A 57,671-nucleotide genomic window follows, 5' to 3' on the forward strand; every position below is an offset into this window, starting at 1 on the left:
GATTCGTCGTGTCACTGCGGAAACCAACCAAGGCGTTGCCGAACATGGCCGAGGCAGATATCGCAATCGTTCGTATTGCCCCGGAGAGCAGCTTCAAGAACAAGGCGTATGACGCCTTGAAGGAAGCCATCCTCAAGATGGACATCTACTCGACGCCCGAGCCGGTGATGCTCGACGAGCGCGCGTTGTCCGAACGTCTGGGTGTCAGCCGAACGCCGATCCGCGAAGCGATCGCGATGCTCGAGCAGGACGGTTTCGTGAAGACCGTGCCGCGCCGCGGCATCATGGTGGTGCGCAGGACCAAGAGCGAGATCGTCGACATGATCCGCGCCTGGGCGGCGCTGGAGAGCATGGCGGCGCGCCTCATCACCACCACCGCGCGCAAGAAGGACATCTCGGCGCTGCGCGACTTCTTCAAGGACTTCGGCAAGGACCGCCTGCCCGAGGATCACGTCGAGGAATATTCGCGCGCCAACATCGCCTTCCACCAGGCGCTGATCTCGCTGTCGGAATCCCCTGTTCTGGTCGATCTCACCAACGACCTGCTGCTGCACGTGCGCGGCTACCGCCAGCTCACGATCGGACGCAAGGACCGCACCGCGACCTCGCTGCCCGAGCATCTCGCGATGATCGAAGCACTTGAGGCGCGCGATACCGAGCTCGCCGAGAAGCGCGCCCGCGACCACACCCTCGGCCTTGCCGCTTACGTCGAAGCGCATGGCCAGGAACTGTTCACCTAGCAACCTTCACCAGAAGGGCGAAAAACTCGCCCCACTACTTGAGACCAGGGAGACAAGGCCCATGCTGAATACCGCGACCAAGTCCGAGGCACCGGGCACCGAGCAGGAACTGACGGATGGCTTCCATCTCGTCATCGACGCGCTCAAGCTGAACGGCATCAACACCATCTATAATGTGCCGGGCATCCCGATCACGGATTTGGGCCGCATGGCGCAGGCCGCGGGTATTCGCGTGATCTCCTTCCGCCACGAGCAGAACGCCGGCTACGCCGCGGGCATCGCCGGCTATCTCACCAAGAAGCCCGGCGTCTGCCTCACGGTCTCGGCGCCCGGCTTCCTCAACGGTCTCACCGCGCTCGCGCACGCCACCACCAACTGCTACCCGATGATCCTCGTGTCCGGCTCGTCCGAGCGCGAGATCGTCGACCTCCAGCAGGGCGACTATGAGGAGATGGACCAGCTCGCGATCGCAAAGCCGCTGTGCAAGGCGGCCTATCGCGTGCTGCACGCCCAGGACATCGGCATCGGCTTTGCCCGCGCCATCCGCGCCGCGGTCTCGGGCCGTCCGGGCGGCGTCTATCTCGACCTGCCGGCAAAGCTGTTCGGCCAGGTGATGAACGCCGACGCCGGCCAGAAGTCGCTGGTCAAGGTGATCGACGCAGCACCCGCGCAGATTCCCTCGCCCGCCTCCGTGAAGCGCGCGCTCGACGTGCTCAAGAGCGCGAAGCGTCCGCTCATCATCCTCGGCAAGGGCGCGGCCTATGCGCAGGCCGATGAAGAGATCAAGAGCTTCGTCGAGAAGAGCGGCGTGCCGTTCCTACCGATGAGCATGGCCAAGGGCCTCCTCCCCGACACGCATCCGCAATGCGCCGGTGCTGCCCGCTCGACCGTGCTGAAGGACTCCGACGTCGTCATGCTGATCGGCGCGCGGCTGAACTGGCTGCTCTCGCACGGCAAGGGCAAGAGCTGGGGCGAAACGCCGAAGAAGTTCATCCAGGTCGACATCGAGCCGAGGGAGATGGACTCCAACGTCGAGATCGTCGCGCCCGTGGTCGGCGACATCGGCTCGGTCGTCTCCGCCTTCAACCAGGCCATCGGTGCGGGCTGGACCGCGCCGGCCGAATGGACCAAGGCCGTCTCGACCAAGCGCGAAGAGAACGTCGCCAAGATGGCGCCGAAGCTCATGAACAACAAATCGCCGATGGACTATCACGGCGCGCTCGGCGTCTTGAAGAACGTCATCAAGGATCACCCCGAGGCGATCCTCGTCAACGAAGGCGCCAACACGCTCGACCTCGCTCGCGGCGTCATCGACATGTACAAGCCCCGCAAGCGTCTCGACGTCGGCACCTGGGGCGTGATGGGCATCGGCATGGGCCAGGCGATCGCGGCCGCGCTCGAGACCGGTCATCCCGTGCTCGCGGTGGAAGGCGACTCGGCCTTCGGCTTCTCCGGCATGGAGGTCGAGACCATCTGCCGCTACAACCTTCCGATCTGCGTCGTCATCTTCAACAATGACGGCATCTATCGCGGCACCGACGTCAACGGCGCGAACTCCGATCCGGCGACCACAGTGTTCGTCAAGGGCGCGCGCTACGACAAGATGATGGAAGCTTTCGGCGGCGTCGGCGTGAATGCGACCTCGCCCGATGAGCTCAAGCGCGCCGTCAACGAGGCCATGGCCTCGGGCAAGCCGACGCTGATCAACGCGGTGATCGATCCGGCCGCCGGCTCGGAGAGCGGCCGCATCGGCAACCTCAATCCGCAGAGCGTTCTGCAGAAGAAGAAGTAAGTCCACCCCTCAACCCTTATTCCCTGCGGTTTGCGGGGGCAGACAGAGTACGGAGCAATACGATGACCAAAGCGCTCACGGGCGTTCGCATTCTCGACTTCACCCACGTCCAGTCCGGACCGACCTGCACGCAGCTGCTGGCCTGGTTCGGCGCCGACGTGATCAAGGTGGAACGCCCGGGCGTGGGTGACATCACCCGCGGCCAGCTGCAGGACATCCCGAACGTGGACAGCCTGTATTTCACCATGCTCAACCACAACAAGCGCTCGATCACGCTCGACACCAAGAACCCCAAGGGCAAGGAAGTCCTGACCGAGCTGATCAAGAAGTGCGACGTGCTGGTCGAGAATTTCGGCCCCGGCGTGCTCGATCGCATGGGCTTCCCCTGGGAGAAGATCCAGGCGATCAACCCGAAGATGATCGTCGCCTCGATCAAGGGCTTTGGCCCTGGCCCGTACGAAGACTGCAAGGTCTATGAGAACGTCGCGCAGTGCACCGGCGGCGCCGCCTCGACCACCGGCTTCCGCGACGGCCTGCCGCTCGTCACGGGCGCGCAGATCGGCGATTCCGGCACCGGCCTGCACCTGGCGCTCGGCATCGTCACCGCGCTCTACCAGCGCACGCATTCGGGCAAGGGCCAGCGCGTCACCGCCGCGATGCAGGACGGCGTGCTCAACCTCGCCCGCGTCAAGCTGCGCGACCAACAGCGCCTCGCCCACGGCCCGCTCAAGGAATACAGCCAGTTCGGCGAAGGCATTCCGTTCGGCGATGCCGTGCCGCGCGCCGGCAACGACTCCGGCGGCGGCCAGCCGGGCCGCATCCTGAAGTGCAAGGGCTTTGAGACCGATCCCAACGCCTACATCTACTTCATCACCCAGGCCCCGGTCTGGGAGAAGATCTGCGACGTGATCGGCGAGCCCACCTGGAAGACCGATCCGAACTACGCCAAGCCGGCGGCCCGCCTGCCGCGGCTGAACGAGATCTTCGCGCGCATCGAACAGTGGACGATGACGAAGACCAAGTTCGAGGCGATGGAGATCCTCAACAAGGACGACATCCCCTGCGGCCCGATCCTGTCGATGAAGGAGATCGCCGAGGACCAGTCGCTGCGCGCGACCGGCACCGTGGTCGAGGTCGACCACCCCACCCGCGGCAAGTACATCTCGGTCGGCAACCCGATCAAGCTGTCGGAGAGCCCGAGCGAGGTCACCCGCTCCCCGCTGCTCGGCGAGCACACCGACGAGATCCTGCGCAGCGTGCTCGGCTTCTCGGACCACCAGGTCGCCGATATCCACAAGTCCGGCGCGCTCGATCCGCCGCAGAAGCAGGCCGCCGAGTGAGCGGAGCCACTTCAATCAAGACGAAAGGGCCGCCCTCGGGGCGGCCCTTTTTGCATCGGCAAGGTCGTGGGGTTGTAGGCTCAAACCAAAAAACTGAAAACAACCCCATGCACAGTAGCCAACCCCCTTGGTCTTGACGTATTTCTGATTATACGAATTATTGCTTGACGCGTCGGGCAAAACAGGGATAATATGGCATCATCCGAAAGAGTAAAACTCGGGTCGAGGCGCCGCCGGTTTCCCATAAGAAAGCTGGAAGCTATCGGACGAACTCAGCCTGCATGCTTCACTCGCAATGCGAAGCATCGTCCGGAGACGCACGCTTTGGCGGGCTCCTCACCATGAGGGTCTAAAATCTCGCCGCGAAATGCGACCTCATCCTAAGGGCCCGCCATAGGCTGGCGTCTCGAAGGCTGCGCCGCAGAGAAGCTTGTAGGCCATGAACTCATAAATTAATCGGGCGGACGACTTGCCGGAGTCCGCTATGCACCGATAGCGCCTAGAGTTTGCAGCTCAGCTAACTGCCGCGATGGGCCAGGAGCGGTCATCGGCGAGCTTGTTCGATGGCCTAGTGGGGCGCGAAGAGAATCCCGGAATGGCAGGCCCATCCTGACGATGGTTGTTCGCAGGTCATGGAGTCGCATCAGAACCTACTATCGGAGTAAGAAATAGAAAGTTGCTAGTACAACGACTATGACCAAAACCAAGCCAATGGGAGATATTACTGCGGAAGTCCTGCGGCCCAGCACATCATTCAAGTCAATCACAGACTCTTCGGACTTGGACCACGCGGCAGAAATCGCTTTCTTATCCTTCTCGCCGAGAGCCTTAAACCACTCCAACATGGCTTCATGAGAATGAGTGCACCGTCTGTAGAGGGATGATCCTAACCAGTATCTGTTTTGTGCGAATGTTGCACTCAAGTCGACATCTACCTCCATTACGGCGTTACGCAAGTTGGTTTCGTCGTCTTCAAGAGACTTGCCGATCGCAACGGACAGGACCCGCAGCTCTTCCTTAAGACGATCTATACCCTCTTGTGCCGAAGATGACGTTTCGTGTTCGTCTTTTTTCTTTTCCCAGTCCATTCCTCTGCGTACAGTGTTGTGTAAAGAACCAAGTATCCTACGCATTAGTTCGAGCTTCGCACAGACCGCAGCCGCCGCTTCGATTCGTCGTTTCGCAAGTTCTGCCTGGGTAGTAAGAGCTGCCTTATATCGCTCGACAAGCGATGCTCCGAAGAGTCCGAGGAGCGCAACGACGATTGCGAGCACGCCTTTATCAAGGAGTACCAACAATACTTTTTGACCAAAGTCGGTGGTGTCATCTGGCATTGGGATCTCCTGACGAAGATACACCGCACCGGTGTTGCCTTGCTAACCACGGCCGCGCGTGTCCGGGGCGTCAGTTCCGCGCGCCCAGAGCTTGCCATAACGCGGGAGGCAAGTCCCTATGGCACTAAGCCATACCGGAATTGAGCTGAAGCGAGCCGAGGTCCACAAGGGGTCAAACTGAGAAGAACTCATCTAGAGCAGAACGAGTCCGCTCTCGCCTTGAATGCCGACGTGTGAGCGGACATAGATTACGGTCGCTGAGGGCCAAAAGCAGGAGTCGCTCGACATCTGAGCATCTGTGCGATTTCGGACCGCGGGCCGCCGCTGCCGAAGTTGAGGTCGCGCACGGCGCCGGTCTATCCGGGCAGCGCCTCAACGAGCTTTCCGAAGCCGCCGATCCCCTACTGAGGGCAAGCCTCCACGTCTAATCCCTGGATAGTTAAATTACGTAAAGCCACGTCCGACCCGCATCGGCCGGATGATTGATGGCAGTCGGTGCGCAACACGCTTGCGACACTGCATCCGCCGCTTCGAGCATTTTCAGCGGCGCGACCTCCAAAAGCCGGGCACGTCGCCATTCCCTGAACAGACTAGGAGCGTGCTTTCTCGAACCAATCCGATCCTACAACGGGATCCGCTGCGCCTGAGAATTCACCACTTTTTACCTCTTTTTACTGGCTTTCAGGTGGATCACACCCGACTGTTGCGGAATGACGTGGGTCGTACCGACTGAGGGAGCTGCCATGCGACTTTCTTGCGCGACTGTCGTCGCCCTGACCATTGCAAGCGCACATCCAACGTTCGGGCAGTCCACGACTTCCGCATGTGGACCGGCTGCAACGCCCGCTCATCGCTGCACTTCGCCAACGCCCGGCGACAGCGCAGGCGCTTCAACCGTTCATTACCGCACGGCCACGATCAGCGGCGTGAACGTGTTCTACCGCGAAGCCGGGCCAGCAGATGGACCCGTCGTTCTCCTCCTGCACGGCTTTCCGACATCCTCACACATGTTCCGCAATCTGATCCCGAATCTGGCCCACCGATACCGTGTCATCGCGCCGGATTACCCCGGCTTCGGGCAAAGCGATGCGCCGGATCGCAACCGCTTTTCCTATAGGTTCGCGAATTATGCCGAGATGATCGACGCCTTGCTGGATCAACTGGGAGCAAAACGCTACGCCATGTACGTCATGGATTACGGCGCACCGGTCGGCTATCGCCTCGCCATCAAGCATCCAGAGCGTGTGACTGCCCTCATCATCCAGAACGGCAACGCCTACGAAGAAGGATTGGGAGAAGCCTGGGACCCGATCAAGGCGTATTGGAAGGAAGGAACGGAGGAGCGGAGGAATGCGCTTTCATCCCTCGTCTCTCTCCCCGCGACGAAATTCCTATACACCGACGGCGTCCGCGATCTGACGCGCATCAGTCCTGACAACTGGGTCCACGACCAGGCGCTGCTGGATCGTCCTGGCAATAAGGACATTCAGCTCGACCTGCTCTACGACCACCGGACCAACGTTCCGCTTTATCCCGCGTTCCAGGCCTTTTTTCGCGAAAGGAAGCCGCCCGCTCTGATCCTTTGGGGCAAGAACGACAAGGTCTTTCCTGAAGCCGGCGCACACCCCTATCTGCGCGACTTGCCAGACGCCGAGTTGCACATTCTCGACACCGGTCACTTCGCACTTGAGGACCAACTCGACGTGATGGCGCCGCTAATCAGTGACTTTCTCGACCGAACGAATGAACGACGCTGACGCAAGGATGGGTTGTGCCCAAGGGAAAGACCTGATCCTGGGGTCGACAGCGATCAAGATCGAGGTATGGGGAGGCGCGAGCCCGACCGGTGCAACCGGCCAGTACCTGAATGAACTGGTCGTGCCGGCCATGGCTCAACGGCACCGTCGTTCCGGCTGACGGACGGGTCGTCGATCCAATCCACTACTCCAAACGCCGTCCCCACAACACGAAAGGAATCCCTATGAAGTATCTGGCATCTTTGCTGGCAATCTCCGCTCTCGCGATCACGTCGACCTCCTCGGCAGCTCAGCAACAGAAAACGACATCCGTCGTCCTCGTGCACGGCGCGTTCGTCGATGGCTCAGGCTGGCAAGCGGTATACGATCTCCTCAGAAAAAGCGGATACGAAGTGTTGGTGGTCCAGAATCCGACCATCACGCTCGAGGGTGACGTCGCCGCCACGGAAGCCGTGATCGCAGCAGCCAAACACCCTGTCGTGCTAGTCGGCCACTCTTATGGCGGCATGGTGATCACACAGGCTGGCGACAATCCGAAGGTCAAGAGCCTGGCTTACATCGCGGCGTTTGCGCCGGACGCTGGCGAATCTGCTGCATCGCTGAACGAATGGCCAGCGGAGCCTGGTGAGGCGAAGGCGCCCCTGCTGCCGCCGCAGGACGGTTACCTCCTGGTCGATCCCGTGAAGTTCCCGGCTTCCTTCGCAGCGGATTCCCCTGCGGCGCTAACCCAATTCATGGCGGCTGCGCAGGTGCCATGGGGACTGAAAGCCGTCGAAGCCAAGGTCACGAAAGTGGGCTGGAAGGCAAAGCCAAGCTCCTTCCTGATCCCGTCTCAGGACCGCATGATAACCCCGAGTTCACAAAGAAAGATGGCCAGGCGAAGCGGTGCGCGAGTGGAAGAGATCAATAGCAGCCACGCAGTGATGCTGTCTCATCCGCGGGAGGTCGCCGTGTTCATCGAGTCTGCCGACCGATAATCGACGCGAAACGGATCAACTCACTCGAAACCTGGCGACGCTCATTCATGGAGTTCAACTCGATGACATCAGCCGTCAAGATCGCTGCAGTCCGGACCGCCCGCCCGAGCAAGGTTGATGACCTCTGGTTGTTGCTCGACGAGATGGCTCCCCAATGCAGGGCGGAGCCAGGAAACATTCGCTGGGATGTCTGGAGAGACCGGTCGCAGCACAATCGCTTCGTGCTCGACGAGTTGTATCAGGATTCCGCTGCCGTTGAAGCCCATCACGCGACGCCTCATTACCAACGCTATCTCGGGCGAGTTGGAGATTTGGCCGACCGTATCGCATTTATCTGCGATCCTGGATTGGTGGCGACCTGAAATGCTGTCTGGACGTCGGAGATTGTCGCTGCCAGGCAGTGCAGCTATTTGCGCACAGCAGGCATCCCGCCGACTCCCCAATTCCGCTTTGGGTCAAAATGCGAAAAACTCAGCGCGAGCAATCCAGTCCGCTCCGCCCGGCTAAGCGGACCTCAATGAGCGGTGTCGTCACTTCGCTGATGGGCCAGATCCGGACTCTGCGAATTTCACGAGGTGTGGCGGACAGGCGAGATCGCCACGCTTGCCTCACGAGGCATAACGCCGATATAGCACGACGATAACAGCGAGCACCGTCCCGGCATAGACGAGCTGCGCTGCGTGATCCAGAGCGACAGCGGCGCGCTTTCGGCCGGCCTCCCGAAGTTTTTCATGTTTGTAGCCCGCCAATATCGCCATCAGACAGAGTACGAAGAAAATGTAGAACATCTCTTCGACCACCACCGTATATCCGACATCGCCGATCTGAGTGTTCACTGCCACGAGCAGCACCGCGCTCGCCAGGATCGAAGTCACTGGAATTGTCACGCGTTCACGAAACATGGTTTCGGGAAAGAATAGCGTGGCGAATACGACGAGCACGAGCAGAAACATCGGTAGCAGGTTCTTCAGCATGTAGATCGAGGAACTGCGGCGCAGCATGATGGTCGCATCGAAGCCTGCGAATTCCGTCATTGCCTCGGCACCAAACAAAGACGCCTTTCCGAGCGTCGATCCGCTGGACAGGGATTCGACGAAATAGTTCAGTCCGAGAAATCGCCATAGCTGAAGTCCGGAATAGGCCCCGTCCTCGGCCAGCGAGCTTCCGTCGTCGGCAAGGCGCAACCCGAACCGATCGATGACATAGGTGATCAGCTCCCGCCGCTGTTCCGTGTTCTGGAAATGCAGACGCAGTTCCTGCGTGTCGAACGGATAATCATGAAGATCGAAACGGGCCTTGAAATCGCCGTTGATGCGATAGAGCCGATAGCTCAGGCCGTCTTCTTTTCCAGCCTGAGTGGGCCGAGCTGGATCGAACGCCCCGCGATCCAGTAAAGCCGGAAATTCGACGTGTGTCTGCGCCTCATCGTCGCCAGCGAACCTCATCCAGAGATAGAAGTCGACGTTGAACGAATTTTGCTTCACGTCGATCCGGCTGACGCGGATGATGTCGATGCCGGTATAAACGACCCGCTGAATCCAGTAGCGCCGGTCCTCGAACGCGACGACATGGCTCTTGTCCTGCTCCGCAGCGAGATCAATTCCATCAGGCTGATCGACGCGCACGAGTTGCTGCGGTGCCGTGACGAAGCGGCCATAATGGAAGAAACCCATTCGGATCGGGCGGGGAATGTCGCGATTCGCATTGAAATAGAGCCGCCCCGTCAGCCCGACGACCGCCGATTTTGGACTGTCGATCGCGGCCAGTGCGACGCGTACCCGGTCGCGATCCGCAGCCTTGCTGTCGGATGGTTTCTGAATCCCCTGCGCCATGAACCGGCGATGGACCGCAGCTCGGTTCAGCGCATCTATCATCAGGCGCGCGGCGTCATATGAGCCGCCGCCGACCCAGCTTGGGGAAGTTCCCGCTTTCGCTTTGTAGTCGGCGGCAAAAACCTGCGCCGCCACGCTGGCGCTGTCGAAAATCAGCGACGATGCGGCGTACAGGTTCTCACTGAAGAAACCCGGATGCATCTTTTCCTCGGGCTCGTTGACGAAATTTTGCAAATAGCTTTCGCGCCCTGCGCCCTGGGTCGTGATGATCGTCCCCTTGATGCCGCGGCGACGCAGCGCCTTGACGATGTCTGCGATATAATCGGCCGCCGCGCCGACGACGATGACACCGGGACCGGGCTCCTGCGCGGTAGCGTCCAGCGCCTTGTCCATCGATCCGATCTGACCGTCCGCAACGTCCAGTTCGAACACGTGCAGCTGCTCCGGCGGATAGGCCGCCGCAAATCCACGCTCAAAACTCTTGCCATAGGAATCGCGCGTGTGAACGAGGCGGACTTTTGGCTCCTTCATCACGGCGCGCAGATGTTCCGCGATCGAGCGCGCCTGTGCGGAGACCGGCGACAGCGCACGAAAATAGTAATCATTGCCGGATGTCAGCTCGTCGGCAGCCGCGCTTCCCGTGAGCGCCGGAATCCGCGCATCCTTATATACCGGAGCTGCTGCGAGCGACGCGGAGCTAAGATAATGGCCGAGCACAGCGACGCACGGGCTGTCGGCGATCGCCTGCGCATTCGCGCGCGCCACGGCTGGATTGCTCGCGTCATCGAACAGAACGAGTTCAATCGACCGTCCGTTGACGCCACCCTTGGCGTTCACATCGTCGATTGCAAGCTGCATCGCGGCCAGGCTTTCCGTTCCGGCCGGGGCCGACGGGCCAGAGAGCGAATTGGCGAACGCGATGCGAATAGGCTCCGGGCGAGTCAAGAGGATGGCGGCCCAGGCGACGGCGAGCACTAGGGCAACGCCCGCAACAACGGCAAGCCACCTGATGAGCCGCTGCTTCATCTTCGATCCTTGCATCGATCGGCATAAGCCGAGATTCTCCAGATCGAGGTCTCAATCAGGCCGAGATTGCCGCCGCTGAGAGCGTTTTTCAAGCCCGTCCCATCGCCGCCGGCAAGACCTACGACCACTCAAAGCGGATGAAGGAAAAGTGCGTGGTCGCGTTTGGGTCATTCACTGCGGAGTTAGAGCGGCCCCCAGGCGCCCCACGGCCGCAAGCCTCTGAAAGCAGACACGATCTACGCGTCACAACGCATCGATGCCCTCACAAACCGAGGAGCACGATCATGCCTGACGAAGACAGCCTGCTCGGCCACACTAAGATCGAAAGCACGGTCCGCTATCTCGGCATCGAGGTTGACGACGCCCTCGCGATTGCCGAACAAGTTGATGTCTGAATCACCAGGGCAGAGCGGACATGCTCTGCCCATCGGCCATCAGCCGCCTCTGGCCAACAACTGACCTTTGTTTTGATTTGCGTTAGCTTACGCTAGCCCCCCGATGATCTTGTCAACATCCGCTTCCGGGAACACCTTGACCGAAGTCGTCCGTACGTTCCCGATGGCGGCCAACGACAAGAGAAACTTGGCCATGGCCTCATCGTCGGCGGCCTCAGCGTGGATGATGAGGTCATATGTTCCCATGGCGAGATAGCCGGCCTTGATGTCAACGCCGAACTTTTTGCCCAACTCCCTGGCGGCCGCTCGACGCTGCGGCATTTCCCTGATGGTCCGAACACCTTGCTCGGTGAAATTGCAGAGAAGCATGTACGTGGACATGGCGATTCTCCTTTGACAAAGAAGCAATGGACTTAACGGGTCCACGACGTGGATTATGCCACACTGCCTGACCCCGCCCAACCACCAAGATCCCCTCAGGGCGGCTCGAAGCGGCTAGGGGTCACGAGCCGTGATACTTGCGGCGAGCAAATTAAGTCAGCTCTGCCTCCGACAGGAGACCACAGAGAGACCTGATAAATTCGTCGCGATGGGCCATTTCCGGACATCGCGCAATCCTCGGTCGCCGACTCATGGATTCACCCAATTGGCCGCCAGCATTTTGGTCTTGTAAGGCGACGCTGCTTATTGCCAAAATCGAACGTCTACAGTTGTTCTCATCATGCCATGCGCTTCTTGGTGGCGAAAATCCGTACTGACGCACCACCTTGGCAAGATGGTCGAAGGCCGATGTCGGCGAATGGCTGCAAGCAAGACGTGCTATCCCGGAAACATTGGGATAACGTTTCTTCGCCGTGGGTCTGAAATTCGGCCAGCCGCCAACCCGATGTCAGTGGGGCCAATGCAGCAGATTGCGGAGTGGCTCGAGAAGCTTGGCTTGGGGCAATACGCGCAGCGCTTTGCCGAGAACGACATTGATCCGAGCGTTCTGCGCGATCTGACCGATCACGACCTCGAGAAAATCGGCGTCTCGCTCGGCCATCGCAGGAAGATTTTACGCGCGATTGCGGAGCTCGATGAGGTCGGACCGAGAGCCGGGCCTGCTCCTCGGACCGCGGCCGAGAAACGTCAGCTCACGGTGATGTTCGCCGATCTCGTTGGTTCGACAGCGCTTTCGACAAGGCTTGACCCTGAGGACTTGCGTGAAATCATTGGCGCGTACCACCGCTGCTGTGCCGAGCAAATCGAGAAATCTGGCGGGTTCGTTGCCAGATACATGGGCGACGGCGTGCTCGCTTATTTCGGCTATCCGCGGGCGGATGAAGACGATGCAGAGCGCGCGGTATACGCCGGGCTAACATTAGTCGCGGCAGTGGCCGGACTTGCTGTCGGTCCAGAGACAAGATTGCGAGCGCGAGTTGGCATTGCCACCGGTTTGGTGGTTGTCGGTGATCTCCTCGAGGAGGGCGCGTCGCGGCAGCATGAGGTGGTCGGTAAGGCCGCCAATCTGGCCTCGCGACTTCAGGCCCTGGCCGATCCGGACACGGTGGTCATCGACGGTAGCACCCGCCGCCTCATCGGAGGGTTCTTCGAGTATCTCGCTCTCGGGAGCGTTTCCATCAAAGGCTTCAGCGATCCGGTGCCGATCTGGCAAGTCATCGGTGCGAGCGCGGTCGATAGTCGCTTCGAGGCCTTGCGCGTAGGCAGAACGCCACTGCTCGGCCGAGCTGAGGAGATCGGGCTGCTGATGCGCCTCTGGCAGGAGATAAAACGCGGCAATGGCTCGGTCGTGCTGATCTCGGGTGAGCCGGGCATAGGCAAATCGCGCCTCGCCGAGACGGCGCTGGAGCGGCTGAGCGATGATCCACACATCCGCTTGCGCCGCTTCTGCTCCCCGCACCACCAGGACACCGCGCTTTTCCCGACCATCTCACAGCTCGAGCGGGCAGCGGGATTCCGGCGTGACGATACGGACCAGCAACGGTTGGACAAGCTCGAGGCGTTGCTCGCGGAGGCAAACGCCGACCTTAGCGAGGCCGTTCCTCTGATCGCGGATCTGCTGTCCGTGTCGATCGGGAATCGCTATCTACCGCTCAACCTCAACCCGCAGAAGCGCAAGGAGAAGACGCTGCGGGCCCTCCTGGCCCAACTCGAGGGACTGGCAGCACGCCGGCCGGTGCTAATGGTATTCGAGGATGTGCATTGGATCGACCCCACCTCGCTTGACCTATTGGACCTCATCGTCGACAGGGTCTCCACTCTTCGGGTTTTGTTGATCATCACGTTCCGGCCAGAGTTCGTGCCGGCCTGGATTGGGCGCCCGCACGTGACATCGATCAGCCTCAGTCGTCTGCCGCGTCGACAACGTGCCGAAATGATCATGCGGGTGACCGGCGGCAAGGCGTTGCCTCAGGAGATCGCCGAACGGATCATCGATCGAACCGATGGCGTACCGCTGTTCATCGAGGAATTGACCAAGGCCGTAATCGAGAGCGGTATGCTGACCGACGCTGGCGATCGCTTTGATGCGAGTGGGCCCGTGCCTCCGCTTGCCATCCCTACCTCGCTCCAAGCGTCGCTCCTGGCACGGCTCGATCGCTTGGCACCCGTGCGCGAGATGGCACAGATCGGAGCAACCCTTGGGCGGTCGTTCTCGCATGAGCTGATCAGCGCCGTCGCGGCCATGCCGCAGCAACAGGTGGACGGGGCCTTGGCGCAGCTCGTACGCGCCGAGTTGATCTTCCAGCGGGGCACCCCGCCGGATGCAGAGTACACGTTCAAGCACGCGCTGGTACAGGACGCAGCCTATAGCACCTTGCTGCGCGGTCGACGCCAGCAGATCCATGCCCGCGTTGCGACGACGCTGGAGAGCCAGTTTCCTGAAATCGTGACCGCTCAGCCGCAACTCATGGCCAACCATTGTGCCGAGGCCGGTTTCACCGAGAAGGCGGTCGGCTACCGGCTCAAGGCCGGCCAGCAGGCGGTCGCGCGGTCGGCGATGGCGGAAGCGGTGGCGCAGTTGCAGCGGGGGCTGGAATTGGTGGCGAAAATGCCCGAGGAGTCCCGGCCCCTGCAGCACGAGCTTGACCTGCAAATCGCCCTCGGACGGGCCCTGATGGCAACTCATGGGTATTCGGCGCCCGTGGTGGCCGACACCCTCGTCAGGGCGCGAACACTCGCTGAGCGGTTCGATCGACCGGATCGTCTCGCTCCGCTGCTCTATTTCCAATGGGGTTTCCACATGGTTCGGGCCGAGCACGAGCTCGCGGTGTCGCTTGCCGAACAGTTGGAGACATTGGGCCAGACAAGAAAAGATCAAACCATTCGGTTGCTGGGTCACTATATCCATGGCGCCAGTTGCTACTTCCGCGGGGAATTTGTGACAGCGCGCGCCCTTCTTGAGCTGTGCGACGGCTTGAGAAATCCGGCCGCTCGCGCGACTTGCGCCGCCATAGCGGTGGCCGATCCGTACGCGGCGAGCCTGGGTCACCTGGCGTTGACATTAGCGTTTCTGGGCTACATCGATCAGGGACGCGCGCGCGCGGACGAGGCGTTGTCGGAAGCCCGCGGGCTCGATCATCCGTTCACGGTGGCCTTCGTGTTGAGCAAGGTGTGTGCGGTGATGGCGGCGGCCGGCTTGTGGCATGACGCACGGCGGCACGCCGAGGAGCTGGTGGCCGTCTCGAACGAGCACGGTTTTCCACTCTGGTTGGGACTCGGACTTCTTCATCAGGGTCGGTCATTGACGGAACTTGGACAGGCGCAAGATGGCCTCGCTGTGCTCAAGAGGGGACTCTCGGTGCTTCGCGCTGCCGGAGCCGTGGTGCATACGCCGCACGCGCTCTGCCTTCTCGCCGCGGCTCGCACCAAGATCGGGCATCTGCAGGAGGGGCAGCATTGCCTCGTCGAGGCTGAGCAGCTCATCGAGACGACCCACGAGCGGTGCGGTGAGGTCGAGCTGCATCGGCTTCGAGGCGATGTGACGAATGCGAGAGGCGACCGAGCCGCTGCGGAGCAAAATTATCATCGAGCGCTCGCTGTGGCGGAGCGCCAGAGCGCGAAGACATTTGGGCTACGCGCTGCGACGAGCCTCGCCTGCCTGTGGCGCGACCAGGGCAAGCGCACGGAGGCTCGCGACCTCCTCGCGCTCGGGTATGGCCGGTTCACCGAAGGCTTCGACACGCCGGTCCTGCGGGACGCCAAGGCGCTACTCGACCAGCTGGCCTAATGCAGTTCACCTCTTACATGGCTGGATAGCTGCTCGTCGCCACCGGCGCCGAGTGTGAGGATGGGATGCGATTGCCACCGCATGCGCCCCAATGCCGTCGGAATGTCGGCATCGGGTCACAAGCGGCGGTCGCGGCAAGCAGGGCCCCGGGTCGGGTCTAGAGCCGATAGCCGACATCGCAATAGCTTCAGCCTTGTTCATCAAGGGCCAGTAGGTGCCATCCGGATCTGCCGGTCCTGTAGGCTGCCTGGTAGCGAGCCGCTCTATTGAAATTTGGCACGCAAAATTTTCTATGCGAACTCACACGATTTGACTTGCCTCAATGCGCAGCACGCCGAATCGCAGATTATTTCCATGCGAAAGCGGACAACCGCGCTGGTTGTTACGGTGTAGGCGCCTTCCGCGCCGTGGCTCGCTTCTCAGTGCGCTTTCGATCGCTCGCATGCGGCTCGGGCCGGGAAGCTCTGATGTCGGTTGATGCGGATAACCTACAATCAACTGTGCGCTACGCCTTGTTGACGACGCGAGCTACCACTGTTTGTCCATTTCATCCGGATGTGATCATCCGCGTCGGTGACGATGGCGCCGAGACCCATGCTTATTATCGCGCCCGGAACGTCGCCAAAAGCGATGGCACGTGCTGGGAGCATGACGAACTGATAGACGAGATTGCGCGCCAACTTGTGCATGCGGCGGATGGCGAGTGCCCCCGGTGTAGACGTCACCTCCGTCATCGTAACTGAAGGACCCTTCCCAAACGCCTGCACATCACTACCGGATCATTTCGAACAGTCCCCCATATGCCAGCGATTTTGCTGTCGCGATTGCGAAGATCTTGGCAGATGCGGAAGGAAGAGCTTTGGCGCCGGAGGACCTTTGGCGGCTGGTTTACGAGCGCGCCCGCGATCTTCCTGCGACGGTTGACCTCTCTACTGTCAGAGGATGATCCGCAGATACTTGATGAGCTTCGGTATGTTTCGGCGTTAAGGAATATTTGAAAGAGCATAATTTGGTTCGTCGAACCTACGATCAAGTACCTGATGAGTTCGAGGCTGACGGGACGAACTTCCCCAAGTTCCTGGCAGGCAAAGCTCTGAACTAGCAAGCTCGCATGCTCGATAAAGGCCGATAGATACCACGTCCCTTGGTTTGTCGCCCTTGGGCGGCCGACGAGCACGCGAGTCTCACGATAGAAGGCCGCGAGATAGGATCCATAGCTGACAAACCTTTGTTGCGGTATTCCAGGAACGGCAGAAAGAGGAGCGCAAAGCCACGTCGGACTGAATAACTTTAGCGCGGTGTCCCTTAAGGCCAACAACTAAAAATAGTATACTATCTTAAGGTGGCGGAACCACAAAAACAGTTCCACGTTGTAGTGAGTCTAGTCATCACTCCGGGGAGCCTAAAATGCGGGCGACAACGTACGTCGCGCGTCGGATCGCGGCCCTGCTGGGCTACGCCAAGTCCACGGTGATCGAGCGATCGAGAAGGCTGGTTAGACGACGCTCTGCTAGTAAGACGGCGCTCGACCGGGAAGCCGTCGCGGAGCTTATTAGCCTCACCGACAACTTGCTCCGGCAGTACGGCCGAGACGTCGAAGGGAACGATAAAGTCACCCGGTGCTTCGCTACCGACGAATTCTTCGTCTCTACGTACACGGTCGAACCGGGCCTCGCTCGCTACCAAATTTCGCAGCACGCTGACGGTGAGTATAGATCTCAAGTGTTTGTCGCGACGTGGCACTGCACTTCGGGCACACCAGACCTGCAACTCTACCGTGACGGACCTTGGCGAAGGCGATTTCGGAGTTTCGCTGACGACTCATTGGCCCCGGCTCCACCACGGCTTCTACATTGATAGCGCAAGGGCCCTGATCTCGTTTCACCCCGCCTTGAGCCGACTGCATCTACTCCCCGCAATATCACGCGGCCGTAGAGTAGGCTACGACCTCAACCAGCGCGTGTATAACTCCAAGGGCGAGCAGGGAGAGTCTGCTTCAGGTCATTCGCGCCTGGTTCAGCCAGCGGCAATTCCGGGCACAGTCCGCTATGTCGCCGAAAGCGGAAGTAAATTCAGAACATTGGCAGCAAGGCTATAAGTCATGAGGGTTGATGGCGGAGCCCAGGACGTGATTCAAGCTCCTTTACAGCCCATCAGCTCGGCGTCGGCCTGATGGCCTTTGCCGCTGGCGTCAGCAGAGATGCGCTGGGGACTTATGTGCCGGCGCTTCTTCTTGCCGGAATCCTCTGCCTGTCGGCTGCCGCGGCCTTTGCACTGGTGAAACGTCCCGCAGTGGCTGCTCCTGCATGACGGGCCGCTCGCAGAGGAAGGCCACCGGTTTTCGGCGGCCTTCCAGAACGATCCCCTCACAGCGCCTCCAGCCCGAGCCGGCCAAACAACTTGCGATCGGCTTCGTCCTGCGGATTGCCTGCCGTGAGCAGCGTGTCGCCGACGAAGATCGAGTTTGCGCCGGCAAAGAAGCACAGCGCCTGCATCTCGTCGGTCATGGCCGACCGGCCGGCCGAGAGTCGCACGAAGGAGGCCGGCATCATGATGCGCGCCAGCGCGACGATGCGCACGAACTCGATCGGACCGATCGGCGGCGCTTTCGCCAGCGGCGTTCCCGGAATCGGGATCAGCATGTTGATCGGTACGCTCTCCGGCGCTTCCGGGAGGTTGGCGAGCGTGACCAGCATGTCGACGCGGTCCTGCTCGCTCTCACCCATGCCGAGGATGCCGCCGCAGCACACTTTCATGCCGGCCTCGCGGACATGCTCCAGCGTATCGAGACGATCGGCGAATGTGCGGGTGGAGATGACGCTCGGATAATAACGCTCCGAGGTATCGATATTGTGATTGTAGTAATCGAGCCCGGCCGCGCTGAGCCGGTCGGCCTGATCGCGGTCGAGCATGCCGAGCGTCATGCAGGTCTCGAGCCCGAGCTGCTTCACGGCGCCGACGACCTCGACGATCGCATCCATGTCGCGCGGCTTCGGGTTACGCCAGGCCGCCCCCATGCAATACCGCGTCGCGCCGCTCGCCTTGGCCTTGCGGGCCTCGGCCACGATCTTCTCGACCTCCATCAGCTTGGTGGCCGCTACGCTTGTGGCGTGATGCGACGACTGGCTGCAATAGCCGCAGTCCTCCGGGCAACCGCCGGTCTTGATGTTCAAGAGCCGGCTCAACTGCACGCGATTGGGGTCAAAATGCTCGCGATGGACGGATTGCGCACGAAACAGCAGATCGTTGAAGGGAAGCTGGTAGACCGCCCAGGCATCCGCGCTGGTCCAGCTTTGCGTCGCTTCCTGAGCTCCTTGGGATTCTTCCAGTCGGGAGATTTTTTTGATCTCCCCTTCGTTCGCGCCGAGCATTCGCACACCTCCTGACAATGCGGCGGGACCATCGTGAACTTCGCGCCAGCCGCAGGGTCGATTTCAAGTGCAGTGGAACTGTCAGCGGAATCGGACCGGAGTGTGGCGACTTGATTTTGAGTGCCCACGGTGTCAGCGCGCTTTGGCCCGCTGAGCAACCGGGACGCGATCGATGCCGAATTGAGGCCGGCTAAGGAACAGACGAGATCCCTCCCCGTTATTCCCTACACGCCCGTGGAATCGCAGGCGGCCATCCGACGATGACAAAGTCGATCGCTACCAGCCTGCGGGCTGGAAACGCCAGATCCGGCGCATCGAGATCGCGCCTGTCCACCCAATCGAGGTCAAGATGATGAGAGATCATCCCGCGTCCCGGGCTCTGCGGGAGGCCCATAAAGCGTTCAAGCCGGTCGAAACGAAGAAGCCGATGACCGACTACGCGAAGGCGCAACAATCCCTTCACGAAAATCGCGAGCGCCTGAAAGCAGAACGACTGGCCCGAGAGGCCAAGCAGGGAAACCGCCCCAGATAGGGAAATGCTGGTGCCGCATTATTACTTCGACGTCAGGGACGGCAACGCACTTTCTGTGGACGAAGAGGGACTGACCCTGACGAACCAGAGGGCCGCCGAGATCGAGGCCGCGCTGTCACTTGCCGATACCGCAAAGGACCTTGCGCCGTCCGCGACCGGATGCGGTCTGGCCATCGAGGTGCGCGATGCCGACGGTCCGATCTTTCGCGCGGCATTCTCGTCGCCTAAAGCGCGGTGAGATCGGATGAATCGTCATCGCGCTTGAGGTCGTTGTTTGAGCATGATCTTTTTCGGAAAGCCGCTGCGCATTATTCCGGATCATGCTTTTAGAGCATCGAGAGAACGACGACACCGTCTTCAAGCTCGCCTGACTCAAGGCGCGCCCGTGCGATACGCTCAAACTCCGTCCGGTACTTCTGAAGATAGCTGAAGGCCTGCTTCTGCGTCTGAAATGTCATCGCGAGACGGCACATCTGTCGGCCGGCGCCGAGTGCGAGAAAGAAGGTGATTGTGCCGCCGCCATCCGGCTTGGTCCTAGGCACGAACCGCACTCATCGGCATGTCGAGCCCTCTCATCGCGCTGTTGAAATCGGCTATCGCGACAGCTTTGTCTTGCGCTTCTTCAATGCGGGTGCCGGCGACGACGATGCACGCAGATCTCCGTCGGCCGCGTCCCTGGCCTCGCGCAGCTCACGAAGCCGCGCCATGTTGTTGCGGACATCGATCGTCCGCCTTTCGGCATCCGCCATCGCCTGCGCGCCTTCTTCGGCGGCCAGGCGGCGACGCTCGGACCGCGCGATGGACTCTAAGGACGGTTCGGCCGATTTCTTCGCGCTCATTTCTTGGCGCTCATCTTTCATCCTCTTCGGCAACGGACAAAACCCGCTCGACCCGAGATCGAGCGGGCCGCGTGCCGTTTCAGTACATCCGTGAAACGGCGTAGGAGAACTCAAGCCAGCGAGAGATTCTCAGCGCTGACCTTGCCACGCATCTTGTCGGTCTTGGTCTCGAAGTTGACCTTCTGGCCCTCAGCGAGCCCTGCAAGACCGGCCCGTTCGACTGCGCTGACATGAACGAACACATCGTTGCCGCCGTCGTCGGGCTGAATGAATCCAAAGCCCTTCTGGCCGTTGAACCACTTCACAGTACCTGTTGCCATACTTCTTCTCCAAAAGCGCATAGACGCGCATTCCGCGTGACGCTCACGCAGATCGATTCAATTCGTCGATGTCTCTGGAAAAAGGAGCCCGCGGGCGCATTCAACAAGGCACAGCGGCTGAACGACAAACTGAGGGTATACCTCGCCCTTCGCATTAGCAAGGCTTCGGGCAGATTTAATCGCGCCGGTGGGCTTCCGTGGAACCTTTGCCCGTTTGGAGACTCAGACCTGAAGACATCTCGTGTGAGCGGCGAGATCTTCGCGAGATCCAATCATCCCTGCGCACGCGGCTGTCGCGCAGTCGTGGTCGACCAAGGCAGCCTCAATACAGGGAGCCGCCGATGCAGGTTTTCGTTCGCGACAACAATGTCGATCAAGCACTGCGCATATTGAAGAAGAAGATGCAGCGTGAAGGCCTCTTCAAGGAGATGCGTCGCGCGCGATTCTACGAGAAGCCGTCGGCCGCGACAGCGCGACGAAAATCCGACGCCGTGCGGCGCCTGCTAAAGCTCGCGCGGAAGCAGGCCATTCGCGACGGATTGATCGTGGTCAAGCCAAAAAAGTCGGTCGCAGCCGGCAACAAACGGGGCGCCGGCCTATCGAGCGTGCCATCGGGGCGGACTATGGAAGCAGCCCTGAGGTAGTTTGCGAGCAACCCAGGCTTGGCAGATTCCGCGTGAACAAAGTCCCTTTATGGACATACATGCTGCGGATCTATGGTATGGTTCGTGATCACCGCCCGGCCCGTGGCTTCTATCGGTGATGAGAACGCCGATTGCGCTCCCGCCCTGTCCGAACTAGGGAGCTTCGCCATGAAACGCGGTCACTTCGAACAAACCCGATCTCTCAGAGAGCGGCTCGTCGACGAAATCAATTGCCTACGCGAAGAGGCGCGCCTGCTTCCTCCAAGCCATCGCCGCGAGATGTTGCTCCGCAGGGCGCAACAGGACGAAACAGCCATGCAGATCGATGCGTGGCTCAGCTCTCCCGGTCTGAGAGCGCCGACATAACGCTGCGATATCACGCTTATCTCGTCGGGCCGAACGGCATCCTCCAGTCCGCCGAGGCCTTCGAGGCAGCCTCCAATGCCGCCGCGTTCGTCGATGCGCAGCAGTTCGCGTTGCGCGGCAATGTCGAGGTGTAGCACCTCGGCCGGAAGATCGCGCGACTGAGGGCGACACTCGTCGAAGGCGCAGGCAAGATCTCCATCGAGCGTGCTTCACGTCGCATCGATCTCAGCCGAGGTCTGCAAAATGATTGCCCTCCTCAAGCCGGCATCACGCAAGCAGACCCGGTGAAACGCGCTTCCTCTCTCCGGAGCGGGCTGCTCGCTTTCCTTGATCGCGCGTATCCATCTTGTAACCGCAATTCCCGCGCAGATTGTGTCCTTAATTGCCGAAGGATACCCCAATGTTTGGGGACGCTTTCGATAGATCGCAGAGCGCTGCCGAGGTCACGATCATCGGAGCAGGTCCTGTAGGTCTCGCAATCGCGCTCGAGCTCGATCGGCTGGGAATTACCAGTCAAGTCCTCGAAGCTGGAGGTCTGAGGCGACGCCGATCAGTGGACAGTCTGTTCACCGCGCAACTCCGCACACCGGCAACCCACGGTCCGCTCGAGGCCGTATCGGCAAAAATGTACGGGGGAACATCCAATCTTTGGGCCGGAGCTTGCGTGGCCTACGATCCGATCGACTTCAAGGAGCGGAAATTTGTAAGCTACGGAGCATGGCCGATCACGTACGAGGATGTATCGCCGTTCTTTGAACCGGCCAGTCGCTTTCTTGACACCGGCCCTGCGGAGTTCATTGCGGCCGACGTAGCTCATGAATCTGGCGATGAGTTTTCGTGCACGAGTCTTGCGCGCTTCGCGGGCGAGAGGCGTAGCCAGGTCCGGCACGGTGGGGCCGCCGTTCGATCCGCCCGCATCAGAGTGTGCCTGAACACGGTCGTGACCGAGGTTTTGCTCTCCGGCGATGGCGTCGTCACCGGACTTGCCGTGGCATCATCGGATGGATCGAAACTATCCCAACTACCCGTTCGAATGCTCGTCGTTGCGGCCGGAGGGATCGAGACGACAAGGTTAGCTTTGAATATGCAGCGCGATCGACCCAGGCTGTTCGGCGGCGAAGCTGGCCCCCTCGGGCGATACTACATGAGCCATCTGATGGGCTCGATAGCGGACGTCAGATTTCTCAAGCCGCAATACGTAGACTTGTTCGACTTCCGGAAAGACGCGAACGGAACCTATACCCGCCGCCGATTCCAGCCGAGCGAAGCAACGCAGGAAAAATGGGGGCTGTCGAACACGGTTCTATGGCCGGAAGGCGCGATTGCAGATGCGAGGCATCAACGAGCGCTGCTCTCGCTGCTATTCTTGTTGTCCGGCGCGAACAGCCTCGGGCGAGCCATCTTGCCGGAAGTCATTCGGCGCCGATACAGCGAAAATATGCTCGGAAGCACTGCTGGAGCACATCTGCGAAACCTCACGCCGGCAGGCTTCAAGAGCATTCTGGCTGACGCGAATGCGCTTTTGGAACGGTGGTACGCAGACCCTCGGCCTCCCGGTTTCCTCATGCGCAACCAAGTCTCGCAGTACAGGCTCGCCTATCATGCCGAACATCTGCCCAATCGGGAGAGCCGGGTGACTTTGACAGGCGAGGTCGATCGGTTGGGCATGAACCGGATTGCGATCGACTTGCGCTTTGCAGATGCGGACGCAGCATCCCTCGAGAGAGTACACCAGCGAATGTCGGAATGGTTGAAGCGGGGAAGTCTCGCCCGACTGGTGCTGCGGTGTAACCCATCCGATCAGCAACAGAGCGCTTTGCGGCAGGCCAAGGATGGCACGCATCAACTCGGCATGACCCGTATGGCTTCATCGGCAAACGACGGAGTCGCGGACAGGAACCTTCGCGCTTTTGGCATCGCCAACCTGTACCTGTGCAGCACGTCCGTGTTGCCAACGTCCAGTCAAGCAAATCCGACGCTGATCGTTGTGGCGCTCGCTCTGAGATTGTCGCATCACATAGCCCGCTCGCTCAGGGCTGAGGAGCGTCTCGCAAGCTTAGGCACGCACTCCGTAAGAGCCGCTCGTTCGCCTCCCTCAGGGAAGTAGATGGCCGTTGATCATCATTTTGAATAAGAGTGCGAGACATAGCCAAAGCAGCAGGCTCGGCCCCGCGGCAATCAGCAGGCCGCGGAAGAATCTTGCTCCATCGTCCTCGTCGACGTGGTTCGGGCGCACGTGACGGATCGACGATTGATGGCGACGGCGGATCGGCTCAATTTGCCCCATCCGCAATGCTATTCGGTACCAGGAGCGCTCTGACAAGTCCTTCAAGGGTGTGCTTGTTGGGCCTCTTTCGAGGTAACCCTCTCCGTCACGGATGCCGGCAGGCACCCCCGGGGAGTTCGGCGACACCCTCAGTCTGCTAGGCGGGCTCCCGGTTTCACGCTCGCGCGCAGGCCCGCATTGCCTGACTATGTCGGCTGTTCGTCTCTCGTAAGCGCATCAAGGCGGTCCAATTGACCTGCCAAGCCGGACAGGCTTCTGGCGATGTTCTTCATCATGAAAGCGCGGTCTTTGGAGATGCCGGATGTCTGAGAGAGTGCTCTGTATCGATGTGCCAATTCCAAGCATTGTGCGGCAGTAATCATTTGGCCTCCAAGGCTTTATCTCGACCTAGGCGTCAATGAAAACAAGCCCTCAACCCTCGGTTTTGGTACCAGATACGCCTCGCGACAGATCATCGCCGTTGAGCGAACGGTCCTTGTGATCCGCTCATCTGCCGCGCGCCGTCGCCGGACCTACGCCGCGGTTGCCTTGCTCCTCACGAAGCAATGTCTGCAACGAGGCACCAGCGGGCTTGCCGGCACTGTCCACCACTTAGCCGCTTGCGGCCAGAACGCCGGGTCGGCTCATCCCAAGCGAACCCGACCTCTCGACGACAAAACCAAGTGAGACCTACTTACGTGGCTCGGTCACCACTTTGGTTGATCCGTCCGGCGCTGCCTGCATTCCCGGTGGGCTTTGACCTTGCGGGCTTTCCGGCGGCGCGCCACCCGATTTCGTGTCCAGCGGTCCGGTCCAACCTTGTGGCTGCAATTGACCTTTCTCTTCTGGTGCCGAGCGTCCAGTTGGCATGTCCTTGGGGTCGGTCTGTGCTGCCGCAAATCCGAACGACAACGCCCAGCCAACCGCCGTTATCAGAATGATCCGCATTGCGAGACTCCGCTTGGCTGATCGAACCAACAGGCTGGTCCCGCTTCAGTTCCGAATCAAACTCCCCGCAAACGATGTCCGCCTCGGGTCAAAATGCGAAGAACTCAGCCAGATCAATTGTAGTCCGCTATACCTTAGTGAACGGCCTCCGTTGCCGAGGCGCCACTTTGCTGATGGGCCAAGAGCACCAGCTGCCGCCGGCAAGCGGAACGCCTTGGCATCGCGTGTTGCCGACAAAAAATCGTTCAGAAGTGTCTCGATCTTCCTCAGCGTGACGTGCGCAAGTCGCTCCTATCGCCGGCGTGCGATCCATGCTCCGACCAGGAAAGCGACAAGCAGCGATCGCAAAGGCGCCTTCGTCGTTACCTCGCGCAACTGCTCAGCCCATCGCATCGCAGCGTCCGACGAAGGCGAGTGGACCGGCCGACGGCTCTCCCCTGTGTTCTCTGTTGGCCTCCCGAAGCCCTGGTTCAGTCCTGAATTTCGCCCCATGCCCTCCTGCTCATTCGCCAATCCCGAGGCCTCCGTCATCGCCGAAGCTTCCTTCATATCCATACGCATTCTCCTTTCGATCAATCAGCCAGGCTTCAAACTCGCTCGGCTCACTGCTCCGGCGGCAAAACCCTTGATCCAACGGAACCGATCGGCTGAAGCAGCTATGGCGGCGGCATCCATGCGACCTATATGATCGTGGAAGATCCCGCCGCACCGCTCCCTTGAAGAAACACTTGCTCATCTTTCTGTTCCTCCTGTTTGCGCCCCTCGCTGCGTCAGCGGCGAGATATTTCTTCTTGGGCGATGGCCGCGGGAATTGGCAAATGGCCGACCGGTCGAGCGCCGGTCTTCTCCCCGCCGCGGCGGATCATCCCGAAGCAACCATACGGGTCTTCGCGGCAAGAACCGTCAGATGGCGCAGCATCTTTGCCGTTCACACCTGGATCGTCGTGAAGGAGAAGAATGCGGCGATCTACACAAGATATGACTACACGGCCTGGGGCGAGCCGATCCGCACCAACGGCTTCGCTCCAGATGGGCGGTGGTTCGGCGCTTTGCCCGAAACCATCGTCGCCGTGGATGGAGAGCGCGCGGAAGCGCTGATCCCAAAGATACGGGACGTGATCGAAAACTACAGGTTCCGGTCCTATGGGGATTATAGCGCCTGGCCGGGTCCCAACTCGAACACCTTCGTGCAGGCCGCACTCGACTCCGTCCCCGAGCTCCGCGCCGTCCTGCCGCCGACCGCGATCGGCAAGGACTTCCCGTACACCGGCAAATGGCTCGGCGTCACCGCGTCAGGCACCGGCATCTATGCTTCGCTTGCTGGATATTTCGGCTTCTCGATCGGCTGGGTCGAGGGCGTGGAGGTCAATCTCTTCGGTGCCGTGCTCGGGTTTGACATCCGGCGTCCGGCGCTGAAGCTACCTGGCCTTGGCCGATTTGGGATGGCCGCCGGCCTGTAAGAACCGGGATCCCGGTTTTCGGAGCCGCCCACCAATTTAGATGCGGTAATGGGCCCGGCTCCGGAGCAAGGGGTCATGATGGTGGCTGTCCCCCGATAGATGATGAAACGGGGTCACGACTTGAGTCGGCCCCAAGCATCTGGAGACGGAGGACAGCCGTGGAGAATTATGCCGGAATCGACGTGTCATTGGAACTGTCGAGCGTGTGTGTTGTGGACGCCCAGGGTAAGATCCTGAAGGAAGCGAAGGTCGCAAGCGAACCCGACGCCTTAGTTGAGTTTTTTGAGACGCTCGGCTTTGCAGTGAAGCGGATCGGGCTGGAGGCTGGGCCGCTGTCGCAATGGCTGCATGCAGGCCTGAAAGGTGCAGGATTTGAAACAGTTCTGCTGGAAACGCGGCACGTGAAGGCCGCATTATCTGCAATGACGGTCAAGACGGATCGCAAGGATGCCCGCGGGATCGCCCAGTTGATCCGGATGGGATGGTTTCGGCAGGTACACGCAAAGTCGGTTGATGCGCAAGAGATCCGGGCACTCCTGATCGCACGCAAACAGCTTCTCGGGCGGCTGATCGATGTAGAATTAAGTATCCGAGGGATTTTGCGCGGCTTCGGTCTGAAGGTTGGCCCGGTGACGCGAAGGAATTTCGAAGCGCGGATTCGAGAGTTGGTTGCAGGCCAGGCGACATTGGAGCGCATTGCTGGTGCGATGCTTTCGGCACGATCGGCCCTGAAGGCAGAATACGGAAGACTACACAAGGCTGTGCTGGCAATTGTGCGTGATGATGCAGTCTGCCGCCGGCTTATGACAGTACCAGGCGTTGGTCCCCTGGTGGCCATCACCTACAAATCGGCGATTGATGATCCTCATCGCATTGTAAAGTCAAAGGCAGCAGGCGCGCTGTTCGGGCTCACGCCAAAGAAATATCAATCGGGAGAAAAGGACGTCACGGGCGGAATCACGCTGGCCGGCGATGAGACGGTGCGGACGGCCTTGTATGAAGCCGCCAACGTTCTGCTATCGCGCATCACGCGGTTCTCAAAACTCAAACGCTGGGGGATGGACGTCGCCAAGCGGAGAGGCTCGAAGCGCGCAAAGGTCGCCTTGGCACGCAAGCTCGCAGTGATCCTGCATCGGATCTGGGTCGATGGCACGACTTACCGATGGGCCGAAGCGGGCTCAATCGCAGCATAGAAGACGTGGAGGAGATCAAGAACGCAACCGGGATGAACTGAAGCCCGGTGCCCGAAGTCCCGTCGCCGGGACGGTGGATGCGGTGAAGCCGTTACACGCCCAGTGGCGTCGTCCGACGAACCACGCGTATCTAGATAGGCTCACCGCTCCCTCTGACAGCATGATGTGGCGGCCAGGCGTCGACCACGAACAGAAGCATGAGCTCGGCGGCGTGGCGTTCACTCGGGAGGCTTGACATCATCGGGCCCATTACAGAAGGGCGTGTACTCACAAGTCCAGCACGAGTCTGTTCCAAATCCCCTGAGAGATCACCGACATTGAGGAATGAGAGCCATCGCCCTTCACGGCGTTTGACGCGCGCGGCGGCGGAGATAGGCGCCTGTAACCGACGCAAGGCCCAACGCATAGAATGTCATCCAAAAAGCAGAGGCGCCGCGCCAGATCACGCTCGGTTCGTGGGGTTGCAATATGGCGAAGACGATACCGATCGCCCACGCATAAGCGAAACAGACCCAGAAGATATATTTCATCAACGAGGGGCACCCCGCAAATACCAGCTCCCAATGATCGATCTCCTCACCCACACTGCTACGCATCTTCCTTTCCTTTTCCGAGATGCTGATGAGGATGACCGACAAAAAGGCCGGGAAGATTCCCCACGTAAGCACTGGAAACAAGGCATTTCCGCCGAGTTGGATGCTGGTGAATGACACCGCGTTCACAACGATGCTGAGTACCAGCCCGCACGCGGCGTAGAGCATCGCAAACAGCAGTAGCAGGCTGATCATGGTGGTTCGATTAAGAAGTACGAGGCGAAGGATGGCGGCTTCGATGAACGTCTTGTGCAGTATTAGTCGCACCACCCATTCGTGCGGTTCGCCCGGTCCTCTGTCCGATGGGGCAAACAGCGAAGAACTCCGACTGAGCAAATATGGGCTGCTGTGCCCCTTCTCGCTGACATAAAGAGGCCAAATCGGGCTTCGACTTCGGAGTCTCGCCAAGCCAATTTGATTCAATTGAGTGCGTATTCGTCAGACGGGCGTTTCCCGTCACAAAAAGTATCGAAGCGGATTCAGTCGCCCTTAATGACTGATGCTCGAAGTTGCGCCCATTAAAACGGGAGCATCAGCATGCGTCTCGCGTTCTTTGGATTGGTTGCCGCAGGTATTGCCGGCTTTGCCGCCTACGATCAGTACGACAAGAAGACGAATTTTCAGCGCGTCAATGCGCATGTCAGCACCGTGACCGAGCAGTGCTACCTGGAGAAGGTCGAGCGCGGCATTCTCTCCAAGACCACGTCGACCTCCGACATGCTGCGCTGTGAGCTCGCCGAGCTGCTGACGCGCGAGCATCCGAAATGGCAGGGCTACGAGATCAAGCACAAGATCGAGATCCAGTTCGCCTTCATCTCTCCGGTCGACGGCGCGACGCACACGTCGAGCCTCAGGATGTCCGCCTTCCCCGATGGCCGGGCGCTGCACATGGGGGATGTCTTTCAGGTCCTCGCGTCCAAGACCAAGGCGGACAAGACCCGTCAGGTGTGAGCTCAGCTCCCCTCGCCCGCTTCCCCATCGCTGTCCTCGCCCGCGACATATTCGAGGATGTCGCCGGGCTGACAGTCGAGCTCGCGGCAGATCGCGGCCAGGGTCGAGAAGCGCATCGCCCTCGCCTTGCCGGTCTTCAGGATCGACAGGTTCTGGATGGAGATGCCGATGGCGTCGGCGAGGTCACCGAGGCGGCGCTTCCGCTTCGCAAGCATGACATCGAGGTTCACGACGATCGGCACCAGCATTCACCTCAGATCGTCAATTCGTTTTCGGACTGCAGCAGGATAGCGTGATCGATCACGAATTTCAGCGCCATCAGGAACACCCCGCCCGCGATCGTTCCGATGTCCAGATTGTAGGACGGCAGGAAGAACTTGATGTCGCCGATCTCATGCAAGGCGTAAGCCACCGCGTTGCTGGTGGCGAGATCAATGAACGGCCAGATCACCAGAATGATCCCCATCCACCACACACCCTGGAGCGTCTCGGACACGAAGATCCGCCCGCGCGCGAATCGATGCACCATGCGGTGAAGGATGCCGGTGAACACGGCAAAGAACGACAGCTGAAACAAAAATAACGTCCAGAACAGCATCTGCCCCTTGCGCGACATGTCGAGCGGGTTGGTGACGATGCCCGCGCATTTCGCCTGCTCGGGACTGAGGCTGGCCGCAATCGACGCGGAGGCGGTCGTGTTGTGGCGATAGGCAAGCCATATCACCACCGGGAATGCCGCCCAGATCATCCAGAACGCAAGATCGAGGCGTCGAAACCAGCGCTGCCGGGCCTCGCGCACCGACGTCCTCACCGCATCCATCTCCAGGCACTCCGCAATGCAAGGGTCATCTATGCCGGCCAGTATGCCCGTTCCATACGCTTGACTCAACCTTAAGCGCGATATATTGATTGTTTATCATGAAATTATTCATGATAATTAATCCGACGGAGCCCCCATGCGTTCCACCCTCGTCCGGCACGTGCTCGCAGCCCTGTTGTCCATCTCGCCGCTTGGAGATGCCAAAGCCGCAACGGCCAGCGATCCCGGCGGCGTCTGGCTGACCCAGTCGGGCGATGCGAAGATCAAGGTGAGCCGTTGCGGCAACGCGCTGTGCGGGCGCGTCGTCTGGCTGAAGGAGCCGATCGACAAGAAGACAGGGAAGCCGCAGCTCGACGACCACAATTCCGATCCGGCGCTGCGTGGCCGGAAGATCGTCGGCATCTCCCTGTTCATCGACATGCAGGCGGCCGGCGCCAACAAATGGTCGGGCCGGATCTACAATGCCGACGACGGCAAGACCTATGCGAGCACGGTGACCTTGCTGCCGTCGGGCAATCTCAACGTCCAGGGCTGCATGGGAACGTTGTGCGCGGGTGAAGACTGGACGCGGTGAGCACGCAGGTCCGCGAGCGCGAGGTCAAAGCCGCCGGTTCCGGCGGCTCATTTATGTGCGATCTCTTTTATGCGGTGACGTGTCGGATCGTCAGCCCCTCGTTCGTCATCTAGACATCAACGGGCCTTAAAGCGCGATGAGATGTCGGCCCATCAATGCACATGCACGAGGAATGACGAACATGCCCAGCACTGTACGACTGCACCGCGTTCTGGCCACCAGCCCCGAGAAAATCTATCGCGCCTTCCTGGAGGCCGATGCAATGGCGAAGTGGCTGCCGCCGAACGGCTTCACCTGCACCGTGCATCATTTCGAGCCCAGGGTCGGGGGCACGTTCAAGATGTCGTTCCGGAATTTCACCACGGGCAACAGCCATTCGTTCGGCGGCGAATATCTCGAGCTCGTGCCCGGCGAGCGCCTGCGCTACACTGACAGGTTCGACGATCCCAACCTGCCCGGCGAAATCCAGGTGACCGTGATCCTGAAGAAGGTGTCGGTCGGCACCGAGGTCGACATCACGCAGGCCGGCATCCCCGACCTCATTCCGCCGGAGGCCTGCTATCTCGGCTGGCAGGAATCGCTGCGCAATCTGGCGCGGCTGGTCGAGCCGGAGATCAATCAGTAGCAGTGACAGCAGTATCGTAGGGGTGGGCAAAGCGCAGCGTGCCCACCAGTCTGTCTCAACCTGGGAAAGACGTGGGCACGGCGCTCTGCGCCTTTGCCCACCCTACGGCACTGGTTGATCGCATCTACAGATCGACCCACATCGTCATTACTCGCAATGACGACTGCTCCTGGGCTACGTACCCTTCGGCTTGAGCCCGCCATCCGCGGTCCAGCGGTCCGGGTCGGGGCTGTGCCCGATCAGCGCGAGGCCGTAGGCGATCGACTCGAACTGGTCGCCCGACATCAGCCGCTCGTTGCCGAAGCGGTCGGCGAACAGCTTTCGCACCGCGGGCACGAAGGAGGTGCCACCGGTCAAGAACACCTTCTCCACCTCGCGCGCGGTGATGCGGGCTTCGGCCAGCACCTTGTCGACGGTGGCCCCTAACCGGGCGATGTCGTCGGCAATCCAGGATTCAAAGTTCTTCCGCGTGATCGTCGAGCCGATGTCGACGCCGCCGCCTTTGAAGCGGAAGTCGACCTCATCGTGCCCCGACAGCGCGACCTTGGCGTCGGACACTGCGCGGTACAGCGAAAAGCCGAGGTCGAGATCGACGATGGTGATGAAATCCTCGAGCAGCTTCGGCTTCAGCGCGGTGCGCGCGAGCTCGCGGAGCTCGCGCAGATCGCCGTTGCTCTTCATCATCGCGAGCTGATGCCAGCGCGCAAGGTTGGTGTAGTGGCCGCTCGGAACCGGCAGCACCTTGTCGAACGAGCGGAAGCTCGAGCCCTTGCCAAGCCGCGGCGAGACGACGTGATCGACGATGCGGTAGTCGAAGGTGTCGCCGGCAATGCCGATGCCGGCGTGTCCCAGCGGCTCGGCGCGCAGCGTGCCGCCCGCGCGCGAAAAACGCATCACCGAGAAGTCGCTGGTGCCGCCGCCGAAATCCGCAACCAAGACGGTTGCATCGCGCTCCAGCCGGCGGGCGAAGGAGAACGCGGCGCCCACGGGCTCGTAGACATAGCGCGCGTGGCCGGCGCCAAGACGCTCGAACGCGGCGCGATAGCGCTGCATCGCCAACGTCTCGTCGGGATTGCCGCCGGCAAAGCGCACGGGCCGGCCGACGGTGATGTTCGATGTCTCGAAGCCGAACTTCTCGCCGCCATGGCGTGCCAGGGTGCGCAGGAACGCCGCCAGAATGTCCTCGAACTTGAAGCGCTGGCGGAACACCTGCGTGGTTTGAAAACTGCTGCTCGCGGCAAAAGTCTTGAACGACTGGAGGAAGCGGTAGACGTGGCGGCCTTCCAGGAAGGTCTCGATCGCCCACGGGCCCCCTCGGCCTGGGCGCCGGCGCCCGGCCGGTCCTCCCAGAAGCACAGCGCCGAGACGTAGACGCTGTGGCGCTGGCCGCCATGGTCGAAGCGGATGGCCTCGACCCGGCGGTCGTCCGCCGCAAGCGCGACGACCGTGTTGCTGGTCCCAAAATCGATGCCGATCGAGACGGCGGCCGAGGCGCTCGACATGAACCACTCTGACAGTTGGTTGGAAAAGGGGGCAGACCACTAACGGCTTTGACCTGCCCTGCCAAGACCCGGATCCGCTGTAAGGCCGGTCAAATCCGCGCCAATGCGTCGTTTCGGCCGCCATTTGGCAATTTTAGGCCCGCAATGGCCGCTTTAACGCATCATTATGTTGCAATGCGAAAGGTTGCATGCTGCTATGCAAACAAGCGCATGGACACTGGCATCTGGTATACATAGATTGTCTTTCGAAATGAGGCAGCGATACTGACTGTCTCGAGAAAGGAATTCCGATGTCCAAGACCGCTTCCGTCGCTCTCGCTCCCTCCTCCTCGCTGTTCGCGCGCCTGATGGCTGCGATCGACCGCCTCCTGATGGCGAGCGCCGAGATCTCGAATCACAACGGCGACCTGCCGCGTTTCGGCCTGTAAGCGGGCTCTTTCCCGCGCAGCCCTGCCGCGCGACGGTTTCAGACCGATCCACATGCTACTTTTGATGAATGGCCCCGCACGACGGGGCCATTTCTACTTGTGCTGTCCCGAGTCACAGCCGCGACCGGACAAGGTCGCTGCGGCATTTGCGCACGGTGGCCGGACCAGCGCTTGAACCTTGGCATAATGAATACAAGAATGCCGCTCCAGCGCTCGCAGAAAAATTAGAGGCGCCACGGGAGGCTTTATGACGGACATGGTGCAGGCAACGGCCCCTACAGCCGCACGCGTCAGCGACACGTATCGCTGGGCGCAATTGGCGATCGGTGTAGCGGCCATGGTGATGATCGCCAATTATCAGTACGGCTGGACGTTCTTCGTCCCAGACATCCAGAAAAAGTTCGGCTGGGATCGCGCGTCGATCCAATGGGCCTTTACGCTCTTTGTGTTGTTCGAGACCTGGCTCGTTCCGGTCGAAGGCTGGTTCGTCGACAAGTACGGCCCGCGCATCGTCGTCCTCGTCGGCGGCGTGCTCTGCGCCATCGGCTGGGCGATCAACGCACAGGCCACCTCGCTCAACGGCTACTATCTCGGCATGATCATCGCGGGCATCGGCGCCGGCGGCGTCTACGGCACCTGCGTCGGCAACGCGCTGAAGTGGTTTCCGGACAAGCGCGGTCTTGCCGCCGGCATCACGGCGGCAGGCTTCGGTGCAGGCTCCGCCCTCACCGTCGCGCCGATCCAGTCCATGATCAAGGACAGTGGATTCCAGACCACCTTCCTCTATTTCGGCCTCGGACAAGGCATCATCATCTGCATCCTCGCCTTCTTCCTGCTCGCGCCGAAGCCGGGCCAGGTGCCGAGCGTGGTGGCGAATGCCAATATCATCCAGACCAGGCGCAACTATCAGCCGACCGAAGTGCTGCGCCAGCCGATCTTCTGGCTGATGTACTTCATGTTCGTGATCGTCGGCGCGGGTGGACTGATGGTCACCGCGAACCTGAAGCCGATCGCGGTTGACTGGAAGGTCGACAGCGTGCCGGTGACGCTGATGGCGGTGACGATGACCGCGGTGACCTTCGCAGCGACCATCGACCGCGTGCTCAACGGCCTGACGCGTCCGTTCTTCGGCTGGATCTCCGACATGATCGGCCGCGAGAACACGATGTTCATCGCCTTCGGCATGGAAGGCTTCGGCATCTGGATGCTCTACCTCTGGGGCCACGATCCGGTCTGGTTCGTGCTGCTCTCGGGCTTCGTGTTCTTCGCCTGGGGCGAGATCTACTCGCTGTTCCCCTCGACATGCACCGACACGTTCGGCGCCAAGTTCGCGACCACCAACGCCGGCCTGCTCTACACCGCGAAGGGCACCGCCGCGCTGCTCGTCCCGGTCGCAAACCTGATGCAGCAGTCGTCGGGCACCTGGGACAGCGTGTTCATCATCGCGGCTGGCGCCAACATCCTGGCTTCGCTGCTGGCGATCGCGGTGCTGAAACCCTGGCGCAAGGTCGTGGTCGCCAAATCGACGGTCTGACGCGGCGCCTCAACAACTCGCTCGCGCACGACGCCCGGCCCTTGCGGCCGGGCGTTTTCGTTTGTCCGAAATTTTTCAGATTCCGATAATCCGAACGGAACCGCGCATTTTCTTGGCCCTCGACGCGAGATAGGACTTGCAATCTGGGATATGGTATACCAAGCTGCCCGCCGCGCTTGCGACGATAAGCCACAACATTTGCGACACCGGGTCATCTTGCAATCCCAGGTCGTAATCAATCAGGCGCGTTGGGAGGTTCTTGATGATTTCCAGCACTGACGGCGCCGTCACAGCTGCGCCTCTTCGCACCGGTTTCCGTTGGCTTCAGCTCGTGATGGGCATCGTCTGTATGGCGATGATCGCCAACCTGCAATATGGCTGGACGCTGTTCGTCGATCCGATCGACGCCGCCCACCATTGGGGACGCGCCGCGATCCAGCTCGCCTTCACCATCTTCGTCGTCACCGAGACCTGGCTAGTGCCGGTCGAGGCCTGGTTCGTCGACAAGTACGGCCCGCGCATCGTCATCATGTTCGGCGGCGTGATGATCGCGCTGTCCTGGGTGCTCAACTCCTACGCTGACTCGCTCACCTTGCTCTACGCGGCCGCAGTCGTCGGCGGCATGGGCGCCGGCGCTGTGTACGGCACCTGCGTCGGCAACGCGCTGAAATGGTTTCCTGACCGCCGCGGCCTCGCCGCCGGCGCGACCGCCGCAGGCTTCGGCGCGGGCGCCGCGCTCACCATCGTGCCGATCGCGACCATGATCGCATCGAGCGGCTACCAGCAGGCGTTCCTCACCTTCGGCATCGGCCAGGGCCTGATCGTATTCGTGCTCGCCTTCTTCATCCAGCCGCCGCGGATCTCGATCCCGCCGAGGAAGAAGCAGCTCAACCTGCCGCAGACCAAGATCGACTTCACCCCGCCGCAAGTGCTGCGCAGCCCTATCTTCTGGGTGATGTATCTCGTCTTCGTCATGGTCGCCTCCGGCGGCCTGATGACCGCGGCGCAGATCGGCCCGATCGCGCACGACTACAAGATCGCCAACACCCCGGTGACGCTCGCCGGCTTCCAGATGGCGGCGCTGACCTTCGCGATCTCGCTCGACCGCATCTTCGACGGCTTCGGACGCCCCTTCTTCGGCTGGGTCTCCGACACGATCGGCCGCGAGCACACCATGTTCATCGCCTTCGGCACCGCCGCGGTGATGCTCCTGACGTTGTCGGCCTATGGCCAGAATCCCATCGTGTTCGTGCTTGCGACCGCGGTGTATTTCGGCGTGTTCGGTGAGATCTACTCGCTGTTCCCCGCAACCTGCGGCGACACCTTCGGCTCGAAATTCGCAACGACCAACAACGGCATGCTCTACACCGCGAAGGGCACCGCCTCCCTGCTCGTCCCGCTCGCAAGCGTGATCTCGGCGACGTATGGCTGGAAGGCCGTGTTCGTGGTGGCGGTGGCGCTGAACGCGACGGCGGCGCTGATGGCGCTGTTCGTGATCAAGCCGCTGCGCCGCTCCTTCATCCTCGGCAAGGAAGCCGAGAGCGCCAGCACCGCAACCGGTAACGCCAAGACCGAGACGGCGTAGCGACCACACGTCTGTCACGTCGGTCAAAAAGGGGCGCAGCGATGCGCCCCTTTTCTTTTGGCGCGGCGACAAACGTCAGTAATGCTGCCGCAAGAATTTTCGGATAGCCAAATCCAGCGCTTGACGATTGGCATTATGTATACCACACTTCCCCCATCAGTCACCCAGGGAGGTCGCCATGCTGGTCGGAGACATTCTGCGCAAGAAGACGCCGCGCGTTGTAACGGTGCGAATGAACGAAACGGTGGGTATCGCCGCCAAGCTGATGCGCGCCAACAACATCAGCGCGCTGGTGGTCAAGGACGTGGTCCGCTCTGAAGGCAACACCGCGGTCGGCATGTTCACCGAGCGCGACGTGGTGCGTGCGGTTGCCGAGCACGGCGCCAATGCCATCAACGTCAAGGTCTCTCAACTCGTCTCGGTGCAGCAGCTCGTCTCCTGCACCTCCTCGGACACGATCGAGCACGTGCGGCACCTGATGAACCGTCATCACATCCGTCACTTGCCGGTCATCGACGATTACAGCCTCGTCTCCGTCATCAGCATGCGCGACATCGCAGCTGCCGTTGACGAGGCCATCAACGGCACGCCGCAAGCGGCAGCCTAGAGCATGATCCGGAAAAGTGCGTAGCGGTTTTCCGACAAGATCATGCTCAAACAATAAACTAAAGCGCATCGCGCTTTAGAGCGGCAGCACTTCCCCTGCGACTACCGGCCCCGGCCCGGATCCATCCGAGCCGGACCGGATCTTTCGTCCCAAAATTCCGGTCTCTGCTCGCGAGGATTTCATGAAGATCTGCATCTACGGCGCCGGCGCGATCGGCGGATATCTCGGGGTTCAGCTCGCGCGCGCTGGCGCGGACGTCAGTCTCGTCGCCCGCGGTGCGCACCTCGCCGCGATGCGCGAGCGCGGCCTGACGCTGTTCGCGGGCGAGGAGACGCACACCGTGCATCCGCGCTGCACCGACAATCCCACTGAGCTCGTCGTGCAGGACTACATCATCATCACGCTGAAGGCGCATTCGATCACCGGCGTGATCGAGAAGATGCAGCCGCTGCTCGGACCGCACACCCGCATCGTCACCGCCGTCAACGGCATCCCCTATTGGTACTTCTACAAGCACGGCGGCCAATACGAGAATTCGACGCTGGAGAGCATCGATCCCGGCGGACGGCAGTGGCGCGAGATCGGCGCCGAGCGTGCCATCGGCTGCATCGTTTATCCCGCCACCGAGATCGAGGCGCCCGGCGTGATCCGTCACGTCTATGGCAACAATTTCCCGCTCGGCGAGCCCTCCGGCGAGATCACGAGCGACGTGCAGCGCCTTGCCGATCTCTTCGTCGCGGCTGGCCTCAAGGCACCGGTGCTCGACCGCATCCGCGACGAGATCTGGCTCAAGCTCTGGGGCAATGTCTGCTTCAATCCGATCAGCGCGCTGACCCATGCAACCCTCGACGTGATCTGCACCGATCCGTCCACGCGTGCCCTGTCGCGCGCGATCATGGTGGAGACGCAGGCGATCGCCGAGACCTTCGGCGTCAAGTTCCGCGTCGACGTCGAGCGCCGTATCGAGGGCGCCCGCAAGGTCGGCGCGCACAAGACCTCGATGCTGCAGGATCTCGAGCGCGGCCGCCCGATGGAGATCGACCCGCTCGTCACCGTGGTGCAGGAGATGGGCCGCCTCACCGGCATCGCCACGCCTGCGCTGGACTCGGTGCTGGCGATGGTGACCCAGCGCGCCCGCATCGCCGGTCTCTATGACGGCGTCGCGGCACCCGGCGATCCCCGCGCACTGGCGGTGGCGTGATGGCGGGCGAGATGAAACACTGGCTGCGCTTCCCTCATAGCGGTGCGACCGGCTTCGGTACGCTGACCTCATCGGGTATCAGCGTCCATGAAGGCGAGATGTTCGGCCACCATGCGGCGACCGGCAAGACACTGGCGCTGTCCGAGGTCGAGCTGCTCGCGCCGTGCGCGCCCAGCAAGATCGTCGCGCTCTGGAATAATTTCCACGCGCTCGCGGCGAAGCTCAACCAGCCCGAGCCGCCGGAGCCGCTCTATCTGCTCAAGGCCACCACCACGATCGCCGCGCCCGGCGCGGTGATCCGCCGCCCCTCTTATTACGACGGCAAGACCACCTATGAGGGCGAGCTCGGCATCGTCATCGGCAAGACCTGCGCCCGCGTCTCGCCTGGCGAAGCCGACGGCTTCATCTTCGGCTACACCTGCGTCAACGACATCACCGCCAACGACATCCTGACCCGCGACCCCACCTTCCCGCAATGGGCCCGCGCCAAGGGTATCGACGATTACGGCCCGTTCGGCCCGGTCATCGCGACCGGCCTCGATCCGGCCAAGCTCGTGGTGCGCACCATCCTCAACGGCGCCGAGCGGCAGAACTATCCAATCTCGGACATGATCTTCTCCGCGCAGGAGCTGGTCAGCCGGATTTCGCACGACATGACGCTGCTGCCCGGCGACCTCATCGCGGTCGGGACATCGGTGGGCGTCGGCGTGATGAAGGAGCCGGTGAACAATGTGACCGTCGCGATCGAAGGCATCGGCGAGCTCACCAACGAATTCCGGCTGTAGCGCTCCTTCATTCCCGGGCGCAACTCCATCGCGATCTCGGAATGAAGGCTCGCCGGACCATTTCGCCGCAGCGCGGCAAAATTGATCCTGCGCAAATCGTGCCGTCGCGGCCGCCATTATCCTTCCCGGCAACGGTTCGATGTCTGATGCGAGGGAGGACGCCATGACGAATGCCACTTATGCACTTTTGTGGACGGCTCTGTACTTTGTCCTCGCGTTCGCTGCGATCTTCGTGGTCTGGTTCGCCGACAAGATGCGATCGAACTTCCTCGGGAAGAGATAGCGAGCACGACGCCGTAGCCGGATGAGCGGAGCGTAAACCTGGACAGACGTTGACGTGGTCCCGCATGGAGCTGCGCTACGATCCTCTCTCCGTCATTCCGGGGCGCGCGTAGCGCGAGCCCGGAATCCATAACCACGACGGCCGATTGGGTCAGGCACCGCGCGCCACGCCGATCTCGCGTCAGCACAGCCGCTTGTGGTTATGGATTCCGGGCTCGGCGCTACGCGCCGCCCCGGAATGACGGCGGAGGGTGTTGACCCCTATCGCTCCACCCATCGGGAAAACCCGGCACGGCTCGCCGCCGCTCCATTGATCCGCCGACGCAGCCGGCGGTGGATTCGCGCTGCTGGACATGTTCGGCAACCGCCGCACCCCTTGATCTCGGTTCCGCTCTCCAATAGCAACTATGGCGACATTGTGCCGGCGTGAGGAATTCACGATGTGGCTGTTTTTCCTGGTTGCCTGGTTTGTCCTGCTGGCCGCCGTCGCGTTTCTCGCCCAGCAGGCGTTCGGTTACGATATCGGCCACCTGCCCGCCTGGTTCGCGGGCCTGCCCATGTCGCAACGCATCGCGACGGGCACGATCCTGACGGCCGTCCTGGCCCTGATTGGTGCGACCGCCTGGCGGTTGTCGCGCCAGGATCGGAGGCTCTACGCCCTGCGCGACCGCCTCAAGAAGACCCGCGAGGACGTCGTCGTCGCCCACGCCCTGCAAAACCACCTCGACGCCACCGTCCAGCACCTGATCGAGAGCGACCCCAGGGAGGCGGTCTCGGCCCTCCACGCCAAGCTGAGCGAGACCGAGCAGCGCGCGCTGCTGCAGCAGGGCCGCAACGAATCCACCGACATGCATGACCAGCTCGCCGAGATCCGCCGCCGCCAGCAGGAGCTGCGCGAGATGGTCGGCAAGGTCGCCGATCAGCGCCGCGCGGTCGAGCCCGTCTTCACCGAGATCCGCGACCGCCAGAACCAGCTCGAACGATCCCTGCACGACCTCGAGACCGACGACCGCAAGAACAACCTCGGCGACCGGCTCAAGGACATCGCGCGCGACGTATCGACGCTCCTGACGCGGGTGAGCACGGTCCAGCACATTCACGCAACGCTGGACCGTTACAAGGACGATCTGGCGAAATCCCACGCCGAGCTGGTGCCGCTGCGTTCGGGTGACGCCGGCATCAATGCGCTGATCGGCGAGCTCGCCCTCAGCCATGACCGCCTCGCCAAAAGCATCGACGAGCTCGAGACCAGCGGTGAGGCGCCGCTCGCCAGCCGGGTCGAGACGCTCTCGAAGAACAAGATTGAGATCGAGCAGCGCCTCGCCCGCATCGACGACAGTTTCAACATCCTCAAGGGCGTCCGGCTCGACTTTGAGGAACTTGGTCAACGCCGGGCCCAGCTCGAGCGCTCGCTCGCCGAGGTCGAAACCGACCGCGACGGCAAGACCCTTGCCGACCGTCAGAACGCGCTGAACGATTTCGTGCTCCAGTCGCGCCAGCGCCTCGGCGCGTTGCAGGAGACGCTGGCGACGCTGAACGCCTTCAAGACCGAGCTGTCGAAGTCGCAGGCCGATCTCGTCCCGCTGAAGGCTCCGGTGTTCGGCATCGAGGGGATGATCGCCGAGGTCAGCACCACGCGCGACCTGCTCGCCAGAACCGTCGGCGAGATCGAGGCAAACGCGGGTGTGACGCTGGCCTCGCGTGTGGACGCACTGACCAAGAGCAAGCGCGAAGTCGAAGACCGCCTCGCCCGCATCTTCGACAATTTCAACGCCCTCGATGCCCTGCGCAAGGACATCGGCGGCATCTTCTCGACGATCAGGAACAGTTTGAACCGGATCGGGTGAGCTTCCGGCATCGCACCACTCCGAAACATCTGGACACATCACATCTGTGTACACCCGAGAGATGCCGCCAACATGTCCCGTGCGCGCCGCAACTTGGACGCATTCGGCCGCCCTTTTGTGAGGCGTGTCTGGGGGCACGGCATGGCCGTGTTTGGACCAACCTTCTAGGGGTATCACTGTGAAGAAGACTGTATTTGTTCTGGGTGCCACGCTTGCTCTGGTGACGGCTGCGAACGCTGCGGATCTGCCGCGCCGCCAGCCCGTGCCGGTCTATCCGGCGGAGCAGGCCCCGATCGGCAAGATGCCGATTGGCAAGAGCCCGGTCGGCAAGGCCCCGATCGGCAAGGCGCCCGGCCCGGTCGCGGCGCGCTACTGACGCACTAGCGGAATCTGCGTAAGCGGCTGGCAGTCGAGGGGGCACAGCGTGACCAACAAAGCTGATCGAACGGGATCCTGCATCATCGCGGGGGCCGCGCTCGCGGCCCTGCTGGCGTGCACGACGCCCTCGGCTTCGGCCCACGAAGCGAACAAGCGCATGGCGGACGCCAATGCGCTTGCTCCGGCCGACACCGCCTCACGGCCGGCACCGCAATCGCGGCGCCCGGTCGCGCGCGCGGAGAAAGGTCCGTACTACGTCGACTTCCGTGCCCGCACGGCCGCGAGCTGGGGCCATGCCTTCATCTGGTACGGCAAAACCAGCGAGCGCGCCGTCGAGGTCGCAGGGCTCACGCCCGCCGGCGACACCTGGGCCTATGTGCTCGGGCATCTCACCTGGGTGCCATCGGAGACCGGCGCCAGCTACGGCGATCTCGATCCGGAATATCTGACCGCGAGCTATCGCGTCTACCTCAACGAGGCCGACGCCAAGCGCGTGTTCGCCTACATCAAGAAATTGCAGACGAGCTCGCCGGTCTGGAATGCCGAGACCACCAACTGCACCGGCTTCATCGGCGACATCGCCGAGTTCATGGGCCTAGAGGTCCCCAACCGCTGGCAGCGCCCGGAAGCCTTCGTCAACCGCCTCAAGGAAATGAACGGCGGCCGGCAGATGGTGCGGCTGTCGGCGGAGTAGCCGAAGCCTCCGTATCCGTGCCCCGGACGCAGCGCAGCGTCCCTTCGACGATGCGCTGCAGAGCCGGGGCCCATCTCTCAAAGCATTCGCGGAATGTGGGTCCCAGCTCTGCGCCGCAACGCCAAGCGGCGTTGCAGCGCGTCCGGGACACGAGACCATCCAAATTATCCGCCCCGCGGAATCCCCTCATCCTCCGCATGAGCGCCCCGCCCTAACCGCACGCCCGCGCAATAGACTTTTCCCGACCCCGGCGGCATCCTCGCAGCATCAAGCGATAACAGAGCGCCATACCGGCGGGGGAAACAGATCATGCTGCAGACACGGTTCACTGAGCTCGTCGGGGTCGAGCACCCGATCGTTCAGGGCGGCATGCAATGGGTCGGCCGGGCCGAACTGGTCGCGGCCGTCGCCAACGCCGGCGCGCTCGGCTTCATCACGGCGCTGACCCAGCCGACGCCGGAGGATCTCACCAAAGAGATTGCGCGCTGCCGCGACCTCACCGACAAGCCCTTTGGCGTGAACCTCACCATCCTGCCCGCGATCAAGCCGCCGCCTTACGCCGAATACCGCGCCGCCATCATCGAGAGCGGCATCAAGGTGGTCGAGACCGCCGGCAACAAGCCGCAGGAGCATGTCGACGAGTTCAGGAAGCACGGCGTCAAGGTCGTGCACAAATGCACCAGCGTCCGCCACGCCCTCTCGGCCGAGCGCATGGGCGTCGATGCCATCTCGATCGACGGGTTCGAATGCGCCGGCCACCCCGGCGAGGACGACACCCCCGGCCTGATCCTGATCCCGGCCGCCGCCAACAAGGTCAAGATCCCGATGATCGCCTCCGGCGGCTTTGCCGACGCCCGCGGCCTCGTCGCCGCGCTGGCGCTGGGCGCCGATGGCATCAACATGGGCACCCGCTTCATGGCGACCAAGGAGAGCCCGATCCACCAGCTCATCAAGGAGAAGATCGTCGCCAATGACGAGCGCGAGACCGAGCTGATCTTCCGCACCATGCGCAACACCTCGCGCGTCGCCAGGAACGAGATCTCGACCAGGGTCGTCGCCATGGAGAAGGAAGGCGCCAAGTTCGAGGACATCCGCGAGCTCGTTGCGGGGGCCCGCGGCAAGATGGTCTACGCGACCGGCAATTCCGACGAAGGCATCTGGTCGGCCGGCCAGGTCCAGGGCCTGATCCAGGACATCCCGAGCTGCGCCGAGCTGATCTCCCGCATCGTGCGCGAAGCGGAGGCGATCATCAGGAACAGGCTCGAAGGCATGATCGTTCATCCGAGCGCGCAAGCGGCGGAATAATCACTGTAAGAAACGAGAGCAATTGATGAAGGCTTACGTCTACGGCCCTGAGGGCGCTCAGATTTCCGACGTTCCTCAACCTAAGCCTAAAGGCACGCAAGTGCTGGTCCGCGTGCGTGCCTGTGGGCTTAATCGCGCCGACACCGGCATGCGCAAGGGCCACGCCCATGGCGCGGCCGGCGGTGTCGGCACCGTGCTCGGCATGGAATGGGCGGGCGAGGTCGTCGAGCTCGGACCGGACGCCAAGGGCGTCAAGGTCGGCGACCGCATCATGGGATCGGGCGGCGCGGCGTTTGCCGAGTATACGCTGGCCGACCATGGCCGGCTGTTCCGCGCTCCCTCGAACATGAATTTCGAGGAGGCCGCCACCCTGCCCGTCGCGCTCGCGACCATGCACAATGCCGTCGTCACCGTCGGCGGCGTGCAGCCGGGCCAGGCCGTGCTGATCCAGGGCGCGAGCTCCGGCGTCGGCCTGATGGCGATGCAGATCGCCAAGCTGAAGGGCGCAAGGCTCGTGATCGGCTCCTCGACCGATGCCTATCGCCGCGGCCGGCTGAAGGAATATGGCGCCGACCTCGCGGTCGATTCCTCCGATCCCAAATGGGTCGAGGAGGTGCTGAAGGCGACCGGCGGCGAAGGCGTCGACCTCATCGTCGACCAGGTCTCCGGCAAGGTCGCGAGCCAGAACCTCGCCGCGACCAAGGTCCTGGGCCGCATCGTCAATGTCGGCCGGCTCGGCGGCACCCATGCCGATTTCAACTTCGACCTGCATGCCGCCCGCCGCATCTCCTATATCGGCGTCACCTTCCGCACCCGGACCATCGAGGAGGTCCGCGAGATCTTCGAGGAGGTCCGGAAGGACATCTGGGGCGCGGTGGAATCGCGAAAACTGCAGCTGCCGATCGACAAGGTCTATGGGTTCGACGACATCGACAAGGCGTTCGAGCACATGGAGGCGAACAAGCATCTGGGGAAGATCGTGGTGACCTTGTAGCGGTGGCAGTGGACCAGACCTGGAGTGCGCCGCTCTCTCCGTTCGTCATGGCCGGGCTTGGCCCGGCCATCCACGTCTTGGCGGCTTGGCACGAAGAACGTGGATGCCCGGGACAAGCCCGGGCATGACGGAGCAAGTCCCGTAGGGTGGGCAAAGCGGAGCGTGCCCACCATCCGTCACTGATCGGGGAAGAACGGTGGGCACGGCGCTATGCGCCTTTGCCCACCCTACGAGAGCTGAGCAAGGACAAGTCGCCACCATTCAATTCGGAAGCATTCGCAATAGCTTCGCTCCTGCAACTCACTTGCGACTATAGCTGTGGATCGTCGCTTGATGTTCGATCTCACCCTGCTACATCCCCCGCCATGACTTCCCAGCACAACAAGACCTCGGTCGCGGCCATCTCGATCTTCGCCAGCGGCGGCATGGCGGCGGCCAAGTTCGTGGTCGGCATCGCGATCGGCTCGCTCGCACTGATCTCCGAGGCCCTGCACTCCTCGATCGACCTGGTCGCGACCATCATCACCTGGGCGGTGGTGCGGGTCTCCGACAAGCCGGCGGACGAGGAGCACCATTACGGCCACGGCAAGCTGGAGAGCATCTCCGCGCTCGGCGTCACCGCCCTGCTCTACGTGCTCGCCGGCGGCATCCTGGTCGAGGCCTATAGCCGCTTGCGCGAGGGAACCCCGCCGCCGACCATCTCGGCCGTGCCGTTCGTGGTGCTGGTGATCGACATCGTCGTCAATCTCTGGCGCGCCCGTGCCCTGCACCGGGCCGCGCGGGAAACCAGGAGCCAGGCTCTCGCAGCCGACGCGCTGCATTTCGCCTCCGACGTGATGGGCTCATTCGCCGTGATCGTCGGCCTGATCCTCGCCGCCCTCGGCTTCTGGTGGGGCGACGCCGCGGCCGCCGCCGCGGTCGCGGTGATGATCGCCCTGCTCGGCCTGCGCATGGCCGGCTCGACCGTGCAGACGCTGGTCGACCGCGCCCCCGAGGGCGCGCAGGAGAAGGCCACCGCCGCGATCCGCAGTGTGCCCGGCGTGATCGATGTCGAGCGGCTGCGCGTGCGCATGGTCGGGGCGACCACCTTCATCGACACCATCGCCAAGGTGCCGCGGACCTACCCGATCGACCGGATCGAGGAGATCAAGCGCGAGGCGCAGGCCGCCGTCGACAAGGCGTTCGGCGATGCCGACCTCACCTTCACCCCGGTCCCGGTCGCGCGCGACAACGAGACCGTGCGCGACCGCATCATGGTGATCGCCCACAATTCCGGCCTCGCCATCCACCACGTCACGGTGCACGATCTCGGCGCCAAGCTGATCGTCAGCATCGACCTCGAGGTCGACGCCGAGATGCAGCTCGAGGCCGCCCATGACATCGCCAACACGCTGGAGCGCAGCATCCAGGAGGAGTTCGGCGAGGACGTCGAGGTCGACGTCCATATCGAGCCGCTGGAGCCTGAACTGCCGTTCGGCGTCGACGCCGCGCCTGAGCGGGTGCAGACCATCGCCGCCGCGCTGGCCGAGTTCGCCGGCGAAGGCGAGATCCACGACATCCATAATGTGCGCGTCCGCAACACCGACGCCGGCGAGATCGTCAACTTCCACTGCCGCGCCGCGCCGTCGATGAGCGTCATCAAGGTGCACGAGCATGTCGACGCGATCGAGCGCGCGCTGCGCCGCGCGTTCCCGAGCGTGAAGCGCGTCATCAGTCACGCCGAACCGCCGCGCGCGTGACATGGAATGCGTGAGGAGTCACACGTTCTCGTTTCGGACTCCTCGCCCCCGTGAGTTTGCGCACATACGATGCGCGAACTGCCCGTTGGATAAGAATAATTTCGCGTTAACGATTCGTTGACTCTCGACAGCCCGGCAAAACTGGATTCAAATCGATGTGATTCGGAAGCGACGTGGGGCCGCTTCCGAGCAGTTTTCAGGGGGCCGAAGGCATGTCGCGTGCAGACGCCGCGAACGCGTGCGTCCAATCCGATTCGATCAAGGGATTGGCGCAATCGATCGCGAAACCTGCCTACCACCGGCTGCTGATCGCGGAGCCGGCATTGCGCCGTGCCGTGCCGACGCTCATCATCGCCTTCCTGATCACCATCTGCCTCGGCGCGTTCGTCCAGGTCGTCGACCAGACGCGGCAGAAGCGGCTGGTGATCCGGCACGACATCTCGGCGCTCGCCGACCTGCTCGCCGAACGCATCGATCGCCTCACCGCCTCGCGTCAGGAGCGGCTGAAGAATATCGAGAACCTGCCGACGCTGCTGCCCGACCTCATTCCGTCCTGGGGCCTGGCCGCGGGCCGCCATGTCATCGTCACCTCGGCCGGTATCGACCGCCGCATCCTCGCGCGCATTCCGATCGACAGCGATCCCGCCGGCAATGACCGCCTGCTCGATGCGATCACCACTGCGCAGCTGCTCGCCGCCCCGCTGCGCGACAACAACGTCTCCGACATGACGCTGCCGAGCGGCAATGCCGCGATGGCGATCTCGCGCCAGATCAAGTCGCTGCCCGGCCTCGTCACGGTGATCCAGGAGCGCAACGAGCCGATCTGGGGCTCGGACGCCGCGCTCTCGGTGACGCTGTCGGCGACCACGGGCTTCGTCGTCCTGATCCTCGGCTTCGCCTTCCACTGGCAGTCCACCCGCGCCCGCGAGGGCGACCTCATCAACGACGCCGTGCGCGGCCGCATCGACACCGCGCTCAACCGCGGCCGCTGCGGATTGTGGGACTGGGACCTGTCGCGCGGCCGGATCTTCTGGTCGCAATCGATGTTCTCGATGCTCGGCCTCGACGGCCGCAACGAGCTCCTCACCTTCGGTGAGGTCAACGCCCTGGTGAAGTCCGACGACATCGACCTGTTCGAGATCGCCGACCAGCTGATCTCCGAGAAGATCGACCACATCGACCAGACCTTCCGCATGCAGCATGTCGACGGCCACTGGATCTGGCTCCGCGTCCGCTGCGAGAAGACGCGCGGGGCGACCGATTCCAGCGTGCACCTGATCGGCATCGCGGTCGACATCACCGAGCAGAAGAGCCTCGCCGAGAAGACCGTGGAAGCCGATCTGCGCCTGCGCGACGCGATCGAGACGATCCCGGAAGCCTTCGTGCTGTGGGACGCCAGCGACCGCCTCGTGCTCTGCAACTCGCACTTCCAGCGCCTGCACAAGCTGCCCGACAGCGCCGTCATCCCCGGCACCTCCTACGAGACCGTGCTCGAGGTCGGCCGCATGCCGGAGGTGCGCACCCGCCACAACGAGACCGGCGCGCAAGGCCCGGGCGCCCGCACCTTCGAGGCGCAGCTCGACGACGGCAGCTGGCTGCACATCAGCGAGCGCCGCACCAAGGACGGTGGCTACGTCTCGGTCGGCACCGACATCACCCGCATCAAGGAGCACGAGCAGAAGCTGGTCGACAACGATCTGCGCCTGCGCGCCACCGTCATCGACCTCAAGCGCTCGCAGGCCGCGCTTGAGCGCCAGGCGGTCGAGCTCGCCGATCTCGCCGAGAAGTACCAGCGCGAGAAGACCCGCGCCGAGGAAGCCAACCAGACCAAGTCGAAATTCCTCGCCAATATGAGCCACGAGCTGCGCACGCCGCTCAACGCCATCATCGGCTTCTCCGAGATCATGGGCTCGGGCATGTTCGGCGAGCTCGGCAGCGAGAAGTACCAGGAATACTGCCAGGACATCCTGACCAGCGGCCACTACCTGCTCGAGGTCATCAACGACATCCTCGACATGTCCAAGATCGAGGCTGGGCGCATGAAGCTCGACATGGAAGAGCTCGATCTGGCGCAGACGTTGGCGGAATCCTTGCGCGTCGTCACCGGCCGTGCCCAGGACAAGCACCTGAAGCTGGACGCCGACATCGCGAAATCCATCTCCGTCGTCGCCGATCGCCGCGCCACCAAGCAGATCATCGTCAATCTCTTGTCCAACGCGGTGAAGTTCACGCCCGACGGCGGACGCGTCGTGGTGCGCAGCCGGCAGCTCGACGACAAGGTCGTGCTGATGATCGCCGACACCGGCATCGGCATCGCTGCGCATTCGCTGGCGCGGCTCGGCCGCCCGTTCGAGCAGGTCGAGAGCCAGCTCACCAAGACCTATCACGGCTCGGGCCTCGGCCTAGCCATCGCCCGCTCGCTGGCGCAGCTGCACGGCGGCTCGATGCGGCTGCGCTCGAAGATCGATGTCGGCACCGTCGTCCGCGTCACCCTGCCGCGCGACGCCGTCAAGGCCGCGTGCGGGATATCGGCGGCCGCCTAAAGCTGCAGCGAGGGCGCGACCTCACGCGCGACATTGACCAGCGCCGCGATCAGCGGCGTCATGGGATCGCGCTGCGGGATCACCATGCCGATGCTGTAATTGACCTCGGGATCGACGATCGGGATCGAGCGCACCGTGTCGGAGAGGCCCAGCGTCTCGGCGAGCTTGGCGGGCATCACGCTCGCCCAGCGCCCCGTCTTCACATGCGTGAACAGCACCAGCAGCGAGTTCGAGGTCAGGGTCGGCGTCGCCTCGGCGCCGACCGAGCGCAGCGCGCGATCGATGATGCGGCGGTTCTGCATGTCGGGCGTGAGCAGGCACAGCGGCACCTGCCCGACCTCGGTCCACGTCACCGTCTCGCGGTCGCCGAACATCGCATCGGGCGCGGTCAACAAACGGTAGCTCTCGTTGTAGAGCGGGATGGTGCGCACCTTGCCGATCGGCTCGTTCTCGATATAGGTCAGCCCCGCGTCGACCTCGAGATTTTCGAGCAGCCCCAGCACTTCAGATGACGTGGTGGACTGGATGCGGAAGCGCACCTCGGGATGCCGCGCGCGGAACGGCGTCGTCAGCGCGGCGACCATGCCGAGCACGGTCGGGATCGCGGCAATGCGGATCTCGCCGGAGAGCTGGTGCTTCAGCCCGTTGATCTCGTCGCGCATGGCGCGGGCATCGCCCACGATCCGCCGCGCCCAGTCCAGCGCCCGCTCGCCTTCAGGCGTGAAGCCCTGGAAGCGTGAGCCGCGCTGGACCAGCATCACGCCGAGGATCTCCTCGAGCTGCTTCAGCCCGGTCGACATCGTCGGCTGGGTCACGCCGCAGGCCTCTGCCGCGCGACCAAAATGCCGTTCCTTTGCCAGCGCCAGCAGCAGTTCAAGCTTGTCGATCAACCGGACGTCCCCTCGAATTCTGTCGTGGCATGCAAGCTAGCATGTCGGGCCTGCACCAACACGCAAAAACCGGCAGCCGATACAACTTTCATTACCATTTCGTATCGACCGATTGCGGTTGCAAATCGATCAGAATTCGCAATCGCAGCATGAGACAGCTTTATTGATCTTCGAATGATTCCAAATAGTTTGCGAGGGAGAAACGCTCTGGTTGAGAACGAATAATGACAACGCTTCACGAGCCTTGCTACGAGTCCTGGGACGACACGCGCGGCGCCGAGATCATCGCCGAACATGCGAAGCAGGAGGGCGCAACGCTCGTCATCCTGCATGCGCTTCAGGAGGCGTTCGGCTACGTGCCGGAGGCGGCGATTCCCATGGTCGCGCAGGCGCTCAATCTGTCGCGCGCCGAGGTCCACGGCGTCTTCACCTTCTACCATGATTTCCGCCACAAGCCGGCCGGCCGCCATGTGCTGAAGCTGTGCCGCGCCGAAGCGTGCCAGGCTGCCGGCGGCGACGCGCTGGCCGCGCGCGCCGAGTCGAAGCTTGGCGTGTCGCTCGGCAATACGACCGCCGATGATCGCGTCACGCTGGAGCCGATCTACTGTCTCGGCCTGTGTGCGACTGCGCCGTCGGCGATGCTCGACGGCCGCCTCATCGGCCGGCTCGACGAGAAGCGCCTCGATGCACTCGTTGCGGAGGCCCAGCGATGAGCATGCGTCTCTTCGTCTCACGCGACGCAGGTGCGGTCGCCGTCGGCGCCGACGAGGTCGCGCTGGCGCTGGAACAGGCTGCCGCCAAGCGCGGCGTCGCGGTCGAGATCGTCAGGACCGGCTCGCGCGGCCTGTACTGGCTGGAGCCGCTGGTCGAGGTCGCGACGCCGCAGGGCCGGATCGCCTTCGGACCTGTGACCGAAGCCGACGTGCCCTCCCTGCTCGACGCGCTTGCCAACAACAAGCCGCATGTGCTGCGGCTCGGCGCCACCGACGAGATCCCCTGGCTGAAGCGCCAGACCCGCCTCACCTTCGCCCGCTGCGGCGTGATCGATCCGCGCTCGCTCGACGACTACCGCGCCCATGGTGGCTACAAGGGTTTTGAGCGCGCGCTCTCGCTCGGCCCTGACGCGATCCTGAACGAAGTCACGGCGTCCGGCCTGCGCGGCCGTGGCGGCGCGGGCTTCCCGACCGGCATCAAGTGGAAGACCGTCGCGCAGGCGAAGGCCGACCGCAAGTTCATAGTCTGCAACGCCGACGAAGGCGACAGCGGCACCTTCGCCGACCGCATGATCATGGAAGGCGATCCCTTCCTGGTGATCGAGGGCATGACCACCGCCGGCATCACGGTCGGCGCGACCAAGGGCTACATCTACATCCGCAGCGAATATCCGCATGCGGTCGAGGCGATGAACGCCGCCATCGTGGCGGCCAAGCGCGGCGGCTATCTCGGCGACAAGATCGGCGGCTCGACGCACAGCTTCGATCTGGAAGTGCGCGTCGGCGCCGGCGCTTACGTTTGCGGCGAGGAGACCTCGCTGCTGGAGAGCCTCGAAGGCCGTCGCGGCATCGTGCGCGCAAAACCGCCGCTGCCGGCGCATCATGGCCTGTTCGGCAAACCGACCGTCATCAACAACGTGCTGTCGTTCGCCGCGATCCCCTTCATCCTCGCCGAAGGCGCCAAGGCCTATGCCGATTTCGGCATGGGCCGCTCGCGCGGCACGATGCCGATCCAGCTCGCCGGCAATATCCGCTACGGCGGCCTCTACGAGACCGCGTTCGGCGTGACGCTCGGCGAGCTCGTGGACGACATCGGCGGCGGCACTTTCACGGGCCGCCCGGTCCGCGCGGTGCAGGTCGGTGGCCCCTTGGGCGCCTATTTCCCCCGCGCACTGTTCGACACGCCGTTCGACTACGAGGCCTTCGCGGCGCGCGACGGCCTGATCGGCCATGGCGGCATCGTCGTGTTCGACGACAGCGTCGACATGCGCAGGCAGGCGCGCTTTGCGATGGAATTCTGCGCCGTCGAATCCTGCGGCAAGTGCACGCCGTGCCGGATCGGCTCGACCCGCGGCGTCGAGACCATCGAGAAGATCATCAATGGCGAGCGCGTCAGCGAAAACCTCGCGCTCGTCGAGGACCTCTGCAACACCATGAAATTCGGCTCGCTCTGCGCACTCGGCGGCTTCACGCCCTACCCCGTGCTCAGCGCATTGAAGCACTTCCGGGAGGATTTTGTCCCGGCCCCGACCACGCTTCAGGCCGCGGAATAGGAGAACGACAATGTCTCTGATCGAGGAAATCGACTACGGCACGCCGCGCTCCAAATCGGAAACGATGGTCACGCTGACCATCGACGGCAATCAGGTGACGGTGCCCGAGGGCACCTCGATCATGCGGGCCGCGATGGATGCCGGCCACCAGATCCCGAAGCTGTGCGCCACCGACATGGTCGATGCGTTCGGCTCCTGCCGGCTCTGCCTCGTCGAAATCGAGGGCCGCGCCGGAACGCCGGCGTCCTGCACCACGCCGGTCATGAACGGTCTCGTGGTTCACACCCAGACCGAGCGGCTGAAGAAGCTGCGCAAGGGCGTGATGGAGCTCTACATCTCCGACCACCCGCTCGACTGCCTCACCTGCGGCGCCAACGGCGACTGCGAATTGCAGGACATGGCCGGCGCCGTCGGCCTGCGCGACGTGCGCTACGGCTATGAGGGCGAGAACCACGTCTTCGCCAAGACGAACGGCTGCAGCAACGACCACTGGATGCCGAAGGACGAGTCCAATCCGTACTTCACCTACGATCCCTCCAAGTGCATCGTCTGCTCGCGCTGCGTCCGCGCCTGCGAGGAGGTGCAAGGCACCTTCGCGCTGACCATCTCCGGCCGCGGCTTCGACAGCCGCGTCTCGCCGGGCATGAGCGAGAGCTTCCTCGGCTCCGAATGCGTCTCCTGCGGCGCCTGCGTGCAGGCCTGCCCGACCGCGACGCTGACGGAAAAGTCGGTGATCGAGATCGGCCAGCCCGAGCACTCCGTCGTCACCACCTGCGCCTATTGCGGCGTCGGCTGCGCCTTCAAGGCCGAGATGCGCGGCGAGGAAGTGGTGCGCATGGTGCCGTACAAAGACGGCAAGGCCAATCGCGGCCATTCCTGCGTCAAGGGCCGCTTTGCCTGGGGCTACACCAATCACAAGGAACGCATCCTCAAGCCGATGATCCGCGACCGGATCGAGGATCCCTGGAAGGAAGTGTCCTGGGACGAGGCGTTCACGTTTGCCGCCGCCAAGATGCGCGGCATCCAGAAGACGTACGGCCGTGACGCCATCGGCGGCATCACCTCCTCCCGCTGCACCAATGAAGAGACCTATCTGGTGCAGAAGCTGATCCGCGCCGGCTTCGGCAACAACAATGTCGACACCTGCGCCCGCGTCTGCCATTCACCGACCGGCTATGGCCTCGCCACCACCTTCGGCACCTCGGCCGGCACCCAGGATTTCGATTCGGTCGAGGACACCGACGTCGTCGTGGTGATCGGCGCCAATCCGGCCTCCGCGCACCCGGTGTTCGCCTCGCGCTTGAAGAAGCGGCTGCGCCAGGGCGCCAAGCTGATCGTGATCGATCCGCGCCGCACCGAGATGGTGGAATCGCCGCATGTGAAGGCGCTGCACCTGCCCCTGATGCCTGGCACCAACGTCGCTGTGATGACCGCGCTGGCGCATGTCATCGTCACCGAAGGCCTCGTCAACGAAGCCTTCGTGCGCGAGCGTTGCGACTGGGCCGAGTTCGAGGAATGGGCGGCCTTCGTCGCGCAGCCGAACAACAGCCCGGAAGCCACGGCCATCCTCACCGGCGTCAATCCAAAGGATCTGCGCGAAGCCGCCCGCATCTACGCCACCGGCGACAACGGCGCGATCTATTACGGCCTCGGCGTCACCGAGCACAGCCAGGGCTCGACCACCGTGATCGCGATCGCCAACCTTGCGATGGCGACCGGAAATATCGGCCGTCCCGGCGTCGGCGTGAACCCGCTGCGCGGCCAGAACAACGTGCAGGGCTCCTGCGACATGGGCTCGTTCCCGCACGAGCTGCCGGGCTACCGCCACATCTCGGGCGACGCCGTGCGCGACCAGTTCGAGGCGCTGTGGAACGTCAAGCTCAACCCTGAGCCGGGCCTGCGCATCCCCAACATGTTCGACGCCGCGGTCGAAGGCACGTTCATGGGCATCTACGTGCAGGGCGAGGACATCCTCCAGTCCGATCCCAACACCAGCCACGTGGTGGCGGCGCTGTCGGCGATGGAATGCGTCATCGTCCACGACCTCTTCCTGAACGAGACCGCGAACTATGCCCACGTCTTCCTGCCCGGCTCGAGCTTCCTCGAGAAGGACGGCACCTTCACCAATGCCGAGCGCCGCATCCAGCGCGTCCGCAAGGTGATGACGCCGAAGAACGGCATGGCCGACTGGGAGGTCACCATTGGCCTTGCCAAGGCGATGGGCTTCGAGATGAACTACAGCCACCCCTCGGAGATCATGGACGAGATCGCGGCACTGACCCCGACCTTCGCCGGCGTCTCTTACGCCAAGCTGGACGAGCTCGGCTCGGTGCAGTGGCCCTGCAACGAGAAGGCGCCCGAAGGCACGCCGGTGATGCATATCGACGGCTTCGTCCGCGGCAAGGGCAAGTTCGTCGTCACCGAATATGTCGCGACCGACGAGCGTACCGGCCCGCGCTACCCGCTGCTGCTGACCACGGGCCGCATCCTCAGCCAGTACAATGTCGGCGCGCAGACGAGGCGCACCGAGAACGTGGTCTGGCATGCCGAGGATCGCCTCGAGATCCATCCGCACGACGCCGAGCACCGCGGCGTGCGCGACGGCGACTGGGTGCGGCTGAAGAGCCGCGCCGGCGAGACCACGCTACGCGCGGAGATCACCGACCGCGTTGCGCCGGGTGTCGTCTACACCACCTTCCACCACCCGGACACGCAGGCCAACGTCATCACCACGGACTATTCGGACTGGGCGACCAACTGTCCCGAATACAAGGTCACCGCGGTGCAGATCTCGCCCTCGAACGGCCCGTCCGACTGGCAGAAGGCCTATGACGCGCAGGCGCGGCACTCCCGCCGCATCGCGCCGGCCGAAGCCGCGGAGTAGCCGCATGCACGTGCCGGTCCAGGCCATCGACCGCGAGGTCTGGCGCGACGGTGTCGCGTCCGAGGGCGCACGGCTGATCCCGGAGGAGACGCCGCTGGCGCTGACCTATAATGGCGGCACCTATGCCGTCATGATGGGCACGCCGCAGAACCTCGAGGATTTTGCCGTCGGCTTCAGCCTGGACGAAGGCATCATCAAGTCGGTCGACGACATCAAGTCGCTCGACGTGGTTCGCCTCGACGACGGCATCGAGCTGCGCATGTGGCTGGCGTCGGACGACGCCGCGCGGATCAGCGAGCGCCGCCGCCACATCGCGGGCCCGACCGGCTGCGGCATCTGCGGCATCGAGTCGATTGCCGAAGCGGTGCGGCCTGCGGCCGTGGTGCCGCAGGGGACCATCTTCACGCCGCAGCAGATCATGACCGCGATGCAGGCGATCGCTCCCCTGCAATCGATCAACATGCAGACCCGCGCGGTCCATGCCGCAGCGTTCTGGTCGCCGGCAAACGGCATTGCGGCCCTGCGCGAAGACGTCGGCCGCCACAATGCGCTGGACAAGCTCGCGGGATCGCTGGCGCGGAGCCGGACCGACGCCAGCGCCGGCATGGTGCTGCTGACGAGCCGTGTCTCGGTCGAGATGGTGCAGAAGACGGCCGCCATCGGCGCGCCTGTCATGGTCGCGGTCTCCGCCCCCACTGCGCTTGCGGTGCGCACCGCGGAGGCTGCCGGCATCACGTTGATTGCGATTGCCCGCAGCGACGGGTTTGAAGTGTTCACGCACCAGAGCCGCATCGCGGCTCTTCGTGCCCAGGAGATTATCGATGTCGTCGCCTGACCGCCTCGTCTACATGGCCAACCAGATCGGCAAGTTCTTCCAGAGCCAGGGCCACGACAAGGCCGTGCCGGGGATTGCCGAGCACATCAAGAAGTTCTGGGATCCCCGGATGAAGCGCGCGATCTTCGCTCATCTCGATGGCGGCGGCGTCGGGCTCGAGCCAAACGTGCGCGAGGCGATCATCGCGCTGAAGCAGACGACGTCCCTCCCAGCAGCGTCCTGAACACGCGCCGCACCTCGCTCTGCGTCTCCTTGACGCGAGCCTCCAGCGCGGAGAAATCCGGCGCATCGCCGGCGCGCGCCATCACGCGTTGAAGATCGGTGCCGGCGGTCTCCGGCTTGAATCGGTCACTGACGCAGAGCCGCAGGATCTGCGTCAGATCGTGATAGAGCCGCGCCGCGGCGCGCAGGATCTCGGTCTCCGATTGTGAGAGCACGCCGAGCCTGCATGCATTGTCCAGCACCTGCAAGGTACTGACGTCGAGTATCTCGGGCTTGTCGTGGGCGTGCACGAGCTGGAGATATTGCGCGATGAAGTCGATATCGACCATGCCACCGGCGGCATATTTGAGATCCCAATGGTCGCTCTCGCCCTTCTCCTGCGCGATGGCGTGGCGCATGTCGGCGACATCGTTGGCGGTGATCACGGGATCGCGGCGGCGGGTCAGGACATCGCGGATCACGCGCTCGATCCGCTCGCGGAATTCGCGCGAAGCCGACACCACGCGCGCACGCGTCAGCGCCATATGCTCCCAGGTCCAGGCCTCGCTGGCCTGGTAGTCGGCGAAGGAGACGAGGCTCGAGGCCACCGGGCCAGCGCGCCCCGAGGGACGCAGCCGCATGTCGATCTCGTAGAGCACGCCGTAATTGGTGCGGGTCGTGAAGGCGCTGATCAGGCGTTGGGTGAAGCGGGCGAAATAATGCGCGCCCTGGAGCGACTTCGGTCCGTCCGAGTCCGGATCGTCGCTGTCGAAATCGTAGAGCAGGATCAGGTCGAGATCGGACGAGGCCGTCATCTCGCGGCTGCCGAGCCGGCCCATCGCGATGATCGCGGTCTCCTGATCCTTGATACGGCCGTGCTGGGCGGCGAAGCGGTCGGCGACGAGCCCGTGCACGGTATGGACGATGCCTTCGGCGACGTCGGCAAAGGCCGTGCTCGCCTGCTGCGCCGTGACCGTGCCGGACAGGATGCGCGTGCCGATCAGGAACAGGCTCTCCTGCCCGAACAGGCGCAGGCGATCGAGGAATTCCTCGTATGAGCCGGCGTCCTGCACGGTCGCCGCCAGCCGTCCCGACAATTCCTGCTTGTCCGGCATGGCGCCGAAGAAACGCGGATCGATCAGGCCGTCCATGAGCTGCGGCTTCCGCGCCAGCATCTCACCGAGCCGGGGCGCTGCGCCCAGCACCAGGGCCACGAGCGCGACGAGATCGCGGTTCTGGCCGAGCAGCGTGATCAGCCGGCCGCCGCGCTGGAGCGCCTGGAGGAATTGGTCGAACGCCACGACGGCGCGATCCGGCTCCTCGGCATGGGCGAGCCCCTCGATCAGGGCCGGCACGAACTCGACGAAAGCGCCTCGCGTCTGATCGTTGCGGAACACGCGATAATCGCCGGTGATCCAGTCGCGCACGGTCTGCGCGACGGCGGCAGGCGTCTTGAAGCCGAGCGAGGACAGATATTGCAGCAGGCGCGGATCATCGGGACCTGCGCTGTAGTCGAGCGCCGGCAGCTTTGCGGTGCCGGTCGGATCGTCGCCCTCGAACAGTTTTTCGTAATGCCCCTGCACGATCTCGAGCTGGCGTAGCAGGTCGCGCGCGAAGGCTTCGCGATCCGGATGGCCGAAGAAGCGCGCAAAACGGTCGACCGCCTCCTTGTCGTCGGGCAGCGCATGGGTCTGCTCGTCGGCGATCATCTGGAGGCGATGCTCGACCCGGCGCAGGAATTCGTAGGCCGTGGTCAGCTCGTCGCGCGCAGCGGACGTGATCCAGTTGCTGGAGGCGAGAATGTCGAGCGCGGCGAGCGTCGGCCGCACCCGCAATTCGCGATGGCGGCCGCCCGCGATCAGCTGCTGCGTCTGCGCGAAGAACTCGATCTCGCGGATGCCGCCGCGGCCGACCTTGACGTTGTGCCCCTCGACCGCGATCTCGCTCTGGCCGCGATAGGTCTGCATCTGCCGCTTCATGTCGTGCACGTCGGCAAGCGCGGCGAAGTCGAGATGCTTGCGCCAGACGAACGGTGCGATCTCGGCGAGCAGCGCCTCACCCGCCTTGGGATCGCCGGCACAGGCGCGCGCCTTGATCATCGCGGCGCGCTCCCAGGTGCGCCCTTCCCGCTCGTAATAATTCAGCGCGGCGTCGCGCGAGATCGCCACCTGGGTCGAGGACGGATCCGGGCGCAGGCGCAGATCGACGCGGAAGACGTAGCCGTCATAGGTGCGCTGCTGAAGGATGC

The 57,671-nt window shown here is 62.7% G+C and carries 51 protein-coding genes and 2 pseudogenes (1 of these 53 only partly in view); 37 read left to right on the forward strand and 16 right to left on the reverse strand.

The window, feature by feature from the left end:
* Window positions 1–44: 44 nt before the first annotated feature.
* From QA642_RS33130 to frc, 3 genes are all read left to right on the forward strand, one after another.
* Entirely contained in the window at window positions 45–740 is a 696-nt protein-coding gene (locus QA642_RS33130) for a GntR family transcriptional regulator (protein WP_167336571.1), read from the forward strand.
* Window positions 741–801: 61 nt separating this feature from the next.
* Window positions 802–2,532 (forward strand): oxalyl-CoA decarboxylase, encoded by a 1,731-nt coding sequence (oxc, locus tag QA642_RS33135; RefSeq protein ID WP_283080638.1) that lies wholly within the window; start codon window positions 802–804, stop codon window positions 2,530–2,532.
* Window positions 2,533–2,594: 62 nt separating this feature from the next.
* The gene (frc, locus tag QA642_RS33140; RefSeq protein WP_283080639.1) at window positions 2,595–3,872 is read left to right on the forward strand and encodes a formyl-CoA transferase; all 1,278 of its coding nucleotides are present in this window, start codon (window positions 2,595–2,597) and stop codon (window positions 3,870–3,872) included.
* 653 nt (window positions 3,873–4,525) lie between these two features.
* Here the strand turns inward: frc and QA642_RS33145 are convergent.
* A complete protein-coding gene (locus tag QA642_RS33145) occupies window positions 4,526–5,206 on the reverse strand; it encodes a hypothetical protein (RefSeq protein WP_283080640.1) in 681 nt (226 codons plus the stop codon).
* Window positions 5,207–5,949: 743 nt separating this feature from the next.
* On the opposite strand from QA642_RS33145, the gene QA642_RS33150 reads away from it, so the two are divergent.
* The 4 genes from QA642_RS33150 (at window position 5,950) to QA642_RS33165 (ending at window position 8,302) form a co-directional block, all read left to right on the forward strand.
* Window positions 5,950–6,963, forward strand: coding sequence for an alpha/beta hydrolase (locus QA642_RS33150; protein WP_283080641.1), 1,014 nt, complete (start codon window positions 5,950–5,952; stop codon window positions 6,961–6,963).
* Entirely contained in the window at window positions 6,950–7,123 is a 174-nt protein-coding gene (locus tag QA642_RS33155; protein WP_283080642.1) for a hypothetical protein, read from the forward strand. The genes QA642_RS33150 and QA642_RS33155 overlap by 14 nt, the downstream gene beginning before the upstream one ends.
* Before the next feature lie 64 nt (window positions 7,124–7,187).
* Entirely contained in the window at window positions 7,188–7,940 is a 753-nt protein-coding gene (locus QA642_RS33160) for an alpha/beta hydrolase (protein WP_283080643.1), read from the forward strand.
* Between the two features lie 62 nt (window positions 7,941–8,002).
* The gene (locus tag QA642_RS33165; RefSeq protein WP_283080644.1) at window positions 8,003–8,302 is read left to right on the forward strand and encodes a putative quinol monooxygenase; all 300 of its coding nucleotides are present in this window, start codon (window positions 8,003–8,005) and stop codon (window positions 8,300–8,302) included.
* A gap of 246 nt (window positions 8,303–8,548) precedes the next feature.
* Here QA642_RS33165 and QA642_RS33170 read toward each other — a convergent pair whose 3' ends face one another.
* Window positions 8,549–10,798 (reverse strand): ABC transporter substrate-binding protein, encoded by a 2,250-nt coding sequence (locus tag QA642_RS33170; RefSeq protein WP_283080645.1) that lies wholly within the window; start codon window positions 10,796–10,798, stop codon window positions 8,549–8,551.
* A gap of 302 nt (window positions 10,799–11,100) precedes the next feature.
* Here QA642_RS33170 and QA642_RS33175 point away from each other — a divergent pair.
* Window positions 11,101–11,193, forward strand: a pseudogene (locus QA642_RS33175) (integrase); the annotation flags it as partial.
* Between the two features lie 87 nt (window positions 11,194–11,280).
* On the opposite strand, the gene QA642_RS33180 reads toward QA642_RS33175, so the two are convergent.
* Window positions 11,281–11,574, reverse strand: a complete 294-nt coding sequence (locus QA642_RS33180; protein ID WP_283080646.1) for a GYD domain-containing protein — start codon at window positions 11,572–11,574, stop codon at window positions 11,281–11,283.
* A gap of 520 nt (window positions 11,575–12,094) precedes the next feature.
* Between QA642_RS33180 and QA642_RS33185 the strand changes: the two genes are divergently transcribed.
* On the forward strand, window positions 12,095–15,421 hold the full coding sequence (locus QA642_RS33185) for an adenylate/guanylate cyclase domain-containing protein (RefSeq protein ID WP_283080647.1): 3,327 nt from the start codon (window positions 12,095–12,097) through the stop codon (window positions 15,419–15,421).
* Between the two features lie 494 nt (window positions 15,422–15,915).
* On the opposite strand, the gene QA642_RS33190 is transcribed toward QA642_RS33185, so the two are convergent.
* Together QA642_RS33190 and bioB are read right to left on the reverse strand one after the other, a co-directional pair.
* Window positions 15,916–16,155, reverse strand: coding sequence for a hypothetical protein (locus QA642_RS33190; RefSeq protein ID WP_283080648.1), 240 nt, complete (start codon window positions 16,153–16,155; stop codon window positions 15,916–15,918).
* Between the two features lie 1,632 nt (window positions 16,156–17,787).
* On the reverse strand, window positions 17,788–18,792 hold the full coding sequence (gene bioB / locus QA642_RS33195; RefSeq protein ID WP_283080649.1) for a biotin synthase BioB: 1,005 nt from the start codon (window positions 18,790–18,792) through the stop codon (window positions 17,788–17,790).
* Window positions 18,793–19,141: 349 nt separating this feature from the next.
* Here bioB and QA642_RS33200 point away from each other — a divergent pair, with 349 nt between their 5' ends.
* Both QA642_RS33200 and QA642_RS33205 read left to right on the forward strand, forming a co-directional pair.
* Window positions 19,142–19,324, forward strand: a complete 183-nt coding sequence (locus QA642_RS33200; RefSeq protein WP_027558858.1) for a hypothetical protein — start codon at window positions 19,142–19,144, stop codon at window positions 19,322–19,324.
* A 4-nt stretch (window positions 19,325–19,328) separates the two neighbouring features.
* Entirely contained in the window at window positions 19,329–19,562 is a 234-nt protein-coding gene (locus QA642_RS33205; protein WP_283080650.1) for a hypothetical protein, read from the forward strand.
* 88 nt (window positions 19,563–19,650) lie between these two features.
* Here QA642_RS33205 and QA642_RS33210 read toward each other — a convergent pair whose 3' ends face one another.
* From QA642_RS33210 to QA642_RS33220, 3 genes are all read right to left on the reverse strand, one after another.
* Window positions 19,651–19,875 (reverse strand): hypothetical protein, encoded by a 225-nt coding sequence (locus tag QA642_RS33210; RefSeq protein WP_283080651.1) that lies wholly within the window; start codon window positions 19,873–19,875, stop codon window positions 19,651–19,653.
* 42 nt (window positions 19,876–19,917) lie between these two features.
* Complete coding sequence (locus QA642_RS33215; protein ID WP_283080652.1) at window positions 19,918–20,163, reverse strand: transcriptional regulator; 246 nt, start codon at window positions 20,161–20,163, stop codon at window positions 19,918–19,920.
* 110 nt (window positions 20,164–20,273) lie between these two features.
* Window positions 20,274–20,483: a cold-shock protein gene (locus QA642_RS33220; RefSeq protein WP_080135923.1), complete on the reverse strand. Its 210-nt coding sequence runs from the start codon at window positions 20,481–20,483 to the stop codon at window positions 20,274–20,276.
* 341 nt (window positions 20,484–20,824) lie between these two features.
* Between QA642_RS33220 and rpsU the strand changes: the two genes are divergently transcribed.
* The 3 genes from rpsU (at window position 20,825) to QA642_RS33240 (ending at window position 23,600) form a co-directional block, all read left to right on the forward strand.
* Window positions 20,825–21,127 (forward strand): 30S ribosomal protein S21, encoded by a 303-nt coding sequence (rpsU, locus tag QA642_RS33225; RefSeq protein WP_283080653.1) that lies wholly within the window; start codon window positions 20,825–20,827, stop codon window positions 21,125–21,127.
* A gap of 329 nt (window positions 21,128–21,456) precedes the next feature.
* A complete protein-coding gene (locus QA642_RS33235; RefSeq protein ID WP_283080655.1) occupies window positions 21,457–21,627 on the forward strand; it encodes a hypothetical protein in 171 nt (56 codons plus the stop codon).
* Window positions 21,628–22,157: 530 nt separating this feature from the next.
* Window positions 22,158–23,600 (forward strand): GMC family oxidoreductase, encoded by a 1,443-nt coding sequence (locus tag QA642_RS33240; RefSeq protein ID WP_283080656.1) that lies wholly within the window; start codon window positions 22,158–22,160, stop codon window positions 23,598–23,600.
* Here the strand turns inward: QA642_RS33240 and QA642_RS33245 are convergent.
* Together QA642_RS33245 and QA642_RS33250 are read right to left on the reverse strand one after the other, a co-directional pair.
* Window positions 23,589–23,825, reverse strand: a complete 237-nt coding sequence (locus QA642_RS33245; RefSeq protein WP_283080657.1) for a hypothetical protein — start codon at window positions 23,823–23,825, stop codon at window positions 23,589–23,591. The genes QA642_RS33240 and QA642_RS33245 overlap by 12 nt on opposite strands.
* A gap of 624 nt (window positions 23,826–24,449) precedes the next feature.
* The gene (locus QA642_RS33250; RefSeq protein WP_283080658.1) at window positions 24,450–24,707 is read right to left on the reverse strand and encodes a hypothetical protein; all 258 of its coding nucleotides are present in this window, start codon (window positions 24,705–24,707) and stop codon (window positions 24,450–24,452) included.
* Window positions 24,708–25,435: 728 nt separating this feature from the next.
* Between QA642_RS33250 and QA642_RS33255 the strand changes: the two genes are divergently transcribed.
* Window positions 25,436–26,167: a DUF3750 domain-containing protein gene (locus QA642_RS33255; RefSeq protein ID WP_283080659.1), complete on the forward strand. Its 732-nt coding sequence runs from the start codon at window positions 25,436–25,438 to the stop codon at window positions 26,165–26,167.
* Between the two features lie 158 nt (window positions 26,168–26,325).
* Window positions 26,326–27,360, forward strand: coding sequence for an IS110 family transposase (locus QA642_RS33260; RefSeq protein WP_283080660.1), 1,035 nt, complete (start codon window positions 26,326–26,328; stop codon window positions 27,358–27,360).
* A 341-nt stretch (window positions 27,361–27,701) separates the two neighbouring features.
* Here QA642_RS33260 and QA642_RS33265 read toward each other — a convergent pair whose 3' ends face one another.
* Complete coding sequence (locus QA642_RS33265; protein ID WP_283080661.1) at window positions 27,702–28,148, reverse strand: hypothetical protein; 447 nt, start codon at window positions 28,146–28,148, stop codon at window positions 27,702–27,704.
* Between the two features lie 342 nt (window positions 28,149–28,490).
* On the opposite strand from QA642_RS33265, the gene QA642_RS33270 reads away from it, so the two are divergent.
* The gene (locus tag QA642_RS33270; RefSeq protein ID WP_283080662.1) at window positions 28,491–28,904 is read left to right on the forward strand and encodes a hypothetical protein; all 414 of its coding nucleotides are present in this window, start codon (window positions 28,491–28,493) and stop codon (window positions 28,902–28,904) included.
* Between the two features lie 2 nt (window positions 28,905–28,906).
* On the opposite strand, the gene QA642_RS33275 is transcribed toward QA642_RS33270, so the two are convergent.
* Together QA642_RS33275 and QA642_RS33280 are read right to left on the reverse strand one after the other, a co-directional pair.
* On the reverse strand, window positions 28,907–29,146 hold the full coding sequence (locus QA642_RS33275; RefSeq protein ID WP_283087027.1) for a helix-turn-helix transcriptional regulator: 240 nt from the start codon (window positions 29,144–29,146) through the stop codon (window positions 28,907–28,909).
* Window positions 29,147–29,157: 11 nt separating this feature from the next.
* Window positions 29,158–29,724, reverse strand: a complete 567-nt coding sequence (locus QA642_RS33280) for a DUF2975 domain-containing protein (protein WP_283080663.1) — start codon at window positions 29,722–29,724, stop codon at window positions 29,158–29,160.
* 136 nt (window positions 29,725–29,860) lie between these two features.
* Here QA642_RS33280 and QA642_RS33285 point away from each other — a divergent pair, with 136 nt between their 5' ends.
* Together QA642_RS33285 and QA642_RS33290 are read left to right on the forward strand one after the other, a co-directional pair.
* A complete protein-coding gene (locus tag QA642_RS33285) occupies window positions 29,861–30,298 on the forward strand; it encodes a DUF2147 domain-containing protein (protein ID WP_283080664.1) in 438 nt (145 codons plus the stop codon).
* Window positions 30,299–30,479: 181 nt separating this feature from the next.
* Window positions 30,480–30,923 (forward strand): SRPBCC family protein, encoded by a 444-nt coding sequence (locus QA642_RS33290; protein WP_283080665.1) that lies wholly within the window; start codon window positions 30,480–30,482, stop codon window positions 30,921–30,923.
* Window positions 30,924–31,097: 174 nt separating this feature from the next.
* On the opposite strand, the pseudogene QA642_RS33295 reads toward QA642_RS33290, so the two are convergent.
* A pseudogene (locus QA642_RS33295) lies at window positions 31,098–32,425 on the reverse strand (Hsp70 family protein).
* Window positions 32,426–32,715: 290 nt separating this feature from the next.
* On the opposite strand from QA642_RS33295, the gene QA642_RS33300 reads away from it, so the two are divergent.
* The 13 genes from QA642_RS33300 to QA642_RS33360 all read left to right on the forward strand — a co-directional run bounded on the left by QA642_RS33300 (window position 32,716) and on the right by QA642_RS33360 (window position 48,347).
* On the forward strand, window positions 32,716–32,853 hold the full coding sequence (locus tag QA642_RS33300; protein ID WP_167336519.1) for a hypothetical protein: 138 nt from the start codon (window positions 32,716–32,718) through the stop codon (window positions 32,851–32,853).
* A 247-nt stretch (window positions 32,854–33,100) separates the two neighbouring features.
* Window positions 33,101–34,387, forward strand: coding sequence for an oxalate/formate MFS antiporter (gene oxlT, locus QA642_RS33305; RefSeq protein ID WP_283080666.1), 1,287 nt, complete (start codon window positions 33,101–33,103; stop codon window positions 34,385–34,387).
* 262 nt (window positions 34,388–34,649) lie between these two features.
* Window positions 34,650–35,972 carry an oxalate/formate MFS antiporter gene (gene oxlT, locus QA642_RS33310; protein WP_283080667.1) on the forward strand — a complete coding sequence of 441 codons (1,323 nt, stop codon included), beginning with the start codon at window positions 34,650–34,652 and terminating at the stop codon, window positions 35,970–35,972.
* A gap of 178 nt (window positions 35,973–36,150) precedes the next feature.
* Window positions 36,151–36,579 carry a CBS domain-containing protein gene (locus QA642_RS33315; protein WP_212344010.1) on the forward strand — a complete coding sequence of 143 codons (429 nt, stop codon included), beginning with the start codon at window positions 36,151–36,153 and terminating at the stop codon, window positions 36,577–36,579.
* A 181-nt stretch (window positions 36,580–36,760) separates the two neighbouring features.
* Entirely contained in the window at window positions 36,761–37,780 is a 1,020-nt protein-coding gene (locus tag QA642_RS33320; RefSeq protein ID WP_283080668.1) for a 2-dehydropantoate 2-reductase, read from the forward strand.
* An 11-nt stretch (window positions 37,781–37,791) separates the two neighbouring features.
* On the forward strand, window positions 37,792–38,565 hold the full coding sequence (locus tag QA642_RS33325) for a fumarylacetoacetate hydrolase family protein (protein WP_283080669.1): 774 nt from the start codon (window positions 37,792–37,794) through the stop codon (window positions 38,563–38,565).
* A gap of 722 nt (window positions 38,566–39,287) precedes the next feature.
* Window positions 39,288–40,694 (forward strand): hypothetical protein, encoded by a 1,407-nt coding sequence (locus QA642_RS33330; RefSeq protein WP_283080670.1) that lies wholly within the window; start codon window positions 39,288–39,290, stop codon window positions 40,692–40,694.
* 172 nt (window positions 40,695–40,866) lie between these two features.
* The gene (locus QA642_RS33335) at window positions 40,867–41,070 is read left to right on the forward strand and encodes a hypothetical protein (protein WP_283087028.1); all 204 of its coding nucleotides are present in this window, start codon (window positions 40,867–40,869) and stop codon (window positions 41,068–41,070) included.
* Window positions 41,071–41,118: 48 nt separating this feature from the next.
* Window positions 41,119–41,766 carry a hypothetical protein gene (locus tag QA642_RS33340; protein ID WP_283080671.1) on the forward strand — a complete coding sequence of 216 codons (648 nt, stop codon included), beginning with the start codon at window positions 41,119–41,121 and terminating at the stop codon, window positions 41,764–41,766.
* Between the two features lie 309 nt (window positions 41,767–42,075).
* A complete protein-coding gene (locus QA642_RS33345; RefSeq protein ID WP_283080672.1) occupies window positions 42,076–43,071 on the forward strand; it encodes a nitronate monooxygenase family protein in 996 nt (331 codons plus the stop codon).
* A gap of 25 nt (window positions 43,072–43,096) precedes the next feature.
* The gene (locus tag QA642_RS33350; protein WP_283080673.1) at window positions 43,097–44,065 is read left to right on the forward strand and encodes a zinc-binding dehydrogenase; all 969 of its coding nucleotides are present in this window, start codon (window positions 43,097–43,099) and stop codon (window positions 44,063–44,065) included.
* Window positions 44,066–44,430: 365 nt separating this feature from the next.
* Window positions 44,431–45,804, forward strand: coding sequence for a cation-efflux pump (locus tag QA642_RS33355; RefSeq protein WP_283080674.1), 1,374 nt, complete (start codon window positions 44,431–44,433; stop codon window positions 45,802–45,804).
* A gap of 212 nt (window positions 45,805–46,016) precedes the next feature.
* Window positions 46,017–48,347 (forward strand): ATP-binding protein, encoded by a 2,331-nt coding sequence (locus QA642_RS33360; RefSeq protein ID WP_283080675.1) that lies wholly within the window; start codon window positions 46,017–46,019, stop codon window positions 48,345–48,347.
* Here QA642_RS33360 and QA642_RS33365 read toward each other — a convergent pair.
* Complete coding sequence (locus tag QA642_RS33365; RefSeq protein WP_211401157.1) at window positions 48,344–49,237, reverse strand: LysR family transcriptional regulator; 894 nt, start codon at window positions 49,235–49,237, stop codon at window positions 48,344–48,346. The two genes, QA642_RS33360 and QA642_RS33365, sit on opposite strands and share 4 nt — an antisense overlap.
* 224 nt (window positions 49,238–49,461) lie before the next feature.
* On the opposite strand from QA642_RS33365, the gene QA642_RS33370 reads away from it, so the two are divergent.
* The 5 genes from QA642_RS33370 to QA642_RS33390 are packed head-to-tail and all read left to right on the forward strand — an operon-like array spanning window position 49,462 to window position 55,445.
* Window positions 49,462–49,950, forward strand: a complete 489-nt coding sequence (locus QA642_RS33370; protein ID WP_283080676.1) for a formate dehydrogenase subunit gamma — start codon at window positions 49,462–49,464, stop codon at window positions 49,948–49,950.
* A complete protein-coding gene (locus QA642_RS33375; RefSeq protein WP_283080677.1) occupies window positions 49,947–51,503 on the forward strand; it encodes an NADH-quinone oxidoreductase subunit NuoF in 1,557 nt (518 codons plus the stop codon). The genes QA642_RS33370 and QA642_RS33375 overlap by 4 nt, the downstream gene beginning before the upstream one ends.
* Window positions 51,504–51,513: 10 nt before the next feature.
* Window positions 51,514–54,387, forward strand: a complete 2,874-nt coding sequence (fdhF, locus tag QA642_RS33380; protein ID WP_283080678.1) for a formate dehydrogenase subunit alpha — start codon at window positions 51,514–51,516, stop codon at window positions 54,385–54,387.
* Window positions 54,388–54,391: 4 nt separating this feature from the next.
* Entirely contained in the window at window positions 54,392–55,222 is an 831-nt protein-coding gene (fdhD, locus tag QA642_RS33385; protein WP_283080679.1) for a formate dehydrogenase accessory sulfurtransferase FdhD, read from the forward strand.
* Window positions 55,209–55,445 (forward strand): formate dehydrogenase subunit delta, encoded by a 237-nt coding sequence (locus tag QA642_RS33390; RefSeq protein ID WP_283080680.1) that lies wholly within the window; start codon window positions 55,209–55,211, stop codon window positions 55,443–55,445. The genes fdhD and QA642_RS33390 overlap by 14 nt, the downstream gene beginning before the upstream one ends.
* Here QA642_RS33390 and QA642_RS33395 read toward each other — a convergent pair.
* A protein-coding gene (locus tag QA642_RS33395; RefSeq protein ID WP_283080681.1) for a bifunctional [glutamine synthetase] adenylyltransferase/[glutamine synthetase]-adenylyl-L-tyrosine phosphorylase crosses the window boundary here: on the reverse strand, window positions 55,402–57,671 show its 3' portion. The gene runs 718 nt beyond the window's last position; 2,270 of the gene's 2,988 nt are visible here — the last part of the coding sequence; the start codon falls outside the window, past its right edge — the gene reads right to left on this strand; the stop codon is at window positions 55,402–55,404. The two genes, QA642_RS33390 and QA642_RS33395, sit on opposite strands and share 44 nt — an antisense overlap.

Source organism: Bradyrhizobium sp. CB2312, assembly GCF_029714425.1.
Classification (GTDB): domain Bacteria; phylum Pseudomonadota; class Alphaproteobacteria; order Rhizobiales; family Xanthobacteraceae; genus Bradyrhizobium.

What these genes read in the sequence shown, in the direction of transcription:
- QA642_RS33270 (WP_283080662.1), top strand. Translation starts at nt 28,491, where the DNA reads ATGCGTCTCGCGTTCTTTGGATTGGTTGCCGCAGGTATTGCCGGCTTT.
- QA642_RS33315 (WP_212344010.1), top strand. Translation starts at nt 36,151, where the DNA reads ATGCTGGTCGGAGACATTCTGCGCAAGAAGACGCCGCGCGTTGTAACG.
- QA642_RS33165 (WP_283080644.1), top strand. Translation starts at nt 8,003, where the DNA reads ATGACATCAGCCGTCAAGATCGCTGCAGTCCGGACCGCCCGCCCGAGC.
- QA642_RS33130 (WP_167336571.1), top strand. Translation starts at nt 45, where the DNA reads ATGGCCGAGGCAGATATCGCAATCGTTCGTATTGCCCCGGAGAGCAGC.
- QA642_RS33190 (WP_283080648.1), bottom strand. Translation starts at nt 16,155, where the DNA reads ATGACGGAGGTGACGTCTACACCGGGGGCACTCGCCATCCGCCGCATG.
- QA642_RS33350 (WP_283080673.1), top strand. Translation starts at nt 43,097, where the DNA reads ATGAAGGCTTACGTCTACGGCCCTGAGGGCGCTCAGATTTCCGACGTT.
- QA642_RS33390 (WP_283080680.1), top strand. Translation starts at nt 55,209, where the DNA reads ATGTCGTCGCCTGACCGCCTCGTCTACATGGCCAACCAGATCGGCAAG.
- QA642_RS33185 (WP_283080647.1), top strand. Translation starts at nt 12,095, where the DNA reads ATGCAGCAGATTGCGGAGTGGCTCGAGAAGCTTGGCTTGGGGCAATAC.
- QA642_RS33355 (WP_283080674.1), top strand. Translation starts at nt 44,431, where the DNA reads ATGACTTCCCAGCACAACAAGACCTCGGTCGCGGCCATCTCGATCTTC.
- QA642_RS33265 (WP_283080661.1), bottom strand. Translation starts at nt 28,148, where the DNA reads ATGATCAGCCTGCTACTGCTGTTTGCGATGCTCTACGCCGCGTGCGGG.
- oxlT (WP_283080666.1), top strand. Translation starts at nt 33,101, where the DNA reads ATGACGGACATGGTGCAGGCAACGGCCCCTACAGCCGCACGCGTCAGC.
- QA642_RS33155 (WP_283080642.1), top strand. Translation starts at nt 6,950, where the DNA reads ATGAACGACGCTGACGCAAGGATGGGTTGTGCCCAAGGGAAAGACCTG.
- QA642_RS33250 (WP_283080658.1), bottom strand. Translation starts at nt 24,707, where the DNA reads ATGCGGATCATTCTGATAACGGCGGTTGGCTGGGCGTTGTCGTTCGGA.
- QA642_RS33300 (WP_167336519.1), top strand. Translation starts at nt 32,716, where the DNA reads ATGTCCAAGACCGCTTCCGTCGCTCTCGCTCCCTCCTCCTCGCTGTTC.
- rpsU (WP_283080653.1), top strand. Translation starts at nt 20,825, where the DNA reads ATGCAGGTTTTCGTTCGCGACAACAATGTCGATCAAGCACTGCGCATA.
- QA642_RS33200 (WP_027558858.1), top strand. Translation starts at nt 19,142, where the DNA reads ATGATGAGAGATCATCCCGCGTCCCGGGCTCTGCGGGAGGCCCATAAA.
- QA642_RS33375 (WP_283080677.1), top strand. Translation starts at nt 49,947, where the DNA reads ATGAGCATGCGTCTCTTCGTCTCACGCGACGCAGGTGCGGTCGCCGTC.
- QA642_RS33150 (WP_283080641.1), top strand. Translation starts at nt 5,950, where the DNA reads ATGCGACTTTCTTGCGCGACTGTCGTCGCCCTGACCATTGCAAGCGCA.
- QA642_RS33180 (WP_283080646.1), bottom strand. Translation starts at nt 11,574, where the DNA reads ATGTCCACGTACATGCTTCTCTGCAATTTCACCGAGCAAGGTGTTCGG.
- fdhD (WP_283080679.1), top strand. Translation starts at nt 54,392, where the DNA reads ATGCACGTGCCGGTCCAGGCCATCGACCGCGAGGTCTGGCGCGACGGT.
- QA642_RS33205 (WP_283080650.1), top strand. Translation starts at nt 19,329, where the DNA reads ATGCTGGTGCCGCATTATTACTTCGACGTCAGGGACGGCAACGCACTT.
- bioB (WP_283080649.1), bottom strand. Translation starts at nt 18,792, where the DNA reads ATGCTCGGCGCGAACGAAGGGGAGATCAAAAAAATCTCCCGACTGGAA.
- QA642_RS33360 (WP_283080675.1), top strand. Translation starts at nt 46,017, where the DNA reads ATGTCGCGTGCAGACGCCGCGAACGCGTGCGTCCAATCCGATTCGATC.
- oxc (WP_283080638.1), top strand. Translation starts at nt 802, where the DNA reads ATGCTGAATACCGCGACCAAGTCCGAGGCACCGGGCACCGAGCAGGAA.
- QA642_RS33370 (WP_283080676.1), top strand. Translation starts at nt 49,462, where the DNA reads ATGACAACGCTTCACGAGCCTTGCTACGAGTCCTGGGACGACACGCGC.
- QA642_RS33145 (WP_283080640.1), bottom strand. Translation starts at nt 5,206, where the DNA reads ATGCCAGATGACACCACCGACTTTGGTCAAAAAGTATTGTTGGTACTC.
- QA642_RS33220 (WP_080135923.1), bottom strand. Translation starts at nt 20,483, where the DNA reads ATGGCAACAGGTACTGTGAAGTGGTTCAACGGCCAGAAGGGCTTTGGA.
- oxlT (WP_283080667.1), top strand. Translation starts at nt 34,650, where the DNA reads ATGATTTCCAGCACTGACGGCGCCGTCACAGCTGCGCCTCTTCGCACC.
- QA642_RS33170 (WP_283080645.1), bottom strand. Translation starts at nt 10,798, where the DNA reads ATGAAGCAGCGGCTCATCAGGTGGCTTGCCGTTGTTGCGGGCGTTGCC.
- fdhF (WP_283080678.1), top strand. Translation starts at nt 51,514, where the DNA reads ATGTCTCTGATCGAGGAAATCGACTACGGCACGCCGCGCTCCAAATCG.
- QA642_RS33325 (WP_283080669.1), top strand. Translation starts at nt 37,792, where the DNA reads ATGAAACACTGGCTGCGCTTCCCTCATAGCGGTGCGACCGGCTTCGGT.
- QA642_RS33285 (WP_283080664.1), top strand. Translation starts at nt 29,861, where the DNA reads ATGCGTTCCACCCTCGTCCGGCACGTGCTCGCAGCCCTGTTGTCCATC.
- QA642_RS33330 (WP_283080670.1), top strand. Translation starts at nt 39,288, where the DNA reads ATGTGGCTGTTTTTCCTGGTTGCCTGGTTTGTCCTGCTGGCCGCCGTC.
- QA642_RS33215 (WP_283080652.1), bottom strand. Translation starts at nt 20,163, where the DNA reads ATGAGCGCGAAGAAATCGGCCGAACCGTCCTTAGAGTCCATCGCGCGG.
- frc (WP_283080639.1), top strand. Translation starts at nt 2,595, where the DNA reads ATGACCAAAGCGCTCACGGGCGTTCGCATTCTCGACTTCACCCACGTC.
- QA642_RS33280 (WP_283080663.1), bottom strand. Translation starts at nt 29,724, where the DNA reads ATGGATGCGGTGAGGACGTCGGTGCGCGAGGCCCGGCAGCGCTGGTTT.
- QA642_RS33290 (WP_283080665.1), top strand. Translation starts at nt 30,480, where the DNA reads ATGCCCAGCACTGTACGACTGCACCGCGTTCTGGCCACCAGCCCCGAG.
- QA642_RS33320 (WP_283080668.1), top strand. Translation starts at nt 36,761, where the DNA reads ATGAAGATCTGCATCTACGGCGCCGGCGCGATCGGCGGATATCTCGGG.
- QA642_RS33345 (WP_283080672.1), top strand. Translation starts at nt 42,076, where the DNA reads ATGCTGCAGACACGGTTCACTGAGCTCGTCGGGGTCGAGCACCCGATC.
- QA642_RS33160 (WP_283080643.1), top strand. Translation starts at nt 7,188, where the DNA reads ATGAAGTATCTGGCATCTTTGCTGGCAATCTCCGCTCTCGCGATCACG.